This is a genomic window from Vibrio sp. LaRot3 (genome assembly GCF_027587025.1).
In the GTDB taxonomy this organism is placed as follows: domain Bacteria; phylum Pseudomonadota; class Gammaproteobacteria; order Enterobacterales; family Vibrionaceae; genus Vibrio.
This window is the reverse complement of the sequence record NZ_JAPPTI010000004.1, coordinates 228,127-280,196: the sequence shown is the minus strand read 5'-3', so window position 1 is coordinate 280,196 and position 52,070 is coordinate 228,127. Positions and strand designations below refer to the sequence as shown.

The 52,070-nt window shown below is 44.8% G+C and carries 43 protein-coding genes (1 of these 43 running past the window's edge); 16 read left to right on the top strand and 27 right to left on the bottom strand.

The features are described 5' to 3' along the window. Positions 1-86: 86 nt before the first annotated feature. Complete coding sequence (locus tag OH461_RS11855) at positions 87-1,214, bottom strand: permease (RefSeq protein ID WP_270020824.1); 1,128 nt, start codon at positions 1,212-1,214, stop codon at positions 87-89. A 185-nt stretch (positions 1,215-1,399) separates the two neighbouring features. On the opposite strand from OH461_RS11855, the gene OH461_RS11850 reads away from it, so the two are divergent. The 3 genes from OH461_RS11850 to OH461_RS11840 all read left to right on the top strand — a co-directional run bounded on the left by OH461_RS11850 (position 1,400) and on the right by OH461_RS11840 (position 3,063). Next, a complete protein-coding gene (locus OH461_RS11850; protein WP_270020823.1) occupies positions 1,400-1,696 on the top strand; it encodes an ArsR/SmtB family transcription factor in 297 nt (98 codons plus the stop codon). Continuing rightward, the gene (gene sigZ, locus OH461_RS11845) at positions 1,680-2,249 is read left to right on the top strand and encodes an RNA polymerase sigma factor SigZ (RefSeq protein ID WP_270020822.1); all 570 of its coding nucleotides are present in this window, start codon (positions 1,680-1,682) and stop codon (positions 2,247-2,249) included. The genes OH461_RS11850 and sigZ overlap by 17 nt, the downstream gene beginning before the upstream one ends. 121 nt (positions 2,250-2,370) lie before the next feature. Further along, positions 2,371-3,063, top strand: coding sequence for a glutathione S-transferase family protein (locus OH461_RS11840; RefSeq protein ID WP_270020821.1), 693 nt, complete (start codon positions 2,371-2,373; stop codon positions 3,061-3,063). Positions 3,064-3,175: 112 nt separating this feature from the next. On the opposite strand, the gene nhaD is transcribed toward OH461_RS11840, so the two are convergent. Both nhaD and OH461_RS11830 read right to left on the bottom strand, forming a co-directional pair. After that, positions 3,176-4,618: a sodium:proton antiporter NhaD gene (gene nhaD / locus OH461_RS11835; protein WP_270020820.1), complete on the bottom strand. Its 1,443-nt coding sequence runs from the start codon at positions 4,616-4,618 to the stop codon at positions 3,176-3,178. 36 nt (positions 4,619-4,654) lie between these two features. Then, the gene (locus tag OH461_RS11830) at positions 4,655-4,834 is read right to left on the bottom strand and encodes a hypothetical protein (RefSeq protein ID WP_270020819.1); all 180 of its coding nucleotides are present in this window, start codon (positions 4,832-4,834) and stop codon (positions 4,655-4,657) included. Between the two features lie 456 nt (positions 4,835-5,290). On the opposite strand from OH461_RS11830, the gene OH461_RS11825 reads away from it, so the two are divergent. From OH461_RS11825 to OH461_RS11815, 3 genes are read left to right on the top strand one after another with little or no spacing between them, the layout of a single operon-like run. After that, positions 5,291-6,019 (top strand): nucleoside recognition domain-containing protein, encoded by a 729-nt coding sequence (locus OH461_RS11825; protein ID WP_260260526.1) that lies wholly within the window; start codon positions 5,291-5,293, stop codon positions 6,017-6,019. Beyond that, positions 6,019-6,486, top strand: a complete 468-nt coding sequence (locus OH461_RS11820; protein WP_260260525.1) for a YjiG family protein — start codon at positions 6,019-6,021, stop codon at positions 6,484-6,486. The genes OH461_RS11825 and OH461_RS11820 overlap by 1 nt, the downstream gene beginning before the upstream one ends. Before the next feature lie 9 nt (positions 6,487-6,495). Continuing rightward, the gene (locus tag OH461_RS11815; protein ID WP_270020818.1) at positions 6,496-7,620 is read left to right on the top strand and encodes a M20 family metallopeptidase; all 1,125 of its coding nucleotides are present in this window, start codon (positions 6,496-6,498) and stop codon (positions 7,618-7,620) included. Positions 7,621-7,719: 99 nt separating this feature from the next. Here the strand turns inward: OH461_RS11815 and OH461_RS11810 are convergent, their stop codons facing one another. The 3 genes from OH461_RS11810 to trhO form a co-directional block, all read right to left on the bottom strand. Beyond that, positions 7,720-9,114: an HNH endonuclease gene (locus OH461_RS11810; RefSeq protein ID WP_270020817.1), complete on the bottom strand. Its 1,395-nt coding sequence runs from the start codon at positions 9,112-9,114 to the stop codon at positions 7,720-7,722. A gap of 25 nt (positions 9,115-9,139) precedes the next feature. Continuing rightward, complete coding sequence (locus OH461_RS11805) at positions 9,140-13,288, bottom strand: DUF3859 domain-containing protein (RefSeq protein WP_270020816.1); 4,149 nt, start codon at positions 13,286-13,288, stop codon at positions 9,140-9,142. Between the two features lie 128 nt (positions 13,289-13,416). Further along, positions 13,417-14,397, bottom strand: a complete 981-nt coding sequence (trhO, locus tag OH461_RS11800; protein WP_270020815.1) for an oxygen-dependent tRNA uridine(34) hydroxylase TrhO — start codon at positions 14,395-14,397, stop codon at positions 13,417-13,419. Positions 14,398-14,874: 477 nt separating this feature from the next. On the opposite strand from trhO, the gene OH461_RS11795 reads away from it, so the two are divergent. Genes OH461_RS11795 through OH461_RS11785 form a run of 3 tightly spaced genes read left to right on the top strand, consistent with a single transcriptional unit; the run spans position 14,875 to position 18,341 of the window. Beyond that, on the top strand, positions 14,875-17,133 hold the full coding sequence (locus OH461_RS11795) for a ribonucleoside-diphosphate reductase subunit alpha (RefSeq protein WP_270020814.1): 2,259 nt from the start codon (positions 14,875-14,877) through the stop codon (positions 17,131-17,133). A gap of 31 nt (positions 17,134-17,164) precedes the next feature. Continuing rightward, positions 17,165-18,097 (top strand): ribonucleotide-diphosphate reductase subunit beta, encoded by a 933-nt coding sequence (locus OH461_RS11790; protein WP_270020813.1) that lies wholly within the window; start codon positions 17,165-17,167, stop codon positions 18,095-18,097. A gap of 1 nt (position 18,098) precedes the next feature. Continuing rightward, the gene (locus OH461_RS11785) at positions 18,099-18,341 is read left to right on the top strand and encodes a glutaredoxin family protein (RefSeq protein WP_260260518.1); all 243 of its coding nucleotides are present in this window, start codon (positions 18,099-18,101) and stop codon (positions 18,339-18,341) included. A 97-nt stretch (positions 18,342-18,438) separates the two neighbouring features. Here OH461_RS11785 and OH461_RS11780 read toward each other — a convergent pair whose 3' ends face one another. From OH461_RS11780 to OH461_RS11760, 5 genes are all read right to left on the bottom strand, one after another. Continuing rightward, on the bottom strand, positions 18,439-20,562 hold the full coding sequence (locus tag OH461_RS11780) for a TonB-dependent siderophore receptor (protein ID WP_270020812.1): 2,124 nt from the start codon (positions 20,560-20,562) through the stop codon (positions 18,439-18,441). Beyond that, positions 20,559-21,575: a putative transporter gene (locus OH461_RS11775; protein WP_270020811.1), complete on the bottom strand. Its 1,017-nt coding sequence runs from the start codon at positions 21,573-21,575 to the stop codon at positions 20,559-20,561. Before OH461_RS11775 ends, OH461_RS11780 begins: the two co-directional genes overlap by 4 nt. A gap of 288 nt (positions 21,576-21,863) precedes the next feature. Further along, the gene (gene arfB, locus OH461_RS11770; protein WP_270020810.1) at positions 21,864-22,277 is read right to left on the bottom strand and encodes an alternative ribosome rescue aminoacyl-tRNA hydrolase ArfB; all 414 of its coding nucleotides are present in this window, start codon (positions 22,275-22,277) and stop codon (positions 21,864-21,866) included. Between the two features lie 83 nt (positions 22,278-22,360). Next, positions 22,361-23,656, bottom strand: a complete 1,296-nt coding sequence (locus tag OH461_RS11765) for an alpha/beta fold hydrolase (RefSeq protein WP_270020809.1) — start codon at positions 23,654-23,656, stop codon at positions 22,361-22,363. Between the two features lie 217 nt (positions 23,657-23,873). Beyond that, a complete protein-coding gene (locus OH461_RS11760; protein WP_270020808.1) occupies positions 23,874-25,580 on the bottom strand; it encodes an ankyrin repeat domain-containing protein in 1,707 nt (568 codons plus the stop codon). A 316-nt stretch (positions 25,581-25,896) separates the two neighbouring features. Here OH461_RS11760 and OH461_RS11755 point away from each other — a divergent pair, with 316 nt between their 5' ends. Continuing rightward, positions 25,897-26,667, top strand: a complete 771-nt coding sequence (locus tag OH461_RS11755; RefSeq protein WP_270020807.1) for a ferredoxin--NADP reductase — start codon at positions 25,897-25,899, stop codon at positions 26,665-26,667. A 15-nt stretch (positions 26,668-26,682) separates the two neighbouring features. Here the strand turns inward: OH461_RS11755 and OH461_RS11750 are convergent, their stop codons facing one another. Then, on the bottom strand, positions 26,683-27,018 hold the full coding sequence (locus tag OH461_RS11750) for a hypothetical protein (RefSeq protein WP_270020806.1): 336 nt from the start codon (positions 27,016-27,018) through the stop codon (positions 26,683-26,685). 52 nt (positions 27,019-27,070) lie between these two features. Then, the gene (locus tag OH461_RS11745; RefSeq protein ID WP_270020805.1) at positions 27,071-27,955 is read right to left on the bottom strand and encodes a DMT family transporter; all 885 of its coding nucleotides are present in this window, start codon (positions 27,953-27,955) and stop codon (positions 27,071-27,073) included. A gap of 200 nt (positions 27,956-28,155) precedes the next feature. On the opposite strand from OH461_RS11745, the gene OH461_RS11740 reads away from it, so the two are divergent. Then, entirely contained in the window at positions 28,156-28,512 is a 357-nt protein-coding gene (locus tag OH461_RS11740) for an acyl-CoA synthetase (protein ID WP_270020804.1), read from the top strand. Between the two features lie 54 nt (positions 28,513-28,566). Here the strand turns inward: OH461_RS11740 and nagB are convergent, their stop codons facing one another. Beyond that, on the bottom strand, positions 28,567-29,367 hold the full coding sequence (nagB, locus tag OH461_RS11735; RefSeq protein ID WP_270020803.1) for a glucosamine-6-phosphate deaminase: 801 nt from the start codon (positions 29,365-29,367) through the stop codon (positions 28,567-28,569). A 344-nt stretch (positions 29,368-29,711) separates the two neighbouring features. Here nagB and OH461_RS11730 point away from each other — a divergent pair, with 344 nt between their 5' ends. Next, positions 29,712-30,923: a tetratricopeptide repeat protein gene (locus OH461_RS11730; RefSeq protein ID WP_270020802.1), complete on the top strand. Its 1,212-nt coding sequence runs from the start codon at positions 29,712-29,714 to the stop codon at positions 30,921-30,923. A 71-nt stretch (positions 30,924-30,994) separates the two neighbouring features. On the opposite strand, the gene sstT is transcribed toward OH461_RS11730, so the two are convergent. The 6 genes from sstT to OH461_RS11700 all read right to left on the bottom strand — a co-directional run bounded on the left by sstT (position 30,995) and on the right by OH461_RS11700 (position 35,948). Further along, complete coding sequence (gene sstT / locus OH461_RS11725) at positions 30,995-32,224, bottom strand: serine/threonine transporter SstT (protein ID WP_270020801.1); 1,230 nt, start codon at positions 32,222-32,224, stop codon at positions 30,995-30,997. Positions 32,225-32,573: 349 nt separating this feature from the next. Continuing rightward, positions 32,574-33,629 carry a ribosome small subunit-dependent GTPase A gene (gene rsgA / locus OH461_RS11720; RefSeq protein WP_270020800.1) on the bottom strand — a complete coding sequence of 352 codons (1,056 nt, stop codon included), beginning with the start codon at positions 33,627-33,629 and terminating at the stop codon, positions 32,574-32,576. 225 nt (positions 33,630-33,854) lie between these two features. After that, positions 33,855-34,301 (bottom strand): copper chaperone PCu(A)C, encoded by a 447-nt coding sequence (locus OH461_RS11715; protein WP_270020799.1) that lies wholly within the window; start codon positions 34,299-34,301, stop codon positions 33,855-33,857. Next, a complete protein-coding gene (locus tag OH461_RS11710; protein ID WP_270020798.1) occupies positions 34,301-34,894 on the bottom strand; it encodes an SCO family protein in 594 nt (197 codons plus the stop codon). Before OH461_RS11710 ends, OH461_RS11715 begins: the two co-directional genes overlap by 1 nt. After that, on the bottom strand, positions 34,891-35,313 hold the full coding sequence (locus OH461_RS11705; RefSeq protein WP_270020797.1) for a hypothetical protein: 423 nt from the start codon (positions 35,311-35,313) through the stop codon (positions 34,891-34,893). The genes OH461_RS11710 and OH461_RS11705 overlap by 4 nt, the downstream gene beginning before the upstream one ends. Positions 35,314-35,471: 158 nt before the next feature. Beyond that, positions 35,472-35,948 carry a YgiW/YdeI family stress tolerance OB fold protein gene (locus OH461_RS11700; protein ID WP_270020796.1) on the bottom strand — a complete coding sequence of 159 codons (477 nt, stop codon included), beginning with the start codon at positions 35,946-35,948 and terminating at the stop codon, positions 35,472-35,474. A 360-nt stretch (positions 35,949-36,308) separates the two neighbouring features. On the opposite strand from OH461_RS11700, the gene OH461_RS11695 reads away from it, so the two are divergent. Beyond that, a complete protein-coding gene (locus tag OH461_RS11695; RefSeq protein WP_270020795.1) occupies positions 36,309-38,837 on the top strand; it encodes a glycosyl hydrolase family 18 protein in 2,529 nt (842 codons plus the stop codon). 91 nt (positions 38,838-38,928) lie between these two features. Here OH461_RS11695 and OH461_RS11690 read toward each other — a convergent pair whose 3' ends face one another. Genes OH461_RS11690 through OH461_RS11675 form a run of 4 tightly spaced genes read right to left on the bottom strand, consistent with a single transcriptional unit; the run spans position 38,929 to position 45,078 of the window. Beyond that, positions 38,929-41,046, bottom strand: a complete 2,118-nt coding sequence (locus OH461_RS11690; protein ID WP_270020794.1) for a type I secretion system permease/ATPase — start codon at positions 41,044-41,046, stop codon at positions 38,929-38,931. A 15-nt stretch (positions 41,047-41,061) separates the two neighbouring features. Continuing rightward, positions 41,062-42,972, bottom strand: coding sequence for a bifunctional diguanylate cyclase/phosphodiesterase (locus tag OH461_RS11685; RefSeq protein WP_270020793.1), 1,911 nt, complete (start codon positions 42,970-42,972; stop codon positions 41,062-41,064). Positions 42,973-42,977: 5 nt separating this feature from the next. Continuing rightward, positions 42,978-43,640: a transglutaminase-like cysteine peptidase gene (locus tag OH461_RS11680; protein WP_270020833.1), complete on the bottom strand. Its 663-nt coding sequence runs from the start codon at positions 43,638-43,640 to the stop codon at positions 42,978-42,980. 46 nt (positions 43,641-43,686) lie between these two features. Beyond that, positions 43,687-45,078 carry an HlyD family type I secretion periplasmic adaptor subunit gene (locus tag OH461_RS11675; protein WP_270020792.1) on the bottom strand — a complete coding sequence of 464 codons (1,392 nt, stop codon included), beginning with the start codon at positions 45,076-45,078 and terminating at the stop codon, positions 43,687-43,689. Between the two features lie 225 nt (positions 45,079-45,303). Here OH461_RS11675 and pdxH point away from each other — a divergent pair, with 225 nt between their 5' ends. Then, entirely contained in the window at positions 45,304-45,939 is a 636-nt protein-coding gene (gene pdxH / locus OH461_RS11670) for a pyridoxamine 5'-phosphate oxidase (protein WP_270020791.1), read from the top strand. A 74-nt stretch (positions 45,940-46,013) separates the two neighbouring features. Here the strand turns inward: pdxH and OH461_RS11665 are convergent, their stop codons facing one another. The 3 genes from OH461_RS11665 to OH461_RS11655 all read right to left on the bottom strand — a co-directional run bounded on the left by OH461_RS11665 (position 46,014) and on the right by OH461_RS11655 (position 50,121). Beyond that, a complete protein-coding gene (locus OH461_RS11665) occupies positions 46,014-46,724 on the bottom strand; it encodes a helix-turn-helix transcriptional regulator (RefSeq protein ID WP_270020790.1) in 711 nt (236 codons plus the stop codon). A gap of 310 nt (positions 46,725-47,034) precedes the next feature. Further along, positions 47,035-48,861 (bottom strand): SUMF1/EgtB/PvdO family nonheme iron enzyme, encoded by a 1,827-nt coding sequence (locus OH461_RS11660; protein WP_270020789.1) that lies wholly within the window; start codon positions 48,859-48,861, stop codon positions 47,035-47,037. Between the two features lie 153 nt (positions 48,862-49,014). Next, positions 49,015-50,121 carry a PEGA domain-containing protein gene (locus tag OH461_RS11655; protein WP_270020788.1) on the bottom strand — a complete coding sequence of 369 codons (1,107 nt, stop codon included), beginning with the start codon at positions 50,119-50,121 and terminating at the stop codon, positions 49,015-49,017. A 439-nt stretch (positions 50,122-50,560) separates the two neighbouring features. On the opposite strand from OH461_RS11655, the gene OH461_RS11650 reads away from it, so the two are divergent. Continuing rightward, complete coding sequence (locus tag OH461_RS11650; RefSeq protein WP_270020787.1) at positions 50,561-51,376, top strand: AraC family transcriptional regulator; 816 nt, start codon at positions 50,561-50,563, stop codon at positions 51,374-51,376. A 187-nt stretch (positions 51,377-51,563) separates the two neighbouring features. Further along, a protein-coding gene (putA, locus tag OH461_RS11645; protein WP_270020786.1) for a bifunctional proline dehydrogenase/L-glutamate gamma-semialdehyde dehydrogenase PutA crosses the window boundary here: on the top strand, positions 51,564-52,070 show its 5' portion. 2,625 nt of this gene lie beyond the right edge of the window; the window shows 507 of its 3,132 coding nt (coding positions 1-507); its start codon is at positions 51,564-51,566; its stop codon lies beyond the right edge, outside the window.

The following is a 52,070-nucleotide window of genomic DNA, read 5'->3' as shown; positions in this document are numbered from 1 at the left end:
ATTTATATTGAATAAAGCAACAACTTGCTTTGGTTTGGGCAAGTTGTTGCTTATTAGGTAAAGAATGGGCAGTTAATCGCTAAGTGTTAAGCGAAGATCGCGGTGTATAGGAAGCCAGCGCCAATCGCCATGCTAAGGATCACCACAAGAAATGCCGCAATCATTTGGTTTTTAAAGATAGATTTCAGCAAAATCACTTCTGTTAAACTTGCACCCGCACTACCAATTATCAGTGCCATTACAGAGCCTAAAGCCATTCCTTTTTGTACCAGTGCGGCACTTAGTGGAATTACAGCTTCCGCGCGAATGTACAAAGGAATACCAATTACAGCCGCTACTGGGATTGCATACCACTTACCAGCCCCTGCGTATTCTGCGATAAGCTCTGTCGGGATAAAGCCATAAATGAACGAACCAATCGCGATACCCATCAATAAGTAAGGTAGAACTTGCTTAAAGTCTTTCCATGTTGAGTGCCAAATTTTCACCCAACGGCTTGGTTGTTTTACTTCTACTAATTCTGCGGTTGCTGTGCCGTCTGAAGAGCAGCAAGAAACAACAGGTTCTACTTTTTTCTCGCCGCAGCAGCTTGTTTTCGCTGCAACTGGCGCAGGTTCTTTGTCACCACAGCAACTTGTTTGTGCCGCGACTGGAGCTGAGTCAGAACCGCTTTTTGGTCCGCAACTTGGTGCTGGTTCTTTAGCTGCCTCTGGTTTGCTATCACTACAGCTTGTACCGCAGCTTGATGCTTCAGATGTTTGGTACGCTTCTGGTTTTACGTAACGCTCAAAGCCTAGCTTTTCTAAGATCATACCGGCTACCACTGAGACAAATAGCGCAATGGCAAAGTAGAACAGTGCGACTTTCCAGCCAAAGGTCACTACAAATAGACCAATGATGACTGGGTTAAGTAGCGGGCTAGCGAATAGGAACACCATCATAGGTCCAAAGCCGGCTCTTGCTCTTAGTAGTCCTTTTAAGAAAGGGATGGTTGAACATGAACAAAATGGTGTGATTGAGCCTAACAATGCTGCCACAACATAGCCTTTGCCGTTGCGAGAACTTAAGATCGACTGGATCTTTTCAGGTGTTAAGAATTCTTGCAGTACACCCACAATGTAGCTGATGGCCAAAAATAGGATGGTTAGTTCAACAGCAAGAAAAGCAAACATATCGAGTGCTTCTTTCGCCATGGTGATTAGGTCATTACTCATGATGTTTCTCCAAAAAGAAGTTATTCGTCATTTCGACTTTTCTCGAATTATAGAAATGAAAATTTAAAGATCAAGATTTATTTCGATAAATGTCGAAATAATTTTTGAGGTCGATTTATGAGAGCGGATTGCAAAAAAGAAATATTTCGATTATTTTGGAAATATACCAGTTAGAGGAAAGCGATATGCAATTAGAATTTGTCGCGAAAGCATTAAAAGAGTTAGGTCACACCACGCGGTTGTCGATTTACAAAGCCGTCGTGAAAGCGGGTTATCAAGGCATCGCTGTCGGTGGATTACAAGAAACGCTCGGTATTCCGGGTTCGACCCTTTCTCACCATATTTCAAGCTTGGCGTCTGCTGGGCTGATTAGTCAGCGCCGAGAAGGGAGAACGCTATATTGCGTGGCTGAATATCAGTGCCTAGAAGGTGTGATTGGCTTTTTACAAGATGAGTGTTGTGTTGATGAGCAATGTAGCTGAACCGTTGAAATTGGATCAAGTGTGGGAGAAATATCAGCGTTCGCTGAAAGCGTTCTTGCACTCTAAAGTCAGCAACGAAGCGGATGTAGAAGACTTACTGCAAGAGATTTTGATTAAAACCCATCAGAATCTCTCCACGATTAAAGATCAAACCAGTGTGAAAGCATGGCTGTTTCAGCTTGCCCATCGCACCATTGTCGATTTTTACCGTAAGCGCGCTCGCGTCCAGCGTGATCAAGAGATCGATGCAGAAGAGCTTTGGTATCAGCAACAACCTGAAACTTTAGAGCAAGAGATGGCTAAATGCATTGCGCCATTCATTCAAGCTTTACCACAAGAGAATGCAGCCATGCTCGCAGCGGTTGAGTTAGAAGGCCAAAGCCAAAAAGAACTCGCCGCGCAGCAAGGTATTAGCTATTCCACTTTTAAGTCTCGAGTGCAAAAAAGCCGCTTGGAGTTAAGAAAACTGTTCGAGAACTGTTGTGAGCTTCAACTGGATAAGCATGGCAATGTGATTGATTATCATCAAAAAAACAAACAATGCGGCTGCTAATGAAAATAAATTAAATCTTTTTCGTCTTCTCTGAAACAGCGTCGTCTTATAGGTGTAAGCGAGATAAATCGCCCCTATTAACCGTCAGCGAAGTAATGCTGAACTAAATGAGAAGTGAAAAATGATTAAAGTCGTGAGTTTTAAAATCTGCCCATTTGTGCAACGTGTCACTGCTGCGCTAGAAGCGAAGCAAATTCCTTACGAAATTGAGTTCATCAGCTTAAGCAACAAGCCACAATGGTTTTTAGATGTGTCACCTAACGGTCAAGTACCACTGCTGATTACAGAGTCAGGTGCTGCGTTGTTTGAGTCAGATGCGATTATTGAATACATTCAAGATGAGTTTGGCCCGCTAGAACAAGGTATTAGTAATGAGCAGCGCGCTTTAGATCGTGCTTGGAGTTACTTAGGCTCTAAACAGTACTTAGCGCAATGCACAACAATGCGTAGTAGTAATGAAGAGCTATTAACTGAGCGCGTGGAAAATCTTGGCAAAGCCTTTGCTAAAGTTGAAGCTCAATTGACCGATGGCCCATTCTTTAAAGGCGAGTCATTGAGCAACGTTGATATGGCTTGGCTACCAGTGCTGCACCGTGCCCATATCATTAAGGCACACACCTGTTTTGATATGCTTGAAGGCTTTCCTAAAGTTCAAGCTTGGCAGCAAGCTCTGCTAGAGACAGGTCTAATGGAAAAGTCAGTCGCGGAAGATTTTGAACAGGCATTCACCGGTTTTTATCTATCGGATCAGACGTTCTTAGGTGCGGGTAAAGATTGCAGTGATAATGGCGGTTGTGGCACTAACTGCTGCTAAATCAGCTTAAAATGCCGCTATTAACGTAGTGGGCATGACGATAAAGAAAAGAGCTTACCGCATGGTGCGGTAAGCTCTTTTTGATTGTTCAGTGATTACTGACTTGAGTCGTTTAGGTGAACAGGCTGCTGTTCATCCATAAATGGGTCACAATAGCCGCCGCGTAACCGATGCCAATGACTGGCGCCCATTTTAAGTGGCCGAAGAAGGTATATTTACCGTGTGCTGCTCCCATCAGCGCAACCCCAGCTGCAGAACCAATCGACAACAAGCTGCCGCCTACGCCTGCGGTTAATGTGACTAACAACCAGTTACCCATAGACATGGTTGGCTCCATGGTAAGCACCGCAAACATCACCGGAATGTTATCGACAATCGCAGAAAGAATCCCCACCATGATGTTGGCCCAAATTGGGTCCCACTGAAGGTACATCACTTCAGAAATCATACCCAAGTAGCCAATCAAACTTAGACCACCCACGCACATCACAACGCCGTAGAAAAAGAGCAAGGTGTCCCACTCTGCATGGGAGACGCGGCGGAAAATATCAAATGGCACCACAGAGCCTAAACGCTTGAGGGCATAGTCATCACGATTCGCAATTGCCATCTTAGCTTTGTTTGCCAATGAGCGTTTGAGTGTGCGACGTAGATAGAAGCCAAAGAACTGCAAGTACGCCAAACCCATCATCATACCGATCACTGGCGGGAAGTGGAGCACTGCATGGAAGGCAACCGCAGTTGAAATAGTCAGTATGAATAACACTACAATTCGGCGTGCGCCACGTTTTAGCTCTACATGTTCATGGGCCACGTTTGGCTTACTGTTGGGAATGAACAGCGACATGATGATGGCAGGTATAACGTAGCTGACCACAGAAGGCACGAAAAGGGGCATGAACTCAGAGAAAGAAACATGACCAGCCTGCCAGACCATCAAGGTCGTAATATCGCCAAATGGACTAAACGCACCGCCGGCGTTCGCCGCGACGACAATGTTAATACAAGCGAGGTTAATGAAGCGCTTATTGTCTCCGGCCACTTTCATGACAACGGCACACATAAGCAGTGCGGTGGTTAAGTTATCGGCAATAGGTGAAATAAAGAAGGAGAGAATACCGGTTAACCAGAATAGAGCACGGAAATTGAACCCTTTGCCGACCATCCAAGCCTGCAACGCATCAAACAGTCGCCGCTCTTCCATCGCATTAATGTAGGTCATCGCAACCAACAGGAACAGCAGTAACTCTGCGTATTCTAATAGGTTGTGCTCCAATGCGGCGTGGGCGACTTCTATGTGACCTTGTTGAGAGTAGACATAACCCAACATCGCCCAGATAAGGCCAGCGGCAAGCAGCACAGGTTTGGATTTACGCAGTTGCAAGTACTCTTCCAGCATTACCAAGGTGTAGGCAATAGCAAAAATAACAATAGCGACGTATCCGATGGTGGATTGGGTGAGATCTAAAGGGGGGGATTGTGCGCCGCTACTAGCGGCAAAAACAGAACAGGGCAACATTAACAGGGCTAAACAAACTGGCCACAGTCTCTTCATTACTTCAACTCCTTGAATATTAACAACTACATAGGCTTAAGTGTTAACACTCGAACGGAAACTCAGTGGCTGAGTTAGCGAACTAAACGTTGCCACAGAGTAAAAGCTTATTGATGCAGTCCCACTGCTTGCTGCATGTTTTATTGTTGTTTGCTGGGTAGAGATACCAACGCCATCCATGACGTTATCGAGCTGGCGATTGACAGTCGCTCCCATGTGAATGCTTGTTCTGAGTTGCGATTCACGATCATGAGAACCTTGCTGCACCATCACTAATGGTTTGGCCTAATACCCCAAATATTTGAATCTAGGCATAAATACTTGTCGTTCGAGCAAACTTATTCTAGTGGGCTTTAGCGAGATAGTTTGTGAGGCATGTGGAATAAGCCGACATACCTTAATATTTAACTAATTTTGATTATTTTATTAATACAGTTGATGTGCATTGTTATGAACTTTGACTAGCATTTTTTACTAATTATGCGTGTTATCACAAATTATGATATCAAGTTAAAGCTTATTAATAGTTTTAATTGCCAATTGATTCGGATCAGATTTCTAGCACAGTAATTCCCACAAAATGGCTAAGGCTTTTGGTTTTTTCTCCATGAATTGATGGAAAAAGCACCATGGCTCCCTTTTATTCTGTTCCTAATAATTAAGGTGATAACAATGTCCAATCCAATTCAAACAGGGCGTAAAGTGACATGGGGTTGCTATGTCGCGCTTGCTTTTGCGGTGGTATTTTTCTCTGGCTTGATGAAATCTAATGAGTGGTACGGTGTGCTCGATTTCACCACGCTAAATGGCTCTTTTGGTAAAGTCGCTTACGATGTAAAAGAGACGGCTGAAGGTGTTGAAGCGGCAACCACTTCTTTACGTGGTAAAGGCGGTAGCGGTGCTCGTGACGGTTTCATTTTTGCTCTAACTCTTATTCCAACTGTTATGTTCGCACTTGGTGTGATTAATGTTCTTGAGCATTACGGCGCACTCGATGCGGCTCGTAAGCTTCTTACTCCTCTACTTCGCCCATTAATGGGTATTCCGGGTAGCTCAGGTCTTGCTTTGATTGCGTCATTGCAAAGTACTGATGCTGGCGCGGCAATGACCCGTCAGTTGAAAGATGAAGGGCGCTTAACTAAGCGCGAAACCGATGTGTTTACCATGTTCCAGTTCACGGCTGGCGCGACCATCGTTAACTTCTTCTCTTCTGGTGCGGTGCTATTCACTCTGACCATGGCTGATGGTTCGTTGGCGGTAACGTCTTCAATCGGTCTGGCTGTTGCCATCATGTTTGTATTCAAATTTGTCGGTGCCAACTTATTCCGTATCTACCTAAACATCACTGAAGGCAAAGAAGACAAAAATCAAGATAAAAGCCTACAAGAGGAGACAGCATAATGAGCGAAGTTAAACAGAAAAAACCTATGGTTACCGACATCTTCGTAGAAGGCGCTAAGAAAGGCTGGGTGATTGCAACAACATCAACCGTGCCAAACGTTCTGATGGCTTTCGTTATCATTAAAGCGCTGCAAATTACCGGTGCGCTTGATCTGATGGGTACAGTGTTCTCGCCGATTATGGCTGTTTTCGGTCTACCGGGTGAAGCGGCAGCTGTGCTCATTGGCGCGTGGATGTCGATGGGTGGCGCAGTGGGCGTGGTGATCACCCTGTTTGACCAAGGCATTCTTAACGGTACACATATTGCGATTTTAGCCCCTGCGATTTACCTAATGGGCTCACAGGTTCAATACATGGGTCGTATCATGGGCCCAATCGGTACTGAAGGCCGCTACATCCCAGTGATGATTGCGATTTCTGTATTGAACGCGTTTGGCGCAATGCTTGTGATGAACTTGTTTGTGTAAGGGCAGAAAATGAATTTCTCACTGAATGATTACCTTGAAGAACTGCGCCCACTGATTGATGTGGATTGCGGAACGTACACTGTTGAAGGTATTGAAGTTATCGCCGCTCAGTTTGAGCAAAAGTTCGCGCAACTTGATGGTTGGAACGTCAAACGCATCGATTGTGGTAAAGCGGGTGTTGGCTTAGAGATCCGCAACAAGCCAGAAGCAGACGTGATTGATGTGATGCTTATTGGCCACATGGATACGGTTTTCCCTGTGGGTACCGCGGCTGAAAGACCAATGAGCACAGATGCTGAAAAAGCTTATGGCCCGGGCGTATCTGATATGAAATCCGGTTTGTTAAACATCGTTTATGCGATGCGCAACCTTGATGCTGACGTGCTAAACAAACTGTCGATTGCGATCTGCATGAACCCAGATGAAGAGACAGGTTCTCTAGACTCTGTGGATTGGATTCAATCTGTGGCTAAGCAAGCGCGTCACGTATTAGTCGCGGAGGCAGCGCGTGCGGATGGTGGCCTAGTTAAAGCTCGTAAGGGTATGGCTCGCTATAAGTTCGACTTTAAAGGTGTGGCGGCTCACGCAGGCAACGAGCCGGAAAACGGCCGTAGCGCGATCACTGAAATGGCGAACTGGATTCTAGCGATCAATGCAATGACCAACTTTGAGTCAGGTACGACACTAAACGTTGGTATCGTTTCTGGTGGTGCGGGTGCAAACATTGTTCCTGAGTACGCTCAGGCGATTGTGGATGTGCGTTTCTGGAGCAATGAAGAATACGATGAAGTTGATACTAAGTTAAATGCGCTGAAAGCTCAGCCATTTACACCTGATGTTGTGGTTGAAATGGATCGCGAAGCTTACAAGCCATCGATGGTAGCCAGTGAGCAAACTCAGGCACTGATGGCATTAGTTGAAGAATCAGCGCAAGAGCTAAACATCGACATCAACTGGAAAGAAGTGGGTGGCGGCTCTGATGCGAACAACACAGCGATTCTTGGCGTTCCAACATTGGATGGTTTAGGCCCAATTGGTGCAGGCTTCCACAGCGATCAAGAGTACTTGTTGCTTGAGTCGATTGAGCCACGTATTCGCATGTTGATGCGTGTACTAGAAAAGCTCGCAAAATAATTTAGTCAAAAGCCTTACCCCTGATAAAGAGCCTAATTTAGGCTCTTTTTTTATGCAGAATTTTCGGTTCGGTTTCGATTTTTTAACCAGTTGCAATAATTACGATTGATATTGAAATACAGCAGTTTCTTGCTGCATGTAATCGATATCTTCATCTCTTGGGTCGATCATAAACACATCAAACTGCTCAGAGTGTTGGAATGAGTGGATGGCTTTCATCACCAATTCAGATTTCACGACACTGGCGAGTTGTTTATGCATCTCATCATAAAACTGGTTGAGAGGGCCATAATCTAGATCAGCTAAGTCATCCAGCTCTAGATACAGGGCTTCATTTAGCTCGTCACTTTCATGGCCCGTAAAGTCTAGGTTGAACATATGATACTTCCAATCTGTGGTGTAGTAGTCACCTTGTGGATCGGATTTCTCTTGCCATGCTTCTTCTCCCTCAACGAGAAAGCTAATGAGCATTTGGAAGTCGTGATCCGGATTAAATTCAAAATTTACAGCACGGATTTTGTAATCACTGAAAAATGTGTGTTGGTCGTTTAGATAGTCAGCAAGGGCTTTGCAAACACCTGATTTGTATTGTTCGATGTCGTGTTTAAATTCGTTAACTGTTGGCATGATTTGTTTACTTAAAACTGTTTGTACTAGGTCTGTTATATGGAGTAGTTGTATACCATCTTCTATTGTGGCGGCTTTTTTACATAGTAGAGAGTTGAACTCAATATGCTCTACAGAATAGTGAGCTCTCCGGTGGCATGTCGCGCAGAGCGCTATTACATTCTCGGGGCAGTCTGCGCCGCCATCAGCTAACCTAGTTAGGTGGTGAACTTCAAGGTAAGGGCCTTTAGATGTCATAAAAGGGGCTTTTTCTTCGCACCCTTCACAAGCCCCATTGGCACGTTTTTTAGCATACATCTTTATGGCTTCACTGCGATATTTTATATACCTTAATTGTTCTTGTTCAGTGACGTTTTCCGGTGTTTTGGCTGTTGCTATATTACGCAGCTGTACTAATGAATTAGTCTTTTTTGGGGCGGATAGTAATCGGCCTACTGTTTCTTGGATTCGGTTAGTTTTAGATGCTGGAACAATATCTAAGTGAAATACTATGGCGCTCCGAAGCATTTTGTTTTTGTCTGGGCGAGGCTCTGTGTGGTGGCTTATATAGTTGCAACTACCGACAAAACGAACATAGCCCTTATAGACTGATTCGAACAGTAGTATCTCTTTATCATTGTTTCTATGTTGATAAATGGCCAAATTACCTTTAGCCATTTTCATATCGCCTTCTTGTCCTTCACCTGTGTATCTAAATGTACCGTCAGGAGCAAAGCCATCACTATAACCAAACTCTTCACCAGCATCGCTGGTGAAGATGAATACAAAAGGATGCTTTGATGGTGTTGCAATGCCACCATATTGTTGGCCTTGATACACTCCATGAATCTCGTTTCGGCGGTTATAAACCTTTCCTACTTCAAACACTGATTCTTTCCTTCTTTGGATCCGTTTACAGTGCGGCTGGTACGCCTTGGCGTTCAACCGAGTCGCTAGCCAGTTTCGCTACCATATGCAGAAGGTAACGTTGCAACAGGCCGATTTTGATTGGTGCAATGAGTATTCGGCACAAATCGCCTTCTCTGCTGTAGCCAAATAGGGTTCTAAAGCCCTTCTTCTTAAGGTGCAGGGCAATTAAACTATCGGCATGATCAGGATCTGGACGAACAAACTTCACGGGTGTACTCGCACTTAGTCCTTGTTGCCAAATACTAGGGTTAGCTAAGCCATGTTCAATCGCAGCGTTTGAACCAATCAGTAACTGCTTGCCTTTGACACGCTTTTCAATGAATGGGCGGAGTTGGTTTGCCGCTCGATACCAATGTTTAGGCGCGCTTTCGTTTAGTCTTAATTCTAAAAACGCGAGATCGTTATTGTCGTGATGTTGGTAAACATTCACTACGTTATTAATCAATCGGTTAGCGATGTTTAAAGAATTACAATTGTTCTTAACATCGAGCATGTTCAGCACGTTGTCGTGTACATTCATGCTGCCAATATGTTCTTGAGTTAACGAACCGTCTTGGTATTTCTCGATTAAGCTGTCGACATATAAAGGTCGGTTTTCAACCACGTGGAAAGTCTTGCTTTCAATTACGTCGTCGCCTTTGACGATCTCAACTTTGTAGATCCCGGGCACACACAAAGATTTATGTGAGAACGTCCAACCAATGTAGCAGCTTGTATCCACTTCAAGTTGGAAGTCCCACTCAGACAGGTATCCACCGTGGGTATGGATGTAAGGATGGTGAACTCGTGCTTTGAGTTTGATCTCTTCAGGTAGCTCATCCATTGGTGTGTCATCGCTGAAGTAACCCACTCGCATACCAAATGAGCGACCCACTTCCGTTTCCACCAACAGGGTTTCTTTGCGATGGTCCAACTGATGGATGGCAACGAACCCTTCATCCTCTTCCGTTTGAGCTTGCTTGGCTGCCTCTAGTTCTTCTGGTGTTCCGGCTTCGGCGTAGATGCCAAAGTGGACGACTTCGATTAAATTGAACTTATCTTTGTTGAACTTACCAGCTTGAATCTCAGCGACTAGATCTCGAATGCGGCGTGAGTGATGATCGGCGTGAGTATCAATCAATGGTTGGTAATCGCCACGCTTTGCCAGTTCGATAAGCAGATCATGCAGGTCTTCTACGCTAAGTTCATTAGTGAGAGAAGCAAGTTCGAGTTGATCTGGGAAAATGTCTAAACACTCTTCCCAGTGTTCATCCATGATGGTTTCAAACAGTTTGATTTTGTTGATACCCAATGAAAGTACGCGCTCACACAGCCAACGTTTTTGGCTTTCGTCGTTGTCATCATGCAGCTTAGTGAAGCTCATTTCTGAGTGATGGATGTACACTTGTAACAGATTATCTTTCAACACATCAGAAGCAAACCAGAATAGGAAATCCACTTCTGCGGCGCGGTAAGGGCCAATAAAATCTTCGATGTAATGAGATTTCATCATGGCGACCACTTCATCGATTTGAGCTTGCGTTGCAGGTTGCTGAAGGTGAACGTACTCCTCAATCAATTTCAGGGCTGATAGCTCTTCTTGATTAAAGTCGCGCTCTTCATGAATCGTATTAAGTAAGCGCTGTTTTACGCGCAGCTGAACAATTCGACGGAGCTCAGTTTCAAAGTAATCAGGATCGATGGTTGGGTCATATTTGAATAGTTGACCCATGAAAATCTGCTTGTAGTTCTGCGGAATTACGCTTAACGATTGATGTAACAGCTGTTGTTCTGGTTCGTCAGTCTGTGCTTCTTGTTTGTACATCTCAAACATCGGCTTGAACACTTCTTGATAGTCCTCACCCGAGCGTACTTCGCTGATGAGGTTTTCAGCAACGAACGCACTCGCACCTACATCAGTAATGCCAACGATTTTCTCAGTTAGCGCAGCGTTTTGGCGTAGAAACTCTTCAGACTCGAAATCACCGTAGCGTGAAACATTGTAGAAGTGGCCAAGCATGCGGCAAGTTTTACACGGAGCAAGGCGCACCCACAGCTCAACAAAGCGCTCGCAGAAATCTTTGATTGGCGAGTTGTCTTGCTTTGAGACGACGTGTGCTGCTACTAAAAGCTTCTGAGCTCTGTGGTCAAAGTCTCGCAGGAACTCATAACGTTTTTGCTGGAAGAAGATGCTGTCATCATCACGATCGAGTTTCTGGTGTTTATCAAAGCATTGCGTAGCCTTATCAACATCATCATGTTTCGCATTTAAGTATTGTTCGACCACATCCCAATCTTGATTGATCTGTTTTAGCACTTCTTCTTCTGGCTCGACGTATTGCCAAGATGGCGTTTTTGGCCCGCAAACGAAGTGACTGGTTTCGGAGGTTTGGTCTGTAAGCGCGCGAACTAACTGCTGATTAAGTAGGCTTAACACATATTGGTTTAAGTCGTCTTGAGTCCCATTTTCTCGGTCAAAATGAACGATGGCGGCACACATGGCCAAGATGGTTTCACGTGGTGGGCCTGATCTAAATTCATCGCAAATTTGCGGGTAGTCTTCGTTTTCGATGATTTGCTTGAGCTCATCACGATGGTCTAAAGAGATTTGATACAGTGTTTTTGCTTCAGTGAGTTCAATATTGCTGCTGTAACCTGAGAATGAATCGATGCAATGGAATAAAAGCGTTTTCCAGTCGCCGTTATAGCGTGCAATAAATTCTTTATCCGAGATGAATTTGTACTCGTTAACCATCTCATCCATTAGATCGGCGTGGAAGCTCTGTTTATCATTCCAACGATGCATAACATCGAGTAAGCGTAGAAGTCTAGGGCATTCTTCATACTCGTCTTCTTCGTCGTCAGGTCTCCAATCGCAGATTACGTCGTTAAGGATACTTGCCAACTCACTGTGGAATGTTTCAAACATTCCCACGTAATAATCGATTTTTTCAGCAATTTTGTAGTTGCCATCAATCATCAGCTTAGGTGCGTCACAAGCTTCGATTTGGTCGAGAATCTCTGGGTTCTCACCGGTTAACACGTATTCCCAAACTTGTTGGCCGTTGTCGAATTCTCCACAAATAAAGGCTTTCCACTGTTCTTCAGAGGTGCCTCTTGCGTAGTAGATATCGCCCCACTCTTCTTCCTCACATTCTTTCGGTTCTACAATCGGGCGACCTAAGTACTCTTCGATTTCGATTTTGAGATCAGCGGCGGCATCATCGGCAACACTTCCGATGAACATGGCTTCGCTCATGGACTCTTCTTTTTCATCAAAATCGTACCATTCCGTGCCAGCATCAGGAGAAACGATAGATAGAACCAGAGGGCGAATCGGGTCGTCATTGTATTCGTGTGGGCTTGAGGAGTACTGCAAGAAATCCATCGCCGCATAACGCTCTTTTAGTAGACGTTTGAAGGTTTCAAACTCTTCTGGCTGTTGGCGGAATACCTCAAGTAACGGCTGGCGTCTCTGCTTACCTTGTACCTGTTGAATATTGATACGGCTTATCGCTTCTAAGGTAAACATCTTGGCGCGCGCCATGTAGTTATCACAGTAGCAGAATGCTTTGAGCATATCGTGGCTGTATCCGTGATGACTGACCACAATCGCCAATACTTCACCGCCAAATGGGGCATGTTCTTCATCCCAGTAAGGTACGATGTAGCTGGCAAGGTGATAGGTGTATTGCGGGTATTTGAGTGCCAGCATGAACAGAGGCAATAAACCCAGCACTTCTGTGTCTGAAATCCACATATCAGAAGAGTCGTTAATACGACGAGATACCGCCGTTAACGTAATAGCGGTTTGCTCCAGTTCAGATTCAAGCTCTGCATGGTGAAGGGCACGGAGGAAAAATGCGGTCTCATCTTCATACACACAATTCCTGAGATTGGTTTCTGGTTTGATCTCTTCAAGCTTTGCACCGGCAAATTTAATCAGCGTGCGAGTGATAGGGTCTTGCAGCAGTTTGCCAATGGTATCGTCGCAGTTTTCTTCAATTTTAAACGTCACGCGACAGCTGAACTCCTGGAAGGCATCTTCACGCTCAATATATTGACGATAGAGTTTTAAGCCTTGGCGCAGGGATTCAACATTTTGAGGGTCATATGGGATGACAAGAGCGGTTGTTTCTTCTAATACAGACATAACTTAGACACAGCATTATAAAATTCGTTTAAGAATAGGGTTGCACTGTGTCTATGTCATTGAAAATTTTAACTAACCGCTTCTTTTGTGATCATAAGCCAAAGAGAAAGCGATTGCTTATCTGTTCACTATTTTTGCTTACGTTGTGCGGCTTTAGCGGCGAGCTTTTGTTGGCGTCGCTGCTGCATGTGTAGCTGGCTTTGACCACCCACATGCTCAATACCTCGCTCTTTCGCTAGCGTGATTTGTTTTTCACGCTCTCGGAAGCGAGCGATTTGCTCCTCTGAGTGACTGCCGAAACATTTAGGACAACTGACACCGTGTTCAAATTGTTCGGACTGCTTATCTTGTTCAGTTACCGGTAATCGACAAGCGTTACAAAGGTCAAAGTTGCTTTTTTCGAGTTGATGATTGACCGCTACTCGGCCATCGAACACGTAACAGTCACCTTGCCAAAGACTTTCTTCTTCCGGCACTTCTTCTAAGTATTTTAAAATGCCGCCTTCAAGGTGATATACCTCATCAAACCCTTGTTCTTTTAGGTAGGCGGTGGATTTTTCACAGCGAATACCACCGGTGCAGAACATAGCGACCTTTTTGTGTTTCTCGGGATCAAGATTGTTCTCAACGTATTCAGGGAACTCACGGAAAGTATCCGTGTTTGGGTTCACTGCGTGCTTAAACGTGCCAAGCTCAATTTCGTAATCGTTACGAGTATCCACCACAAATACTTCAGGATCTGAGATAAGGTCGTTCCATTCATTCGGTTTAACGTAAGTGCCAACAACTTGTCGTGGGTCGATACCTTCAACACCCATAGTCACAATCTCTTTCTTCAGCTTGACCTTACTGCGATTGAAAGGTTGCTGTGAGTTTAATGACTCTTTGTAGACGATACCGGCTAAACGCGGTTCATTGTTAAGCCATGCGAGTAGTGTATCAATCCCTTCTCGGCTGCTTGCAACGGTGCCGTTGATGCCTTCTTTAGCCAAAAGCAATGTGCCTCGAATTTGGTGCTGCTGCATTAAATCTTGCAGAGGCTTACGCAACTCTTGGTAGTTATCCAATTGGACAAATTTGTACAGAGCGCAAACAACGAACTCACTCATGATAATTCCTTAGTAGAAATGAGGTTTATTGAGAATTGTTCTCATTATATCTCTAACTAGTTTAGACAAATACCGACAGTTTTTAGGGGCAAAGGTGAGGATATTTACCGCATTGCAGCTTTAAATCATCTTAATGGTAAGAAATGGCCATTTTTGCTTCAAAAAGGGTAAGCAAAGTCTGATGGCTCTTTCGATGTTAATGTGATCTTGCTCTCTTTTTTGTTGATTAATCTAAATTTAGTTAAGCTGCTGATTTTTATGGTTTTGTTCGTAAATTATTCGTTTGCACTTACTTCGCTCAACAGACAATAACCCCTTGGTGTATGGCGGTTTGTCAGCCATTGCGAATTTTACAATCTGATTTTTTCTAGCGGGAAGCCTAAATGTAAAATTGCTTGTAATGATAATTGTTATCACTTAGATCTAAATGCATACATGTAGGGTCAACTTCTTAAATAAAACACAAGATATAGAATTATGGACGTAATAAAACGAGACGGACGTACCGAAAAAGCCAGCTTAGATAAAGTAACGAGACGCGCTGAGGCACTCTCAGATGGTCTAAAAGTAGAACCTATCGCGGTTGCTCAACGCGTGGTAAGTGGTTTGTACGATGGTATCAAGGTGACTGAAATTGACGTTTTCCTAGCGGAAACGGCAGGCAGCATGGCGGCGGAACACCCGGATTACGCAAAGCTAGCGGCACGGGTCATGGTGAGTTCTTTGCAAAAAGAAACAGGTGGCCTTTGGGACGCGACGCAAAAGCTCGCCAAAATAGGTATTTTGTCTGATGAGTACGTTAGTTTCGTTGATACCCATAAGCACGATCTTGAAGAGCTGATTGATTACCGCAGGGATTATCAGTTCGATTACTTTGGCTACAAAACACTAGAGCGTTCTTACTTATTGAAAGTAAATGGTGAAATTGCCGAGCGACCACAAGATATGTTTATGCGTGTGGCGATTGCTGTTGCTGGTAACGATTTAGATGAGATCAAAGAGCTGTATGACTTGCTAAGCCAAGGTTATTACACGCATGCAACGCCGACGCTATTCAATGCCGGTTGTAAAATGCAGCAGCTTTCTTCTTGTTTCCTATTGGCGATGCAAGACGATTCAATTTCAGGTATTTACGATACGTTGAAAGATTGTGCGTTGATTTCAAAATCAGCGGGCGGGATTGGTCTTCATATCCACAATATCCGAGCAACGGGTGCACCGATTATAGGTACCAACGGTATCTCTAACGGCATCGTACCTATGCTGAAAGTATTCAACGAGACTGCGCGCTATGTTGATCAGGGGGGCGGTAAGCGTAAAGGCTCATTTGCGATTTACCTTGAACCATGGCACGCAGATATTGAGTCCTTCCTTGATTTGCGTAAGAACCACGGTAAAGAAGAATTCCGAGCTCGTGACTTGTTCTTATCGTTATGGGTGCCAGATCTGTTCATGCAACGCGTGGAAGAAGACGGTGATTGGACTCTGTTTAGCGAGCATTCTGCTAAAGGTTTGTCAGACGTTTATGGTGACGATTTTGTGCGTTTGTATGAGCAGTACGAACAGCAAGGCTTAGGTCTTAAGACCATTAAAGCACGTAGCCTAATGACGCAAATTATTGAGTCGCAAGCTGAAACGGGCACACCATACATGCTCTATAAAGACGCATGTAATGAAAAATCTAATCAGAAGAACCTAGGTACGATTAAGTCGAGCAACTTGTGTGCGGAGATCATGGAAGTCTCAACGCCAGAGGAGACTGCGGCATGTAACTTAGCCTCTGTGGCACTGCCTAAGTTTGTCACTCAAGATGGTTTCGATTTCGATGAGCTGCACCGTGTAACTAAGGTTGCGATTAAAAACCTAGATCGCGTGATTGATGTTAACTACCACCCAACGGATAAGATTGAAAAATCTAACCACGCCCATCGCCCTGTAGGTTTAGGTATTCAAGGCTTAGCGGATGTGTTCTTTAAGATGCACCTTGCCTATGACAGCGAAGAAGCGCGCAAGCTAAACCGAGATATTGCTGAAACTATGTACCACGCTTCACTAGAGGCTTCTTGTGAACAAGCGCAGCAAAAAGGCACTTACGATAGCTACGATGGTTCGCCAATCAGCCAAGGTATCTTCCAGTTTGATTTATGGCAGGCAGAGCCAAGCAGCCGTTGGGATTGGCATAGCTTAAAACAGAATATATCTCAGCATGGTGTGCGTAACTCACTGCTGATTGCTCAGATGCCAACAGCGTCAACAGCGCAAATCTTAGGTAATACTGAAGCGTTTGAAGCGCAGACCAGCAACATCTACAAACGTCAGACGCTTTCTGGTGAGTTCATTATTGTGAACAAACACCTAGTGTACGATTTGGAAGAGCGTGGTCTTTGGACGACAGAGATCCGTGACAACATCATTCTTCATAATGGTTCAGTCCAAGATATCCCCGCGATCCCTGATGATCTCAAAGCGGTGTACCGCAACATTTGGGAAATTTCGCAAAAAGCCATCATTAATATGTCAGCCGATCGCGGCCCATACGTTTGTCAGTCACAAAGTTTAAACCTATGGCTAGCTTCACCAACCTTTGCACAAATTAACGCAATGCACTTCTACGCATGGAAGAAAGGTCTGAAGACTGGCATGTACTACCTGCGTTCTAAGCCATCGGCGAATGCAGTGAAAGTGACCGTTGGTGGTCAGCAACAAGATGAAGATTGCCTCAACTGTGGCGCCTAGTTCACATCAAACCGAGTAGAAAGGAAACGGTATGATCGTTAAAAACAAATTCAGCTTATTCCCAATTCAATATGAAGAAATTTGGGATGCCTACAAAACCCATGAAGCCGCTTTTTGGACCACAGAAGAGCTAGATTTTGCCCAAGATCTTGCGGATCTCAACAAGCTAGGTGAGGGCGAAAAACACTTTATTCGCCACGTGTTGGCTTTCTTTGCTCAAAGCGAAGGTATGATTAACGAAAACCTGCTGACTCGCTTCTATGGCGAAATCGAGATTGCAGAGGCGCGTTGTTTCTTAGCGCTGCAAGCGTTTAACGAGGTGATTCACGCAGAAACTTATGCGTTGCAGCTTGAAACCTACATCCCTGATGTAGAAGAGCGTGAGCGTCTGTTTAATGCGATTGAAAACGTCCCAACGGTTAAGCGTAAAGCTCAGTGGGTAATGAAGTGGATCGGCTCAGATAAGTCATTAGCCATGCGTTTGATTGCCTTTGGTTTGGTTGAAGGCCTGTTCTTTGCCGGTAGCTTCTGTGCGATTTACTACTTCCGTAAACGTGGTCTGCTTGCTGGTCTTGCGGCAAGTAACGATTTGATTGCCCGAGATGAAGGCTTGCACTTTAGCTTCTCTGCCTTGCTGTTTAAGACATTAGGCCAAGGCCAAGTCACTCAAGCGGAATTTGAAGAAATCTGCCGCGAAGCGGTTTCAATTGAGAAAGAGTTTGTAACCGAAGCTCTTCCGGTTGACCTTATCGGCATGAACGCTGAGCTAATGTGCCAGTACATTGAGCACACAGCAGACGTGATTGCAGATTTGTTTGGCTTTAAAGCGGTATTTGCTGCTGAAAACCCATTTGATTACATGCGTTTACTTGATATGGAAGGCAAGACTAACTTCTTCGAGAAACGTGTTACTGAGTACAAGCGACCATCGGATCGCCAACTAAGTTTTGATGCGGAGTTCTAATATGGAAATTGAAATGTTCAGCAAGGATAACTGCCCTCAGTGCGTCAGTGCCGAGCAGTGGTTAACTAACCAAGGGCTGTTTGTTGCTACCCTGAAACTGGATAAAGATTTTGATCGCGAAGCGCTGTTTGAACACTTCCCTCGTGCGCGTAGCTATCCTCAATTCAAGCTTAATGGCACACCTGTTGGTGATTTCGCCACGCTGCAAGCGCGCATCGCATTCGAGCAGGAATGCGCGTTTTAAAGTAGAACTTAGCGACGTTTAAAATGAAATAAATGAAGCCACTTAGGGATAACCCAAGTGGCTTTTATTTATTCAGATATTATGGCGCTAGATCGAACTAGAACTCGTATTGAGCGGAAAGCATATAGTTGCGACCCTCACCAATCCCCATGCCCGTATAATCACCACTTGTTACGTATTCGGTGTCAAAGACATTATTGATCTTAAAGCGGAAAGAGACTTGCTTGCTGTTCTCTAGCGGTATTCGATAAATCGCACCGATGTCTGCTAGGGTATGTGACGGTTTCTTGCCTTGGTCATTGTCATCATTGCCATAGCGAGAGCCAACATAGTAAACACCTGCATTGAGGTCGATAGAGTTTGTTAACTCATAGTTAGCCCATGCATTGGCTGTCCACTCAGGAATATCGCTTGGTCGTTTACCATCATGCTTTGGTTGACCTTGGTATTTCGCTTCCATGTATTGAGCGCCAGCGGTGGCAGTCAGCTTATCGGTTAAACGCCCTGTCAATGATAGGTCAGCACCGGTATGTATGCGCTTTCCTCCTTGCGTAGTAATGCGGCTTATAGTTGGATTGTTGGGATCTGTGTAGTTGCTTGTGACTGATATGTTCTCTTTTTCAATTTGGAATACGGAGCCACTGAACATTGCTCTGCTATCCATAAACTCGTGTTTAAAGCCAAGCTCGTATAGGTTGCCCAGTTCAGGTTCACGTTGCATGCCGTTGTTGGCATCACGTTCGCTATCGATAGGTGACTTCGGCTCAAAAGATTGAGAGTAAGTTAAGTAGATTGTGGAGTCTTGATTTGGGTGCAGAAGTAGTGAACCACTTGGGATCAAGTTACGGTAAACCTTATCTTCACCTTCACCTGCTTTTACGTCATTCGCCGTGCGATTTTGATAGAACATATCGTAACGAAGACCTGCCATGACTTGCACGTAGTCATTAAAGGTGATTAGGTCTTGTAGGTATACGCCGTAGCTTTGTCTCGGGTAAGAGTTCGCACTTGGTTTACCCATATTTGAAGGGGTATAACCTAGCGTTGGTGCACTAGGATCAGTGCTTGCCGCAGAACGTTTCCCACCCCAGCGGCTTGAACGGTTGTAAGTATGATCGACAAGATTTGCCCCAACCAGAATCTGATGGTTTACGCCTAGCGCTTCTAGTTCGCCGTTTACGTTAACCATGGCGGTGTGAACATCGTAACTATTATCTCGATTACCGGTTGTGTAGCTGTAGTCGCCTGTTGCTGCGCTTTTCCCATCCACTTTTATGCTCGATGTTTTTGCGCTATTTGCCATGTCTAAGTAGTGGTAGCTTGCGGATAAACCCCATGAAGAGTTAATTTCGTGGGATATAGCGATGCCGTAGCTGTCTTCTTTTTTCTCATTCACTGCCCATGGCATATCGAGGATTAAATTACGATCACCAATGATTTCACCGTTGTCATCAAAATAGGCCCCACTGTCTTGATGGCCTTGTTGTGTTTTATGGTCAAAGGTTAGAGAGAGCATTGTGGCTGGAGATAAATCATAATCTAACATTATTGCCAATAAAGAACGCTCGGTACTTGGATGAGTACCATCCTTGTAGTGGCGGAAGTTATCTTTGGTTTGTTTAGAAGCGATAACTCGATAACGTAGGTTGTCTGATGCAGAACCAGTGGTATCGAGCACTGAACGGTAGAAGTTATTGCTGCCGATATCTTGTGATAGGCTAGTCGCATCCTCCATTTGAGGCTTCTTGGTTACCATATTGATCACACCGCCATGGCCATTTGCACCGTATAAAATACCTTGTGGGCCTTTTAAAACTTCAACAGTTTCATACATTTCGACCGGCTCTTGGATCAGAGAGTATTTTCTTTCACCGTTGCGTAGATAACCTTCGTTGGTTGTTAGCTGAAAACCTCGAATATAGAAGTTTTCATGTCCGTCGCTCTCGTGAGTTTTGATAGTCGATGCATCGTTTTTAAGTGCTTTTTCCAACGAAGTCGCTTGTAGGTCATCAAGCAACTTTTTATCAATGACGTTCACTTGGCGAGGGGTATTCACGTTGTCCAAGTCCATCAGCGTCGCGGTACTGGTATTTTTGACCATGTAATCAGAGCGTGTCGCGGTTACGACAACCGTTTCCTCTGAGTTATTGTTCTCTTGAGCAAGTGAAGGGGCAGAGATGATAGCTGAAGATACAGCTATGGCTATCAACGATAGTTTCATATCGATTCCTTAACGGTGTTTTGATATGTGGGGTTTAAAGATTCTTTTTCGATTTGAAGTTCAAAGGCTTTGAGTCGTTTATAAATCGACATAAGCTCTACGCAGCTTGACCAGCGGCGAATTAAGAATCGCAGTGAGCTTTCTACTCTTGAATAGGAAGAGGTGATTTGCTTTAAAACCCCAAGCGTAATTGCGGCTTGTAGGATTGTTGGGCTCATAAAGATATAGACGGTGAGGTCTGAGTATTTGCCATAGGCGTTGGAGCAGCTGTCAAACATCAGATAAGCGCGATACATGCTGAAATAATTGCAGCGCACGTCTTCGAATAGTGCTTTTACGGTTTTTGGTGTTGCGTAATTTGCGTCTTCTTCACCTAGTACCAGTTCTTTACGGTAGGCAGCTTCAACTTTTTGGTTGTTGTATTCATAGCCCGGTAATTTTCGGCCTACATACATTAGAAAAGCCATGCCACCAAACGATGAAATAAACGCCACGATGACCATCGAATGCTCAACTTCACCGAAAAAAGGGATCACTTTGACTTGTTTTGATAGTTCCCAGAGTAAAGGCGTAAAAGTCGCTAGCGTCATAAAGTTTCGAAGAATACTAATTCCCAAATCTTCGATGAGCTTTGCTAGCCTCATTGTGTCTTCTTGAATTCGCTGGCTTGCGCCTTCTATATGTCGTATTAAAGGCCAATACTTCATATAGTATTCATTTAAAGCGCAGCGCCATCTGAATATCCAATGTCTGACGAAATAATCAACAACTACGGAAATAACAACATGAATAGTTGTGAGTTTGAAAAAGGTTAAAATAACGTCAGTAAAATCGTGTAATGTGATATTTCCTGGTGCAACAAGAGCCGACTGAATTAAATTATAGAAATCACCATTCCAGTAATTTAGCTCTATATCGACGCCAACTCTGAACCAATTAACGAGAACAACGGAAATAGTTCCGTAAACAGACCAATATCTCCATTTAGGGTTGAGGTAAAAGCAGCGGAACATAGGATTATCTCAAAGAAATGACTCTAAGTGATTGACTTAGAATGTGTGATTTTTGCTAATGATAATCATTTTCGTTAATTCCTGTAACGTGCTACATGACGAAAACTAAATTTTCAATAATGATTTTATTTGCTTTGGTTATTTGATTTTGAGTTTTTATTTGTTTTAAAAATGAATTTCAGATGTGTTTCAATGAGAATATAACGCTGTTTGGGTTATATTTTGTTTGATTGGTTTATAAGGTCTGATAATTAGATGTGTGAAGGCGATATAATTACGGTTTAATTTTTAGTCTTTAATTCTGCCACGTAATGACTTGGTTTTTGAACGTATATCTTTAGCTTTTAAGCGTCTTTCTTTGGATGCACGTGTTGGTTTGGTGGCTCTGCGGGCTTTTTGCACTATCATGGCTGATTGAATTAACTCGGCGAGTCGATTAAGTGCGTCTTCTTTATTTTGTTCTTGGGTGCGAAACTGTTGCGCTTTGATGGTAATAACGCCAAGTTTAGAAATACGAGAATCTTTTAACGCCAACAATCGCTCTTTATAGATAGCGGGTAGGGTGGAGTGTTGAATATCAAATTGCAGGTGAATGGCTGAAGAGACCTTGTTTACGTTTTGCCCGCCTGCGCCTTGAGCACGAATGGCGGTGAGTTGGATTTCCCAGCTTTGTAACGTAACCGTGTTAGAGATTTTCAGCATAGTGTCTTTTTGAAGTTAGGTATTTTGTGATTGAAGGCTTATTGAGATGTTCAATAAGCCTTCAGTGTACTGAAATAACGAGTTTAAACCAGTGTTGCTGCGGTTTGATTACCCATTGCGATCAGTTTATCTAAGATGTGCTCGCCATCCGCGCGTAAGCCATTGTGCTCGTATTCATTGGTGATCCATGCCTTAGCATTTGGCACCATCGCCAGTGTTTCACGGCTAAAGTCCATTTCAACAAACATATCGTCGGCATAAACCGCACAGCTTACCGGTACTTTGTTATTCGCAAGTTGGGCTGGGTCGTACAGCGGCGTCCAGTCAGATTTTGCCGCGAGTAGCTCTGCAGCTTGTTTTAATGACTGCAGGCAAGTGTATTGGTCAAATATCCAAGGAAACACCATTTCACCAGTAAAGTAGAACGGTTTACCAGATAGGTAATTAAACTCATCATGTTCGCCACGAATTCGGTGTGCGCTCCAGTTTGAAGCAAAGCCTTGGCAGTAGATAGATTCATGCAAGATGGCGTAGATCGGATTGGTTTGAAAGGCTTGCTCTGCCAACATCGCATTGAGGAACTCATAACGCAATGTCGCCTGGCCATTAATATCTACAAAGGCATTTTCTAATTGGTAGTAAGTGGCGATAAAGCTGTCACTCATGCCGAAGTTGATACCAATTTGCTGAAACTGCTCAACGGTAAAACGTTGACCATTAGGTAATGTGACATCGTTTTCGAGCAGGTGGTCGGCAATCTTCTGGCAAAGTGCTTGAGCCGCTGGGAACTGAGCAAAGAAGGCTTGGTTTTTATCCTTTGTGCGTTTAAATGTGGCGTTATAAACATCATCAGGATGGCGCAAAATGGATGGCACACCACCGGTGATGTAGCTACGCATTAAGCTTTGCGGAAACATGGATAAGTATGTCAGCGAGCAGAAACCACCAAAGCTTTGACCCAAAATTGCCCACTTCTCAACACCAAATTGCTCACGAATAAACTCCGCGTCACGCACGATGTTGTCAGCACGGAAATGACTTAGGTAATCGGCTTGTTGCTCTGGTGATAATGTTGCCAGTGTCTGGTGACTGATCACGCTGCTGTTACCTGTTCCGCGTTGGTCAAGCAGCAATATCCGGTAATCTTGTAATGCGCGTTTTGCCCAACCGCTGTTGCCAAGTGGCCTCATTGCAGGGAAGCCGGGACCTCCTTGGAAAAATACCAGCCAAGGTTTGTCAGCATTGTCACCGACTAGGCTCATTTCTCGTGCGAAAATGGTCAACTCACCTTTACTTGCATCTGAATAGTCTAGAGGCACGGTGAAATTGTGGGGACGGTATTGGACACCCTCTTGGATAAAAGCTTGCGCATGTAACATTTAACGATTCCTAATGTGGATTCATAGCGGTTTAGGTCGTTATTTTATCATTGGCTTGACGACTTGTTTACCCCGTAAGGTAAGCGTTGACCTTTTGGTTTTGAGCGTTAAAGAATACGGTGGTGGATATGCGGGGGAGTGAATTAAAAAAAAGAGCATTCCATTAGGAATGCTCGGTGTTAGTCTTATTCTTGGTGACGCTCTGTATGCTGAGCGGTTAATAGAACCTGCGCCTTACGATGGAGGAGTCTTTCGGTAGTGAAAGCATGGATTCTTTATCCTTCATATAACGGCGTTCAAACGATGTGGTTCGATAACCGACAGGAGCAACTTCGATGATTTCTTTGACGATCTTTTGCACCTCAGGATCTGAAATGGCAACACCGTTTTCTAATTGCTCATGTAATTGAGGAACCAATTGTTCGTATCGGGCCATTTTTAATCTAAGTTTGCTTTCTGGATTTCTCGCCATACTCATGGCTGTCGCACCACTATTGCTCTTGATATCTAGCTCGGCACCTGCTTCGGTAAGTAGTGTAATAATTTTATATTCGCCTCTTTGACTTGCGATCATCAGGGCTGTTTCACCAGTTTCTTTGTTTTGCTCATTCACATCCACGCCGATGCTAATTAAGTATTTTACCGTGTTTGGAGATTGAAGGCTGGCGGTCATTAATGGGTTTAGCTTGTACCGACCGAGGGTATCCAGACTGGCATTGGCCGCAACTAAACGTTCGACTGTCGCTGCGTGGTCAGATAAGACCGCTTTCATTAGCGCGGTATCGCCCCATTTGTTTTTAGCTTCGATGTTGTTAACGCCAGCTTTCAATAGTAGGTCGACAACTTCTAATGAACCTTGTGAACTCGCAGTCATTAGTGCCGTACTACCGTATTCTGCTTCGGCAGCGTTAACATCGGCTTTGGCTTTGATAAGCAACTGCGCAACTACAGGGTTTCGATTGGCCGCCGCCATCATCAATGCGGTATTACCATAACGGTTAACGAGGTTAGGGTTGGCACCTTCGTTCAGTAGTTTGTGGACGGTTTCGGCACAGTCGTTATCAATGGCATATAGCAGAGGTTCTTGCTCCTGCTGAGTCAAGGTTTGTTGACACAACGCTTGGTCTTTAGGAAGTGAAGAATAAGCCGGTGGTTGATATTGCTCAAGTAAGTTTACTATCTCGGCGTAACCACTTTCTTTGGCGTGATCCAATGGTGATTTACCAAAGTTGTCCCTGATATAGGTTCTTGGGTTGGCTTTGAGTAACTGCTTAACAACTTCCATATGGCCTTTTTCGCTGGCATAGATGAGAGCCGTTTGAGCGTTATAGCCGTTGGTTGATTGAACATCCACAGCGGCATTCGCTGCCAGCAGTTTTTCAACGATAGTGGCGTTACCTTCCCAGCTTGCCATCATTAAGGCTGTGAAACCTCGCTGGTCAGCGAAATCAACGTTTGTTTTGGCCTTAAGTAACTCATCAACAACATCAGCATGGTTATTTTTGACAGCGTACATTAGTGCAGTCATCGCGCTTTTATCGATGATGTTTGGATTGGCTTTGGCGGCGATTAACTGCTTTGTCGCATCACTGCTGCCATTTCTGGCTGCGACGATTAACGCGGTGAGTCCAAAATCGTTGGTCGCATCAATCTCAGCTTTTGCCTCAATCAGTTGGGCGGTGATTAACGACTGATCTTCTATAGCGGCGTAGATGAGTGGTGTCGCGTTGATATCGTCTGTCATGTTCGGATCGTCGCCCATTCTGAGCATTTCGCCGACTCTGATAGAACAGTGATGTTCTATTGCGTTGAATAGCCGATCCGGGGAATTAAAATCAAGGTTATCGCAAGGTTCTTGTTGGGCATAGGAGGACGTTGATATGCCTGCAGCGATGATAACAGCGAGCAGCGATTTTTTAGTCATAGTAATGCGTATCTCCGGCAAAGCAATGGAAAAAGGGAGTTAAGACAGGTAGTTCAGTCCAAAGCTGAAGAATCTAAATAAAAACAGTTGCTTATTCAAGTGTCTTGGTTTGTAGAGTTGCGATGTAGCCCATTTATTTCTTGGCTTAACGGTAATTTGGAAAAGATTGAAAGTTCTAGACGGTTCATGTCATCCATTGCGTTTCTGTTGGGTAAATAGTGTGACAACAGTTCATTAACATGAAGCCCCGACAATAGAAAAGACCGGATAGTCTATATTTTAAACTGCGGATAACTCACTTTGGGCGAGGTAAGAGATGATAAAGAGTGAAATCGTAGGTTACTCTCAAGCGTTTGTTGAGAAACGAACGGACTGGACAGATGAAATTTTCAGCCTCCGTTTAACTGGCGCATCGCTGAAATTCAAAGCGGGGCAATTTACCAAACTCGCCTTACTAGATGATCAAGGTGAACTGATTTCACGTGCCTATTCTTTGGTAAACGCACCTCTGATGACTAGCGATGTACTAGAGTTTTTATTAATCTCGAATTCAGATGGGAAACTCTCCCCTCGCTTACATCAACTTAAAGTGGGAGATGGACTCTACGTCGGTGAGAGTGCCCATGGGGATTTGATTTTTGATACCATTCCCAAATCATCGACCAATTTATGGTTGCTCTCGACAGGAACTGGAATAGGGCCATTTTTATCCCTACTTGATGATCTTAATTTCCGCCCTAATTGTGACAAGGTGGTGCTAGTGCATGGTGTGCGTCATCAAGCTGACCTTGTGTATCACTATTTAATAGAACAGTTGATTGAGCAATATGAAGGACGTTTAGTTTACATACCTATTGTGTCGCGAGAGGTGGTAGAAGGTAAATTGCACGGCCGTATCCCTGAGCTGATTGACGCTGGTCGTTTAAATGCCACCGCGGGTGTTGAGTTTAGTGCAGAGAATAGCTTTGTTATGTTGTGCGGAAACCCTGCCATGATTAAAGACACAACCAAAAGTTTGCTTAATCAGGGGCTTACTCGTTTTCGCCCAGCAGTTGGGGGCAATATTGTTTACGAGCGGTATTGGTAATAGTCGATGGGTTGGTCAATGCGCCAATGTGTGTTGGCCTAAGGTCCACAGATCGATGACGTGTGCAGCGTCACGGCATTTACCGAGCAAAATCTGATAGTTGGGTAGGTAATCCTCTCCTAGGTACGTGGTTCGAATCAGCTCCCCTGTTTTTAAATCCACTTGAGTCACAACCCTTCCTTTAAAGTTCTGAAAGATGACAAATTGTTCACTGCGATACACCATTTGTTCAAAGTAAAATAGGAACTGATCGGGCGTATCAAGCAACGTACATTTAAGAGGCAGCGCATTATTTGGCGCGGGCTCTACAGGGTTGGTCAGTAATAGAATCGATAATAAAACTGAGCTCATGACTCATTCCTATTCTTAAAAACAGTTATTTAAGTATAGGAGGGCTAGTGCGCTATGGTTTAGGTTTGCCAAATAATGATTTGAAAGAAAACCCGGTGACTAAACTGGTGCCTACTAATACCAAGCTGGTGCCAATAACTGTGCTGATACCGATGGGTTCGTCTAGAAATAGGTAGCCCCACAAAATGCCAAAAGCGGGAATCAAAAAGGTAACCGAGAGTGTTGACGCCGGGCCAATTTCGGACACCAAACGGAAGTAAAGCAAGTAAGCGGTTGCGGTACAAAGCACCCCGAGCGCTACCACTGAGCCCATTTCGAGCTCTGAAGGCGTGGTACGCATAGGGATAAATGGTAGTAGTGGTAACAACCAAAGTACTGCCGCCCACATATTGCCGTGGGCATTATCGAACGGCGCGATGTTAGGGGATGTTTTAGTGTAGTTAGTGGCAACGCCATAACTGCAGGTGGCCATTAAGCCCGCGAGGACGGGCCATATTGCTTCTTGACCTATCTTTAAAGCGTCCCAGCCAACGAGCACTGTTACACCGATAACCCCAATCACTAGGCCCATGATTGCTTTTTGCGTCAATGGCGTTTTATGCCAAAACACGCCAATAACTGCACCCCAGATGACAGCCGTCGAGTTAACCACAGACAACGTCGATGCGTTGAGCGTTTGGGCGGCGAAAGCCAATAACACAAAAGGCAGTGCAGAGTTAAATAAGCCTATGATGATAAAGTGCTTTAAGTGCGCTCGAAAACGAAGGCTGCGTTTAAGGTATAAGCTAACTAAAAATAGACAAATAGCGGCAAATAGAACTCGAAACTCAATTAAATAAGCAGGGCCAAAAGCTGATGCTGAAATGCGCATAAACAGGAACGAACCGCCCCAAATGGCAGCCAATAAAAGTAGGCGAAAAAAGCTAGCTGTGGTCATGGGCGTCCAAGTTAAGAGCGTTTATTTGATGCCAATGTGACTGAAATGCGCACTGCAATCAACCGTTTTGAGCTTTAGAGTTCCGAAACTGGCGATTATCACCAGCTGAGAATATCAGGATATTCTTTACTCGCTTTGTCTATCCTTTGCGCGCTAATTTGTTGGCTTGTTGCACCGTGATTGTCGGTTGGATGTGAAGAATGAATTTAATTGTGAATGTGCGTAAAGGGGTCAGAAAGAATGGCTTTGAAATGGCGACACGACAGGCGTGGAAGTGTGGTGTAAAGGCCAACTTAGTTAATCGTGTGATAGGAGTCGCCAAAGGGCAAATCGTATGTGTATTGGAAGGTGTGCGAGCTGAACTTTCTACGCCACTCAATAACCCTTTGCATGACGATGAAAAACAAGGGCGATATATTTTTATTGGTGGAGTGTGTTGGGAACCAAACTCAATTTTAGCGCCGGGCTTTCCGGAGTTTATGTTTATGCATGTGCGCAACTTGAGTAATAAGCACAAATACATGACCGACGACGAGCTGTTCTTTAACTTGGCGTGAGAAAACAAAAAGGAGGCCGAAGCCTCCTTTTACCATATTCAAGCATTAAGCTGATTAGAAGCCTTTGATGTTCTCAGCTTCTAGCTCAGTGAAGTACTTAACTGTCTTCACTTTTAGCTCTTGAGTTGATGGCTCGTCACATACGATCACTGATTTAGGGTGTAGCTGAAGTGCAGATACAGTCCATAGGTGGTTTACGCTGCCTTCAACTGCTGCTTCTAGAGCTAGAGCTTTGTTGTGGCCAGTAACAAGAATCATGATCTCTTCAGCGTCTAGTAGAGTACCAACACCGATAGTTAGAGCGTATTTAGGAACTTGGTTGATGTCGCCATCGAAGAAACGAGAGTTCGCGATACGAGTATCTTCAGTTAGTGTCTTGATACGAGTACGTGAAGACAGAGAAGATGCTGGCTCGTTAAATGCGATGTGACCGTCGTTACCTACGCCGCCCATGAATAGGTTGATTTTGCCGTAAGACTTGATTTTGTCTTCGTAACGTTGGCATTCAACTTCGTTGTCAGCCGCGTTGCCGTCTAGAAGGTTGATGTTCTCTTCTTGGATGTCAATGTGGTTGAAGAAGTTGTTGTACATGAAAGAGCGGTATGATTCTGGGTGATCCGCAGGGATACCGATGTACTCATCCATGTTGAATGTTACTACGTGCTTAAAGCTAACTTCGCCAGCTTTGTGCAGTTCGATAAGCGCTTTGTAAGTCGCTAGTGGAGTACCACCAGTAGGTAGACCTAGAACAAATGGACGCTCTGCAGTTGGGTTGAAGTCGTTAATGCGTTTAACGATGTGTGCTGCTGCCCATTTGCCTACTTGTGCTGCTTGGTTAAGCGGGATAAGTCTCATTTTCTGCCCCTGATAATTAGAATTCAATATACTGTTTTAATTAATTTGCATTATAAAATAAGTGATCTTGATCTTCTATTGTTTTTGGTCAATTTTTGTCGTTTCTTTTTGTTTTGATCACGCATCTCTAAATGCACACGTTTGCTTTGAGCGTTTTATCAATAGTTTTATAAAAGAACAGTGGAGATAATTTCTTCAACGAAGTATCCACTTTGCGCCTCTAAAGGTTCTCTCAATCCACGAGTTAGCATATGCTGTCTTTAGCCGGAGTTGTTGATAATCTCAATATTTTCGACAATTGGCCGATACTAATATTATCAACACAACATGTGACATAAATACGAATGAATATGATAGGGATCGCCATCGGGGCGACCGGACTGCTTTTACTATTCTTGTTTGTTTGGATGCTTGCGCTATCCATTCGGAAAAAACGTGTAGAACAAGAACGCAGACAACGAGAAATCGCGCTGAGAAAAGCGATGGAACGTGACAGGAAGATGGAAGCAGAGCAGCGCGTGATGAAAGCGGAAGGTGGCGACATCACGATGATTCTCTATCTTGCGAAAGAAGCGGAACGTACCAACTTGCGCCAAGCGCTCTATTGGTATCATAAAGCGGCTGAACTGGACAATATCACTGGTATGTATGGCATCGTTCGTATTAGCGATCGTATGCGTGAAGACCTTGTTCTTAAAGAACAAGCAAAGTATTGGCGTACTGCCATTGATGCGCATGACGGTGTGTTACAAGCTAAGTTTGAAATGGCCGAATCGCTAATTCATGGCCGAGGTGTGGAGACAAACTTAGAGAAAGGCATCTTTATCATGGAGCAAGCGGCTAAGCAGCGCCATCTTGAAGCAATTTTGTTTTTGGGCGATTGGTTTATTGCTCATAACAACCCAGATCCAAGCCCGAGCACTTCTACGGAGTGGTTTCGTAAAGCCACGGCAATGCGCAGTAATGAAGGTCGCATGAAGTTGGGTCTTAATTACCTGCATGGTATTGGTGTCGTCGCTGATCATGCTCAAGGTTGCTATTGGTTAGAGCGTGCTGCAGAAAAGGGTTATACCCCTGCGATGGTTAAGCTAGGTGAGACTTGGGTAGAACATGGCGGTAGCGGGCGTTGTATTGCGTATATCTGGTTGTTTTTAGCCGGTCAGCTTGGTAACGATGAAGCGCGTATTATGCGTGACAAAGTCGCGCTTAATATCGGAGTGGATACCGTGGTGGGCTTGCAGGCGCTATCTAAACCGATGCTTAAGCGCATTCGTGAGAACAAGGTAAGTAAACACGCGCTGATTAAGGCTCTCAATAAACTGTATAAGCGTGACATCCCTTATGACAAATTTGATATGAGCCCAGCGGTGATGGCTGGTGAAGATATGGCGATAGAAGGTGAAGCAGATTTGTTTGATAACTTAGATCAGGTCGAAACTGCTGAAGCGCCAATAATAGCAGAGCCACAAGCTGAGGCTGCACCGTTGGACTTTTCGCAATCGAGCGTGGAGCCATCGACCACTTCCTCTCCGTCGCTGGAAAAACCAAACCAGTAACCTGACATAGAAAAGCCCCGCTCAATCTCTTGAGCGGGGCTTTTTGATTCTAGCGTTACGTTTTTGCCTAATTAGCTATGACGAACGTAACCGCGCTGCTTTTGTTTTGCTTTGCAGACACATGCTGTGAAGATAACGTCAGTTGAGCTGTTCAGAGCCGTTTCGGCTGAATCTTGAATAACACCAATGATGAAACCAACCGCAACCACCTGCATTGCGATCTCATTTGGAATACCAAATAGGCCACACGCTAGCGGAATAAGTAGCAATGAACCACCCGCTACACCTGATGCGCCACACGCAGAGACTGCAGCAACAATGCTTAGTAGTACTGCTGTCATTAGATCTACAGGGACTTCCATTGTATGAACAGCGGCAAGGGTTAAGGTCGTGATAGTAATTGCTGCACCAGCCATGTTAATTGTCGCGCCAAGCGGGATCGACACTGAGTATGTATCTTCATCCAGTTTTAGCTTTTCACACAATGCCATGTTTACTGGGATATTCGCTGCACTAGAGCGAGTAAAGAAAGCGGTTACGCCACTCTCACGTAGACATTGAAGAACCAATGGGTAAGGGTTTTCGCCTGTTTTTACCATCACGATGATCGGGTTTACCACCAACGCAATGATCGCCATTGAACCGAGCAGAACGCCCAGTAGGTGAGCATAGCCCATTAGTGCCTCAAAGCCCGTGGTCGCAAGCGTTGCTGACACCAAACCAAAGATACCAAATGGCGCTAGGCGAATGATGAAGCGAACGATTTGAGAAACGCCATGGCTTAGGTCTTCAAATACGGCTTTGGTGGTAGCAGAGGCGTGGTGAAGCGCTAAACCAAGGCCAACAGCCCAAGCTAGAATACCAATGTAGTTTGCATTCATTAATGCATTCACAGGGTTATCGACTAACTTGAATAGCAGTGTGTGCATCACTTCAGCGATGCCTTGCGGTGGGGTCGTTCCTTCAGCGCCAGAAACCAGTGTCAAAGTGGTTGGGAAAAGAAAGCTCATGACAACGGCGGTAAGTGCGGCGGTAAAAGTACCGAAAAGGTACAAAACGACGATAGGACGCATGTAGGTGTGTTGGTTTTTCTTTTGGTTGGCGATCGACGCAGCAACCAAGATAAACACCAAAATAGGCGCGACAGCTTTTAAAGCGCCAACAAACAACTCACCTAACATACCCGCGCTTTTCGCGTGTTCTGGAGAGTAAGTGGCCAAAGCTGCACCCAATAGGATACCGACTAAGATTTGCAGGACGAGATTGCCTCTAGCAAAGCGTGCTAAGAAAGAATATTGCATAGTATTACCTTGTATAGGTTTTGTTTTAATAGTGGTTTGCTTTTAACGTTGGCAGAGCACACTACCGACTTCAAAAGCGGTGACACCCACTTCAATCAGCTTCTAACTAATTTCTCTATTGGAAATGTAGCCAGGTACTGATCTTGATGAGTATCGTCAGCGAACGGTTGCTGAACGAAACATACTAGCGGCTTGAGATATTGTGTCTATAAATAATTGGATTTTGGTATTAAAAATTACAAAATATCACGAAGTGTGAATTTTATGTTGCTGTTAAACGTTTGCGGAGAGTAAAGAAAAAGGGGCTTATAGCCCCTTGGAATAAGAACGCATGAATTGGTAACCGGAGTTAGTAACCGGTTTTCAAGCTGCGGCTATGTGATTGTGTCACCTTACAGAACTTAGTGAATTCTTTACTTTTCGCTCTTTGTTCGGCTAATGAGCTGCTATTGCGCTCTTGCTCTCGCATCAGCTTAAGAAAGTTGTTCACTCGTCGCTCATCGATAGTGCCTTGTTCAAGGGCTTTGTTTACTGCGCAGCCCGGCTCATTTCCGTGTTGGCAGTCTGAGAATCGACATTGTTCGACTAAAGCTTGTACGTCAGAGAACGTTTGTTCAACGCCTTCGGCGCAGTCGTGAATTTGTAACTCTCGCATTCCCGGAGTGTCGATTAAGACACCGCCGCTATTGAGTAGGTGAATAGAACGACTGGTCGTTGTATGACGGCCTTTGCTGTCACTTTCACGGATGCCACCCGTGCTTTGTGTCTGTTCACCGAGTAGTGAGTTGACCAAAGTTGACTTGCCAACACCAGAAGAGCCCATGAATGCGATGGTTTTGCCAAGGCCAGACCAAGCATGCAATGTTTGGCACTGACTCGCATCAAGCGCGTTAACCACTTCAACCATGAGCATCGGGTCAAGAGCCTGTACTTTGGCGCGCTTTTCTTCGCTATCTATACATAAATCTGCTTTGGTAAGTACGATAACGGGCTCAACTTCCGCTTCATGTGCGATAGCAAGGTAACGTTCAATCCGACTAAGATTAAAATCGTCGTTCAACGAGCAAACAATAAACAGAGTTGTCACGTTGGCTGCGATTAACTGCTCTGCTACTTTGCTGCCAGCAGCTTTACGACTAAACAGCGATTGCCTTTCTAATAGACGAACAAACTGTTCATTTTCATCTAGTACAACCCAGTCCCCTACCGTCATTTCGGGTAAGGATTTATGAATGGGTAGTGCGCTTTCGCCAGTCTCACTCAGTAGCTGATAGCCACTCCGGTGATGAGCTGAAATGCGAGCAAAGCGGTGTTGCTCTAGATCTTCTAGAGTAAGTTGTTGTTGAAATAAGTTGTTCCAGCCAAGTTGATTAAGTGTGATTGGCTGAGAGTTTTGAGTATTCATTGGTTACCCCAAGCGTGCAGTTATTGACTGCTATAAAGCTTTGTAGGGTCAGAATCGTAGACCCCGGTTGAGTATCACCGGGCAAAGAGGGAGGGAAGGAAAGTTTAAAGCGCCTTCGCTGCTTTTGCCGGGTGGGTAAGTAATACAATCATGATGTTCCTCCATTAGATTAATTGCGGCTAAATATAGCAAAAGAGATGGGAAAAAGCCCATCTCTTTTTTATCTTAGTGGTGATGTTTCATACCACTCATTACTTTTTTGATTGGCGCAGTAAACGTCTGCTTTTCTCCATTAGCAAAAGAGATTTCAACCTCGATCGCTTCCCCTTCTATTAGTGGTTTGTTTAACTCAAATAACATGATGTGAAGGCTACCCGGCTTTAGAGATACTGTTTCTTGAGCAGGTACTTTTATTTGGTCGACTTGGCGCATTTTCATGACGTCACCTTCATGGATAACATCATGCAGTTCGACTTTTCCTGCTACAGAAGTCGAGGCGGAAATAATCGCGCGGTCGGTATCGCTATGGTTCATCAGTTCAACGAAAACAGCGCTGGTTGCAGCGTTCGGTGGAGTGGCCCGAGCGTATGGGTGGTGAGTCATAATATCTGCGCTGGCATGAGCAAGAGGCGCAATGAGTGTACTGAGAAGAAGAAAAGTGTTGAGCTTCATTATGGTTGTTCCTGAGCGGTAATGGTTTGAATAGTATGGACTATTGGTGCTGGAGTTAGCGTATGTGGCACTTTGGTTATTAGCGTGCCATCTGGTTTTAGAAAATAGAAATAGGAGTTGTGATCGAGCGTGTATTTAAGCTCGGATTCAGCAAGCTCAGTACGCTTGAAGATAACCCCGTAGCGTTCAGCGAGCGGCTTGGTTATCGTCATGTCGGCGGACAAACCTTCAAGGGAAGGGTGGAAGTATTGCGCATACTGCTGAGTTTTCTCGCCTGTGTCTCTTTCAGGATCAAGAGAAATAAATATTGGTCTAAATTGTTCTAAGGTTTTTTCATCTAACTGATTTAACGCTCCGGCGAGCATTGCTAAGGAGGTCGGGCAAACGTCAGGGCAGTGCGTAAAGCCGAAATAGACAATACGAATGCGAGGGTCTTGTTGATCGAAGAGATTGACTGTTTGGTCAGCCCCCTTGCTCAGTAGTGTACTGATATGTGCAGTGGTTTGGTTTTGCTCAGTGGTATTGAGGTAGGCTTTCAGCCCCACACCAAGCGCGAAAGCCAGCAATAAAATCGTAATCCATCGTTTACTCATAGTGCCATCCTTAGGGAGATATAAACATAGCCCTGCCCATCAGTAACATATCCTTGCCAAGTCATTGCAGTAGTGGTGCAGGCAGGGAGTAAGATCTCTGCTTGGTAGTGATGATCAGCGGTGGGTTTTAGCTGGTATTTCACTGTCCCCATGTCCATTTCTACGCCATCGAGCGTCAAGTTTAGCGTCGTTGCTTGGCTATTTGGCCATTGCGCAGAAATAGTGAAAGGAACTAAAGGCTGCACGATATCTCGATTGGAAGTAATGGTTATATCGTCTTGGACACAAGCTTGCGATGTCAGAGGGCAATATTGTACCTCAGAGCCAGAGGAGGGCTTCATCGCAACATAGATGTCGTTGGCATAGAAACCCAACATTAAGGCTAAAGCGGCTAACAACAGGGAAAAAAGCTTCTTCATAGCGAGATACAGATAATGAATGAAACCTTATCCTATCACTCGTGCAACAATTGGCTTATGTTTTATAACAAATGTGTGCTATTAATCATGGTGTTAGCGAGAAAGTGAAATAAAAAAAGGAGAAGCAATGCTTCTCCAAAGGCAGTGGATGGGGAGTGTTACAGAACAACTAAAGTTTTGACTTCGAACTGATCATTTTCAAACAGCTCACTTTCGTATTCGCCAGAAATTCTCACCATGTCTTTGTCAGAAAAACTCACCGCTTGCTTCGCTTTCAATTCAATTTCGATTTCATCAGTTCCGTCTGAGAAGACGTAAGTTTTTGGGCTTATTTGTTTGATGATGTGGCCTTCGAGCGTGAATTTTTGATCGTCAAACCAACTTTGCTGCGCGAGCATATCTGCAATGGTTGTTGTGGCGACCGGCCCAGTGTATTGAATGGTGGATTTGGTCATTTTGTAGTGGTCATCTTGGCTGTTCTTACGATCAGCGCCATCATCAAAAGCAAATGCAGCACCTGTACTACCGATGACCAGTGCTGAGGCGATAGTAGAAGCGACGATAGCTTGTTTGTGGTTGATGTTCACGTGTGACATTTTTTGTTTGGCTTGGGCAACAAGTTTTTGAATGTTCATAATGATTCCCTCTTCAGGTAGTAATTCTTGATTTCATGATTCAGTTTACGGATTGCATCTGAATAGGGAGTGAGTTGTTGATTCATGTTCGGTTAATCGAATCAATGCAGTGAGTTGTACTTTACGAATATGCGTTTTTAGCAATGATGCTTATCCCATTCTGTAATGGCATGTCGCATATTTGAACCAAACACAAAATTTACGTGCAACCATATGTTTGTTTGTAAGGGAGAAATTTATAGGCACTCGCAAACCAGTTTGATTCTCAGAAGATTTATAAATCTTGAGCTAAATATGTTAGTTGATGCTCTTTTTTGAGCAGGATGTTTCGTATAACTCTAAATATATGGAAATAAACTCATGAGTTTAAAACTAACAACGATCTATGTTGGCTGTGCCGCGGCTTTATTATCGGCGCAAGTTATGGCGGCACCTGCGGTGCCGAGCATAGATGTCAATGGCTCTAATAATTTACAATTTTCAAAAATCGAACTGGCGATGGAAACCACCGCTGGATACAACCAAATGGTCAAATATTATGACCAAGCGGACGTGGCGATAAAATTCAATCAGTGGAGTGGCACACCCGGCGACACTTACAACGTCTACTTTGATGGTGTAAACGTGGCGAGTGGCGCGATCACGGGAAGCACCACCACTGCAAACTTTAAGTATGGCACTGGCGGCCGCTATCAATTGGTTGTCGAAGCGTGTGATGCAACAGGATGTAGCCAAAGTCAACCGGCGACTCTTGTTGTCGCTGATACAGATGGCGCGCACCTTGACCCTCTGACAATGAACATTGATCCTAACAACAAAACGTACAATACCGACCCAAATACGGTTGTCGGTACTTACTTTGTTGAATGGGGTATCTATGGTCGTGACTTTACGGTCGACAACATTCCGGCTGACAACTTAACGCATATTCTTTATGGCTTCATTCCTATCTGTGGGCCTAATGAATCTGTCAAAAGCGTCGGTGGTAATAGCTACAATGCGTTGATGACCGCTTGTCAGGGCGTGCCTGATTACGAAGTGGTTATTCATGACCCTTGGGCGGCTTATCAGAAGTCATTCCCACAAGCTGGTCATGAGTATGCTTCTCCTATCAAGGGTAACTATGCCATGTTGATGGCGCTGAAAAAGCGTAACCCTGATCTGAAAATTATCCCTTCAATTGGTGGCTGGACACTGTCTGACCCATTCTATGATTTCACTAACAAAGCCAACCGCGATGTGTTTGTCGCGTCGGTTAAGCGTTTCCTAAAAACATGGAAATTCTACGATGGTGTTGACATTGACTGGGAGTTCCCAGGAGGGGGCGGTGCTGCACCTAACCTAGGAGATCCGGTAAACGATGGCCCTGCTTACATCGCTTTAATGCGTGAGCTTCGTGCGATGTTAGATGGGTTACAAGTAGAGACAGGTCGTACTTATGAGCTGACTTCGGCTATCGGCGTTGGTTACGATAAGATTGAAGACGTGAACTACGGCGAAGCCATTCAGTACATGGATTACATCTTCGCGATGACTTACGACTTCTACGGTGCGTGGAACAACGTGTTAGGTCATCAAACAGCCCTAAATTGCGGTACGTTTATGCGTCCTGGTCAGTGTGATGGCACTGGTGTGGATGAAAACGGTAAGCCGTATGAAGGCCCTGCGTACACCACAGATAACGGTATTCAGTTGCTGCTTGCACAAGGTGTACCTGCGAACAAGTTGGTGGTAGGAACTGCCATGTACGGCCGAGGCTGGGAAGGTGTAATGCCGGAGTCTCTCACTGTGCCGGGTGACCCTATGACAGGTGTCGGTAACGGCAAACTGAAAGGTTCAACTGCTCAAGGCGTTTGGGAAGATGGCGTCATTGATTACAAAGGTATTAAGGCCAATATGCTTGGTGCTAACAACACGGGCATTAATGGCTTTGAATATGGCTATGACGAACAAGCAGAAGCCCCTTGGGTGTGGAACCGTTCTAACGGTAAGTTAATCACATTTGACGATGACCGCTCGGTGAAAGCGAAAGGCGCTTATGTACGCAACCTTGGTTTAGCTGGTTTGTTCTCATGGGAAATCGATGCAGATAACGGTGATATCCTTAATGCAATGCACGAAGGGTTAGCAAGTGTTCCTCCGGGTAACCGTGCGCCAATCGCCTCTGCTGGTGTTGATCAAACCGTTGTATCCGCAACCGCTGTGACTCTTGATGCGAGTGCGTCTAAAGACAGTGATGGCACGATTGCTAGCTACCAGTGGACTCAAGTTTCAGGTGAGCCAGTGACGCTAACAGGAGCAACCACTGCGCAAGCAAGCTTTGTTGCACCAACGGTCACTCAGAACTCTGTATTGGTGTTTGAAGTAACAGTGACAGACAACGAAGCGGCGTCTGCAACGGATCGCGTTACGGTGACGGTTGTGAGTGAACTGCCAGTCAACACGCCACCAGTAGCAGCCATCGTTGCTCCTGCGACAGCAAATGCGGGTGATACCGTTGTGGTCGATGCGTCTAGTTCAACGGATGCAGATAATGACCCTCTCACTTACACTTGGTCGATTCCTGCTGGCCTGAATGCGCAAATCAATGGTGCTCAGGTGACATTCGTCGCGCCTGATTACACAGTTGATACCACGCTAGCGTTCGCGGTAGAAGTGAGTGATGGCCAAGCAACGAGCACGGCCAGTGCGAGTGTTCTTGTGAATAAGAAAGCTGGTGGCGCGTGTACTGACCTTTGGGATGCAGCAACCGTTTATGTTGGTGGTGACCAAGTATCTTGGGACAGCAAGCGTTGGGAAGCGAAATGGTGGACGCAAGGTGAAGCACCAAGCACAGCCGGTTCTGGTGTGTGGAAGGATCTCGGTGCGGCAACTTGCCCAACGAATTAATGACCATTAAATGGCTTCGGTTTAAATCTAACTAGCCTAAATAAAAAAGCGCCAATCATAAGTGATTGGCGCTTTTCTTATCTCATTCGTCTTAGGTATTTACAGCTCGTACTTTGCCTTGCATCAGGTTATTGAGTACTTCCGCTTTAGGGCCATCGGCAATGATGCAGCCTTTTTCCATCACTACGACACGGTCGACCACATCCAGCATTGAGGTTTTGTGAGTGATCAATATCAGCGTTTCACTTTCTTTCAATTGCGCTAGCTGCTGCTTAATGTGCATCTCTGAACGATTGTCCATTGCGCTGGTGGGCTCATCCATCAGTAGCACTGGCGGACGGCCTAACAGAGCGCGTGCAATTGACACCGCTTGTCGTTGACCACCTGAAAGTAGTAGACCACCTTCACCCACTTGACGCTCTAGACCAGCAGGGTCTTGTTGAGTAAATACGGTTACGCCAGCTCGGTTAGCGGCATCCATCACGTCACGATCATCAGCAAGGGGACGACCAAGTGTGATGTTGTCACGTATTGAGCCGTAGAACAGGTGGTAGTCTTGCGGAACACAGCCAATGTTACGTCGGATGTCCACATGATGGAGTTGGTCTATATCGGTTTCATCAATACGCACATGACCTTCTGTGGGCTTATATAAGCCTAAAATCAAGCGTTCTAGGGTCGTTTTACCCGAACCAATTCGGCCGATGATCGCCACTTTTTCACCCGGGTTAATGGTCAGGCTTAAGTTTCGAATGGAAGCAATAGGGGAGTCAGGGTAGTGGAAAGTCACTTTATCTAACTCAATCTTACCTTGAACAATTGGGCGGTGGATGTAGCGCTTACCTTCTTCTTGCTCATCGGGCATGGCCATCACTTGCTCGATGATGGTCATTGAAGATTTGGCCTGATTGTAGCGTGTAGAAAGCAATGATAGTTGAACCATAGGGCCAATCGCGCGGCCACTCAGCATAGTTGCGGCGATCAAGCCACCCATTGTGAGGTCGCCTTCGGCAATTAGATAAACACCCAGAATGATCATGCCGACGTTAGAAGCCTGCTGCACAAATCCAGCCGTGTTTTGAATGCCGTCAGTGATACGACGACTTTTGATGTTCCAGTTTGCCATGTGTGCAACGGCTTCTTCCCAACGGTACTGGAACTGGCTTTGCGCACCAAATAATTTAACGGTTTCTAAGCCAGATAGGCTCTCAATTAAATTGGCATACTTTTGCGAAGCTAAGCGAGAGCCTTCTTCGATGGTTTGTCGCAATGGGCCTTGAATCAACAAAGAATAGATGATGAGTATCAGTACGCCTGCGATAGGCACTAATACGAGGTTGCCAGCCATCAGCCAAATCAACAATAAGAACAAAATAGCGAAAGGCAAATCAATCAACGAGCCGATGGTCGCGGAAGTAAAGAATTCGCGAATTGATTCAAACTCTTGCAAGTGGCGAGCAAATGCACCCACCGAAGGCGGGCGAGATTCCATCCGAATCCCTAGCACTTTGCTAAACAGTTTTGAGGAAATGAGAATGTCGGATTTCTTACCCGCTACATCGATAAAGTAGCTGCGCATGAGCTTGAGGACTAAATCGAACAAGAAGATGACGAAGATACCGCTCGCCAATACCCATAAAGTTTCAAAAGCCAGATTAGGCACGACTTTGTCATACACCAAGCGAGTAAACATAGGTGCTGCGACGGCGAATAAGTTAATCAGAATGGAGGCGATAAGGACGTCGCGATAAATGGATTTTGACTGCCAAATCGTACTCCAGAACCAGTGACCTTCTTTCGTCTTTAAAACTTCAGGAGAGCGTTCATCATAGCGGAACTGCTTCTTAACTAAGAAGTAGCGGCCCGCATATTGCTCATTGAGTTCTTCAATTGGAATCGAAACAGGAACTAAGCCAGATTCACCAGTGACAATTTCTACTTCTTTCTGATCGGCACTGAAGCTATTGAGAACACACGCATCGCCACCTTTGAGCAGTAACACCACAGGCAGTACGAGCCCAGAAATACTGTTCAGGTTAGCTCGATTCTCTTTGGCGACAAGCCCTGCTCGCTCTGCCGAACGAGGGAATAGAAATGGTGTCAACTTGCCATCTGACAGTGGCAGACCATTGATGAGCGCTTCTGGAGAGTTCGCTAATCCATAATAACGGCTAACGTAGATAAGCGAATTTAGTAGCGGATCCTGCATACACTAAGCCTTAGTCTATTTATCAACAATGAAGCCTTGGAAAACTTCTATAAAGTGCTCAGACAAGAAGTCCAACTGAATTTGAGTTTCTACCCGCGAAGCGATGGTTTTAATGCCAAGGTTATGTGCAGTACGCGAGATAGAGGTTAACGTAAATTTCTGTTTTTCATCATCAAGGTGATGAGTATAAAGATAGTCGAGTTTCACATACGCAGGACGGAACTCGTTAATGTAATCAAGCGATTGGAAGTTTCGACCATAGTTGTCGACACCAAAGTCTGCACCAGCAGCACGAATGGCATTACAAAATAGTGCGGTGTAGTGCGGCGTGTGAACAAAGCAGTTCTCTGGGATCTCGAAATGGAGTAGGTGTGCAATTGATTTATGCTTGTTGAGCAATTGGCTTACCCAACGGATAAAGCTTGGTTGGGCGATACTGGATTGCGCAATGTTAATCGCCAATGGAGAGTCAAATTCGCCTTGTTCAAGTTTGGTTGCCATGGCGCCAATAACGTATTGATCAAACAGATGGCTGGCGTCTAGTTGTTCAAGAGCGAATAGATACTGGTTGGCACTGTAACGTTTGTCGCCATGCTCAATCGCAGTAAACACCTCTGCGTGATAGGTTTGCCCCCAACTATTGTTGGCGGATTGCACGCGGAACGTAAACCAATCATTATTAATGGCTTCGTCCACCAGAGTTTTCCATTGCTGTTTACCCATAAGATCACCAGATTGGTCGCTGGAAATATAACCGAAGTTTTCTTCTGGGTTGCCTTTGGCTGCAGCCAATGCGTTATCAAGAATAGTTAAGATATCAGAGCTAGTGTTACCGCTCTTATTGTGCACGACACCTAGCGCAAATTCAGGAGAGGCCATGCCGGTAGGATCGGAGTTCAAATCTTGCACGTAAGTTACAATGCTGCCCGCTAGTAGCTTGAGCTCACTGTCATCCATGTTAGGCAAGATAAAGCCGAACTCGTCAGAAGAGATGCGGGCTAAAATGATGTCTGGTGAGTTTAGTGACAACTTAATGTGGTCCGCTAGTTCACGCACCATATTGTCACCACTTTCGTAGCCTTTTTCTTCGTACAAGTCTTTGATGAATGTCGCTTCGAGTAGGGCAACGCCGCCATAGCCGCCTTCGCCTAACCAAGCGTTTAATTGGCTCATGTAGAAGGCACGGTTACCTAAGTTCGATACGGTATCAATGTAGGCGCGTTCACGTAGTTGCTGAGCTTCTCTCGCTTGGTCTTTGAACGCTTGCTCAACCTGAGCTGACATGCTGTTAATGCCGTCAACCACGCTGATTAAGTCAACCGTGTTAGGGCGCGGCAATGGGGCGCCAAATTGGTTTTTGGCTACCTGCTCCATCTTTCTCACTATGTTTTGCAGTGGGCGCAGTGCACGCTGCAAGATAAATGAAATGGCAAACACACCGATTAAGAACACCAAGCAAAAGGCGATCACTAAGTCTTCGAATGCTTTCCAAAGCTGAGTGTAAGCATCACCCGGGTGGCTGACAATCTCGACTTCAGCGAGCTGCATCCAACCACTTGTCACGACGCGGCTATCATGGATTTTGCTAAACAGGCCAAGTTTGGTGAACCACGCGGGTACGTTATTGGGTTGGATAGGGTAGGTACGAACAATTTCTTCGTCCGAATCAAGAAAGTGCAGGCGTACCACTGAGTAGCTACTGCCATCGAACAGAGCGTTAATAACAGATTCGACTGCAACGGTATCCTTGTTCTGTAAATAGGGGGCGAGCGCTAAGCCAACGGTGTTGATGGTGTTGTTTACCTCAGAGCGTTGTTGCTGCTCAAGGTTATTACGGGTAGTGTTAAATTCAATGACAAACACCGACACCATAAGCAGCATAAACACTGCAAGCATCCCCGCGATAAGTTGTTTATATAAAGTCATATTATCTACTCATCGAAATTTACAATTGGTTTGTTTAATTTGAGTGATTTCTCTCTGGCACGGAGGTCATTCCATAAACTCAGGCGTGATGACTTCCCTGCCAACTGTCCGTTTTTTGATTTCATAAGCCAAAGATTGCGACCATTAAAACTGTATATCGGTAGCAGATCGCGACGACTCGACGCGGTTTTAATCTCTGGGTTGATATTGTCCAATATCACGGGCTCGGCACTGGGTGTTGAGTAGTACGCAAGAACCATGTGGAATTGGTTCAGAGTGATGGCTTTAACATACACCAGTCGGAGTTTCTTATCTGAGACTCCTAATTCCAATAAAGAGAAATACTTAGCAATGGTAAAGTCTTCACAATCCCCTGCGTTACTGCCTAGAAATTCCAGTGGTGTTGCCCAATAGTCGTTTTTCCCCCACAGCCTATCGTCGTTCACGAAATTAAGCTGATTAAAAAACTGATTCACTTGGGTCAGCTTTTGTTTTTCTGACAGGCTCTTATAGCGTGCCATTTCTGTTCGCCAAGTGGTTACTCGTTTGGCTGCGCGTTCTCCATAGACACGGCCAACCGCTTCTACAAGTCGTTGTTCTTTGCTGTTTAGCGCCATCGAAGCGCTAGAGCTAAACAGTACTAAGCCAGCAATTGTCGCGTACTTCATGTGTTGGGCAATTCGCGACATTACTGTTTTAATGTTGGCGCCCAAATTACTCTTTAAGTGCATTGGTTTTGGCGCTAAGGATTGGTTTTAGTAGATAATTCATAACAGTGCGTTTGCCGGTAATGATGTCAACCGATGCCGTCATACCGGGAATGATAGGGAGAGAATTATCTTCGCTTAAGCTCGTTTCTGAGGTGCGGACTCGAACCAAGTAAAAGCTGTTGCCTTCTTCATCGGTCGTGGTATCTGCACTGATGTGTTCAAGCACCCCTTCAAGGCCGCCATATTTCGTGAAATCGTAGGCGCTAAATTTCACGATGGCGTGTAAATCAGGACGAAGGAAAGCGATGTCTTGTGGGGCGATTTTCGCTTCCACTAGAAGTGTGTCTTCACTCGGAACGATCTCAACGATATCCATACCCGGCTGAATGACACCACCGACGGTATTGATGTTTAGGGTTTTGACTGTGCCGGTAACAGGTGAAATAACCACGGTACGATTCACACGGTCTTCTAATCCCACTGTGGATTCTGTCATTGCGGATAGGCGGTCTTGGGCTTCGTTGAGTTTCTCTTGTTGCTCAGAACGGAACTTCTGTGCCGCATCAATACGGCTTAGCATTGATTCTCGGATTGCTGACTTAAGCACAGGTACTTTCAACTCACTTGAAGTCATTTCACGACGAGTATCGTTGACTTGGCGTTGCAGCTTGAGCAGTTCAATACGCGGTACGACGCCTTCCTCTGCCAGCGGGCGAGTGATATCTAGCTCTTTGCGCGCAAAGTTATAGCTGCTGCGCAGGTTTCTTACTCGTGCTTGAATCTCGACCAAGTCTTGTTGTTTTTGCTTAACTTGTTGGTCAATGAGAGAAATTTGGTTACGTAAGTTATTCAGGTCTTGGCGATATTCAGCTTGTTGGCGAGCGACAAGTTGGGGTTTCTTCTCTGCAAACTCGAGAGGGAAGGCCAGTTTGCTGTAATCGAGAATGACGTTTTTCTGCCAGTTATTGGAGTCAAAATCTTCATTGATGGTGACGCTGGTGAGTGATGCCGAAAGCTGCAATACGCTGGCGGTTAAGTTGGCGACTTGCTGTTCACGCTCACGAAAGTCTGAACGAAAGCGAGTATCATCGATAAGCAGTAACTGTTGGCCTTTTTCAACGACTTCGCCTTCACGAACGAGAATCTCTTTGACCAATCCACCTTCTAAATTCTGCACAACTTGAATTTGGGAAGAAGGCACAACTTTGCCTTGTCCGACGGTGACTTTGTCGATCTCTGCCCAAGACGCCCAAGCCACTGCTATGATGAAAAATAGCAGCATCAGCCAAAGCATGATACGCGCACTGCTTGGCGTATTTAAAAGTAAGGCGGCAGTTTTATCATCTACGTAGTCGAGCTCGTTGTTATCGAGACGGTCGTAACTGCTTTTACTCATTCGTCTATCCTATTAAATACGAAGGTATTTGTTTGATTTTATTACCTTAACACAGCTATGTTAAGAAGTTGCTATTAAAACGTTGTCCTGTAATTGAGAATTCTGAATATTGAAGGGTGACGAGTTTCATAATCATTAAGATAAGTTTAGACGCTAAATCAGAAAGGGTATTGAGTTATCAATAATATGCGCGCACAATCACCAAAAAAATGTGCAGGAGATGAGATGGAACTTGAAGATATTCGCCGCGAATACACGCAAGGCGGCCTACGTCGTAAAGATTTGCTGAAAGATCCTATCGATCAGTTTAATTTTTGGTTACAACAAGCAGTGGATGCGAAGTTGATGGATCCGACGGCCATGACAGTCGCGACTGTGGATGAGACGGGTCAGCCATACCAACGCATCGTATTACTTAAGCACTGTGATGCTAGCGGATTTGTTTTCTATACCAACTTGGGTAGCCGTAAAGCGCAGCATATCGAGCACAATGCAAAAGTGAGCTTGCACTTCCCTTGGCATAACTTGGAAAGACAAGTCAATATTGTGGGTGTTGCTGAAAAGCTCACTGCCGCTGAAAACTTCAAGTATTTTGCTTCTCGTCCAAAAGAAAGCCAAATTGCCGCTATTGCGAGTAAGCAAAGTAGCCGAATCTCGGCGCGTGGTGTGTTAGAAGGTAAGTTTTTAGAATTAAAACAAAAGTTCGCTAACGGCGAAATTCCTGTGCCATCTTTTTGGGGTGGCTACCGAATTCGACCTACCAGTATTGAGTTTTGGCAAGGTGGCGAGCATCGCTTGCATGACAGGTTCTTGTACTCTCACGATGATGACAAGTGGGATATCGACCGACTTGCACCATAGAATCAAAAAAACGCCGCTAACTTAGCGGCGTTTTTTATAGGCATTATTTAATGATCAAACGCAGTCGTGTGACTTTAGTGATTCGGTTCATTATGCAAAATGACGGACAGCTGTTTTTTTAACAGAGATTGCGGAATGACCGAGCCGTAGCCTCTTTCTAAAGCGAGATCGATTAAGTGGGCTTTGCTGTGCGCACCAAACTTCGCTCTTAAACGAGCTACATAGCTTTCTAAGGTTTTTATCGAGATATTCATTGCTGATGCTATGTAGATCGGTTTCTTTCCATACAGCAGCAGAAATAATGCTTCTTGCTCACGCTGAGTGAGTTTTTCTTGTGCGTGTTGCAGGTGAGTGCTGTTGGCGAGTTGGCAAATGTCATCTAAGCCTGTCGCGCGACATACCCAGTGTCCAACTTCCAGAATCGCGGTTTCGGTAAGGTCTTGCCCATAAAAGATGCTGCCTTGTATCTTGCCATGTTCATCTAGCCATGGCTTTTTGGTAAATATGTGCGCATGCCAGCTACCGTCGGGGTAGGGGTGGATATCGAGTACTTTGAGTGAGCGACCAGTTTGGACGACGTATTGATCTTGCTGTTGAAAGTCTTTGGCACAGTTTGCCGTCTGGCACGGGACATCATTGTCGGCTTTGCCAATCAGTTGCTCTACCGTGTCAAAACCGACTAAATTGGCGTAGGCGAGATTGGCGCAGACGAATACAGAGTTGAGGTCTTTGCATCCCCAGTAGCCCGGTAGTTGGGCCATCAGTGAAGAGAGGTTTTGGTTCATACCGTTCTTCTCTTTTTATAATAGTTATAGATATGATATCAGAGGCTTATAGTTTAAGTTATTCAAGAACTTGAGGAAATAAAAAAAGCCAGATATCGCTAGATATCTGGCAAAAACAAGAATAGTTCTTGTCGACGTGTAGAAGAGGTTCTATGACTCAGCGAGGGTATGCTGAGTATAGACGCACCAACAATCGATATTGGTACCGAGTTCTGATGCTTTCATTTCAGAACTCAGAACAAAGGTTACCGAGAATTTTGGGATCAAAAAAGGGGGGAATTCCCCCCTAATTATCTAAAATGGTTCGGTTTTAGTTGATGTCGCGTACTACCCTAAAGCCGACATAGTTCGCTGCGCTCGAAGACGATAGATATAACCTTTCGTGCGCCACTGCTTTAGATGGCGAGAAGTTCCATGCGCCACCTTTAGTGATGCCTTGCGAGCTGTCCGTCCACTGCCAAACGTTACCTACCGTGTCGTAAATGCCAAGTGGGTTAGCTTTAAAGGCTGTAACTGGAGAGGTACTCACATTTGACCAAGGAGAGCTGCTCCAACCGGTATTGGCATTGCTAGCAACAAAGTTGTCGCCCCACCAATAATTGGTTTGGCTACCAGCACGAGCCGCAACTTCCCACTCGTCTTCACTTGGTAGTCGGTAATGGGCACCTGTTTGTTTGCTTAGCCATTTTACGTACGCTTGAGCATCGTTTTGGCTAATACATACTACAGGTGCATGTGGCGACTGTTTAAAGCCAGGATTGCGCCAGTAGCTCTTTTCAACCGCAGTCACTTCGCCAGCAACAATAGCGGTACAAGTGTTTTTAAGCTCTGCATCTGTTTGGTAATCGGTTTGAGCAACAAACTGTTCAAACTGACTGACCGTGATTGGTGTCGCCCCCATTCCGAAAGCATGATCAAGGGTAACTTGATCGGATGCGTGTTCGCCAATTAAGTAACGACCCGGTAAAACGGTGACAACTTGCGGTGCTTTATTGCCACTCTTTAGCAAATCTGCGAAGCGATCACCTGCACGCAGTGGGTTGGCTTTTTGTTTGAGAACGGCTTTTAGATTGTGGTCAGATTTGATGGTGAGATTTTGGTCAAAACTGTTGTAACCATCTTTATGAATCTGAATATTGTGCTGACCGACAGGGAGCATGATCTCTACTGGGGTACTTCCGTAAGCAACACCGTCGACAAATACGCTGTCATTGTATTGGTTCGAGCGAAGCGACAAGGTTACCCAAGCAATTTCTTTTTCATTGTCGAATTGATCGCCAGAGGTATAGCCCGGAGCGAAACAGTATTGTTTATCAACCCCTAATAGGTGACAAGCTGCGGTATCGTTAGGACGCGCTTCAAGCTCTACATCCATAATTGCACGGTAGCGTTCGCCGTCGTAGAAACCAGATTGTGACGTAGAGTGGCGCAGTACATGAATGTTAAGTGGTGTTTTGCTGGCATTCGCAACCACTACTTCAGATTCTGTTGTTTGGGCTAACAATTCGCTTTGGAACTGCTTAACCGCCTTTTGTAGCGCAAGCTCTTTGGTCTGCCCATCACACTGCGATAGGGTCATGTTTGCTTGACAGCGATTGGTGAAGCTAACGTTAATTTGTTTGGCTGGTTCAAGCTCATCGTTTAAGCGAGCAACGCGCGCACGAATTTTGACTTCATCAAATTCAGCGATGGTTTGCTCAATCGCTGTTACAGCGGCTTTGCGCTTGCTCAGCTCAAGCTGACCTTCCTCTAGGCTTTGCGCCGCAGATAGCTTGTCTGATTGGCTCGTTTTCAGCGCGTTCCATGCACCTTGGTAAACCGCTTGAGTAGACGCAATATCGACGCTTGGATCATCAATCATGCGTTTGTAGTCAGAGTCGAGTTGTTTTTTGGCTGCAGCAAATTTATCGCTCAGTTCTGCGCTGATACTGTTGGTTTTTTCTAGCTCGGTGGTGAGACGAGATACGGTAGTCTCTTGTTCATCAAGAGCTTTGCGGGCTTCTTTCAGTTCAGTATGCTTGGTGAAGAGTTGATCATCAATCGCCACAACAGAGGGTGCTGTGTCTTCAGCAAACGCAGTCGTGCTCATGAGGCAAGGAGATAATGCCAGCAGGAGAGTGGATAAACTTGTTCGCATCTTAGTCTTTCTACATCTTAAATTGGGTTAATTGACCTATTCTAAACGAAAACGCCACTTTGTCTTAAGTTATCGTTGTAACTTAGAAGCAAAATGGCGTTTTCGTTCATCTTTGTGAATTAGCTCGTTTTTATCGCATAGGTTATGTTTGACTTAACCTTCGGATTTTGAGCGAAGTTTCACCCAAACTGTATCGTTTTGGTTAATCGTCACTTCGCGGTTGTAGGTTTGGTAACCTTGCTTAGTCACGGTAACTTGGTGGATACCTTTTGGCAGTAACACTTCAACTGGTGTGCTACCGTAATCAACACCGTTAATTGTAACGGAGTCGTTGTACTGATCAGAGCGAACGGTCACGCTCACCCAGTTTTTATCTTGCTTCTTTTCTTGTTGTGCCGTTGAAGCGTCTTTTAGACAGTAACGGCTAGACACGTTAAGAAGTTTACATGCTGCAGTCGCTTCTGGCTTCGCTTGAAGCTGAGCCTGCATTTCAGTGAAGTAACTGTTGTTGCCTTCAAAACCAGAACGCATGATTTGGCTATCTTGCACGTGAACATTTAGCTGAACACCTTTCGCGTTTTGTTTCGCGATATTTGATTCAGTTAGGCTGTCCATCAACTTAGCCTTAAATGCTTTAACGGCTTTTTGCTTAGTTAGGTATTGGCCTTGGCTTGTACATTCACCTAAAGTCATTGTCGCAGAACAACTTGTTTTAAAGCTTGTTTGCATTACATCGCTTTCGCGTAGTTCAGCTTCAAGGCGTTTAATACGAGCTTCTACTTTTTGCTCTTCTAAGTATGAGAACTCAGAAGAAAGGCGTGCTTGCTTCTGCTTTACTTGAGAAAGGCGAATTTCACTTTCAGTGATTGATTGCTGGCTTTCAAGTAGTGCAGTTTGGTTAGCTTTAACTGCACTCCAAGCATCTTGGTAAGCTTTTTGGAAACTCACTAAATCAATATCTGGATCTTCTAAAAGACGGCTATATTGTTTGTCCAAAGCAGATTTAGCTCGATTACGCTTTGCGTTTAATTCGCTTTCATCGCGCTTAAGTTTGCCGTGCTCGTTTTGCAGTTGTTGGTAACTGTCAGCTTCTGCATCGTATTCTGCAGCAAGGTTGTTCATTTCTGACTGTTTACTACTTAATTTGTTATCGATAGCAATTACAGGATCCGTTGAGTTTGCACTCTCTGCAACTACCGATGTCGATACCCAAAATGGGCTTAGCGCAAGCAAAAGCGCGGGGATGCGACGTGTTATCATAAGTCTCTACAACAATTAACGTTTAAATTCACTAAAGTAAGAACAATCACAGACAAATTTTTGACAGTCCATTGGTTTTCTGCCATCAACAAGTGTCTACTATCCTTTATAGCACTCTGGAGGATAAGACTATCATAACTTTATAAAAATAAATCCAAAGTACCACGCATTATTTTGGGGAGTTCACGGAAATAAGCAAGTAAAGAATGACATTTCCTATCAGGTAATCGGCTTAGGAGTGACATCAGCCGTAATTTATGTGCACTTGATCATTCTTCCGGTAGGAAAATCTTCACTTTTGCGCTGATTTGCAAAAGAGATTTGAACAGTTTGTTGAAGTAATTTATGCATTTTCATGCGTATTGCAGAAATTTTCGAGATCAAACGAGAATTGGTATACCATCAAACTTCTTTTCTATGATCGCCTAATAGGAACGCTATGAGCGACGCAAAGACACCACCAATTGACCTTGATATGTCCAAAATTTTGTCACCCAAACCTGCTGAGTTGGTGACTCTGCCTTCTTATATGGATTGCCATGATCACAGTTATACCCAAATCGTGATTGGTTTAAGGGGACAAGCGGAGTTCGAAGTAAGTGGTTACGGCAATTTAGTTGGGCCGGGGCAAGGTTGTGTCGTGACATCGGGCTCGGGGCATGCCTTTGGTGGTGTGGTAGGTCAGTCGGATATTTTGGTGTTGAACATGCCAACGCCAGACAATGATGACCCTTTGATGCTGCAGCGCTTAAATGAGCTTAATCAGTCTGAAACCTATTTTCAATTAGACGGACAGATCCAAAAGTTAATTCAAATGCTGGTCGCAGAGATGCAAGCTAGCCCCAATGACCTACTGTTAAGCCGCGCTTGTAATGACACCGTGATGGCGTTGCTTAATCGTCATATTTCGGCGTTATCTTCTCGACAGAAAGAGTCCCGTTTCGACTTAGAAGCCATCGACCGTTACATCGAACAGCATCTCACGCATAAAATCTCAGTGGCTCAGTTGGCAGGTAGCGTGTTCTTGGGCGAAAGCCAATTTCATATGCTGTTTAAAGAACATATGGGGATCACGCCTCACCAATATGTATTAAACAAACGTATCGATAAAGCGAAGAAGCTGATTGAGCAAGGGCAGTTTACGCTAGGTAAAGTGGCTGAGCTGACTGGGTTCTCAGGCCAGAGTACCTTCACGCACAGTTTTTCTCGCTTGCAAGGCGTATCGCCGTCACAGTACAAGAAACAATTTGGTTAAAAAAGAAAACAAAACTAATCGATAATTTTGTTTATTGTGATGTGATCATGTTTTTATTTTGTTAAATATCGAAGTTTTTAGCAAATAATCCGGAGTTTTTGACAAGTATTCCTCGTGCACTCAAAATACACTGCAAGCCATTGTAGGAAACCTGCACATTTGTCAGGTGTGAGATTGAGGAAAACGCATGTTTACAGCAACCGATGTGTTAAGTGCTGATTTTGTTGAACAGCCACTCGACCAACTTTGGGCGTTGATCTCTCCACTTTATATGGTGGATGAATCCCAATGGCTGAAACAATTACTCCCTTTGGCGACGCCAAGTGATGCTGAAAAAACGCTCATCACAGATAAAACCACGCAGCTTATTCAAGCTATTCGCGCAGATAAGAAGTCGATTCAAATGATAGATGCCTTGTTACTTGAGTACAGTCTCGATACTCAAGAGGGCATTTTATTGATGTGCTTGGCTGAAGCATTGATGCGTATTCCAGATGCGGCAACCGCCGATGCTTTAATACGCGACAAACTCAGTGTCGCGGATTGGAAATCACACCTGAAAAACTCGGATTCAGTTTTCGTCAACGCGTCTACTTGGGGCTTGATGTTGACGGGTAAAGTGGTGGGTTTATCTGAACAGCAATCCCCAAGCCCAACTCAAGCGGTCAATCGTTTAGTCAATAAGATGTCTGAG

What these genes read in the sequence shown, in the direction of transcription:
- OH461_RS11855 (WP_270020824.1), bottom strand. Translation starts at nt 1,214, where the DNA reads ATGAGTAATGACCTAATCACCATGGCGAAAGAAGCACTCGATATGTTT.
- OH461_RS11850 (WP_270020823.1), top strand. Translation starts at nt 1,400, where the DNA reads ATGCAATTAGAATTTGTCGCGAAAGCATTAAAAGAGTTAGGTCACACC.
- sigZ (WP_270020822.1), top strand. Translation starts at nt 1,680, where the DNA reads ATGAGCAATGTAGCTGAACCGTTGAAATTGGATCAAGTGTGGGAGAAA.
- OH461_RS11840 (WP_270020821.1), top strand. Translation starts at nt 2,371, where the DNA reads ATGATTAAAGTCGTGAGTTTTAAAATCTGCCCATTTGTGCAACGTGTC.
- nhaD (WP_270020820.1), bottom strand. Translation starts at nt 4,618, where the DNA reads ATGAAGAGACTGTGGCCAGTTTGTTTAGCCCTGTTAATGTTGCCCTGT.
- OH461_RS11830 (WP_270020819.1), bottom strand. Translation starts at nt 4,834, where the DNA reads ATGGGAGCGACTGTCAATCGCCAGCTCGATAACGTCATGGATGGCGTT.
- OH461_RS11825 (WP_260260526.1), top strand. Translation starts at nt 5,291, where the DNA reads ATGTCCAATCCAATTCAAACAGGGCGTAAAGTGACATGGGGTTGCTAT.
- OH461_RS11820 (WP_260260525.1), top strand. Translation starts at nt 6,019, where the DNA reads ATGAGCGAAGTTAAACAGAAAAAACCTATGGTTACCGACATCTTCGTA.
- OH461_RS11815 (WP_270020818.1), top strand. Translation starts at nt 6,496, where the DNA reads ATGAATTTCTCACTGAATGATTACCTTGAAGAACTGCGCCCACTGATT.
- OH461_RS11805 (WP_270020816.1), bottom strand. Translation starts at nt 13,288, where the DNA reads ATGTCTGTATTAGAAGAAACAACCGCTCTTGTCATCCCATATGACCCT.
- trhO (WP_270020815.1), bottom strand. Translation starts at nt 14,397, where the DNA reads ATGAGTGAGTTCGTTGTTTGCGCTCTGTACAAATTTGTCCAATTGGAT.
- OH461_RS11795 (WP_270020814.1), top strand. Translation starts at nt 14,875, where the DNA reads ATGGACGTAATAAAACGAGACGGACGTACCGAAAAAGCCAGCTTAGAT.
- OH461_RS11790 (WP_270020813.1), top strand. Translation starts at nt 17,165, where the DNA reads ATGATCGTTAAAAACAAATTCAGCTTATTCCCAATTCAATATGAAGAA.
- OH461_RS11785 (WP_260260518.1), top strand. Translation starts at nt 18,099, where the DNA reads ATGGAAATTGAAATGTTCAGCAAGGATAACTGCCCTCAGTGCGTCAGT.
- OH461_RS11780 (WP_270020812.1), bottom strand. Translation starts at nt 20,562, where the DNA reads ATGAAACTATCGTTGATAGCCATAGCTGTATCTTCAGCTATCATCTCT.
- OH461_RS11775 (WP_270020811.1), bottom strand. Translation starts at nt 21,575, where the DNA reads ATGTTCCGCTGCTTTTACCTCAACCCTAAATGGAGATATTGGTCTGTT.
- arfB (WP_270020810.1), bottom strand. Translation starts at nt 22,277, where the DNA reads ATGCTGAAAATCTCTAACACGGTTACGTTACAAAGCTGGGAAATCCAA.
- OH461_RS11765 (WP_270020809.1), bottom strand. Translation starts at nt 23,656, where the DNA reads ATGTTACATGCGCAAGCTTTTATCCAAGAGGGTGTCCAATACCGTCCC.
- OH461_RS11760 (WP_270020808.1), bottom strand. Translation starts at nt 25,580, where the DNA reads ATGACTAAAAAATCGCTGCTCGCTGTTATCATCGCTGCAGGCATATCA.
- OH461_RS11755 (WP_270020807.1), top strand. Translation starts at nt 25,897, where the DNA reads ATGATAAAGAGTGAAATCGTAGGTTACTCTCAAGCGTTTGTTGAGAAA.
- OH461_RS11750 (WP_270020806.1), bottom strand. Translation starts at nt 27,018, where the DNA reads ATGAGCTCAGTTTTATTATCGATTCTATTACTGACCAACCCTGTAGAG.
- OH461_RS11745 (WP_270020805.1), bottom strand. Translation starts at nt 27,955, where the DNA reads ATGACCACAGCTAGCTTTTTTCGCCTACTTTTATTGGCTGCCATTTGG.
- OH461_RS11740 (WP_270020804.1), top strand. Translation starts at nt 28,156, where the DNA reads ATGAATTTAATTGTGAATGTGCGTAAAGGGGTCAGAAAGAATGGCTTT.
- nagB (WP_270020803.1), bottom strand. Translation starts at nt 29,367, where the DNA reads ATGAGACTTATCCCGCTTAACCAAGCAGCACAAGTAGGCAAATGGGCA.
- OH461_RS11730 (WP_270020802.1), top strand. Translation starts at nt 29,712, where the DNA reads ATGAATATGATAGGGATCGCCATCGGGGCGACCGGACTGCTTTTACTA.
- sstT (WP_270020801.1), bottom strand. Translation starts at nt 32,224, where the DNA reads ATGCAATATTCTTTCTTAGCACGCTTTGCTAGAGGCAATCTCGTCCTG.
- rsgA (WP_270020800.1), bottom strand. Translation starts at nt 33,629, where the DNA reads ATGAATACTCAAAACTCTCAGCCAATCACACTTAATCAACTTGGCTGG.
- OH461_RS11715 (WP_270020799.1), bottom strand. Translation starts at nt 34,301, where the DNA reads ATGAAGCTCAACACTTTTCTTCTTCTCAGTACACTCATTGCGCCTCTT.
- OH461_RS11710 (WP_270020798.1), bottom strand. Translation starts at nt 34,894, where the DNA reads ATGAGTAAACGATGGATTACGATTTTATTGCTGGCTTTCGCGCTTGGT.
- OH461_RS11705 (WP_270020797.1), bottom strand. Translation starts at nt 35,313, where the DNA reads ATGAAGAAGCTTTTTTCCCTGTTGTTAGCCGCTTTAGCCTTAATGTTG.
- OH461_RS11700 (WP_270020796.1), bottom strand. Translation starts at nt 35,948, where the DNA reads ATGAACATTCAAAAACTTGTTGCCCAAGCCAAACAAAAAATGTCACAC.
- OH461_RS11695 (WP_270020795.1), top strand. Translation starts at nt 36,309, where the DNA reads ATGAGTTTAAAACTAACAACGATCTATGTTGGCTGTGCCGCGGCTTTA.
- OH461_RS11690 (WP_270020794.1), bottom strand. Translation starts at nt 41,046, where the DNA reads ATGCAGGATCCGCTACTAAATTCGCTTATCTACGTTAGCCGTTATTAT.
- OH461_RS11685 (WP_270020793.1), bottom strand. Translation starts at nt 42,972, where the DNA reads ATGACTTTATATAAACAACTTATCGCGGGGATGCTTGCAGTGTTTATG.
- OH461_RS11680 (WP_270020833.1), bottom strand. Translation starts at nt 43,640, where the DNA reads ATGAAGTACGCGACAATTGCTGGCTTAGTACTGTTTAGCTCTAGCGCT.
- OH461_RS11675 (WP_270020792.1), bottom strand. Translation starts at nt 45,078, where the DNA reads ATGAGTAAAAGCAGTTACGACCGTCTCGATAACAACGAGCTCGACTAC.
- pdxH (WP_270020791.1), top strand. Translation starts at nt 45,304, where the DNA reads ATGGAACTTGAAGATATTCGCCGCGAATACACGCAAGGCGGCCTACGT.
- OH461_RS11665 (WP_270020790.1), bottom strand. Translation starts at nt 46,724, where the DNA reads ATGAACCAAAACCTCTCTTCACTGATGGCCCAACTACCGGGCTACTGG.
- OH461_RS11660 (WP_270020789.1), bottom strand. Translation starts at nt 48,861, where the DNA reads ATGCGAACAAGTTTATCCACTCTCCTGCTGGCATTATCTCCTTGCCTC.
- OH461_RS11655 (WP_270020788.1), bottom strand. Translation starts at nt 50,121, where the DNA reads ATGATAACACGTCGCATCCCCGCGCTTTTGCTTGCGCTAAGCCCATTT.
- OH461_RS11650 (WP_270020787.1), top strand. Translation starts at nt 50,561, where the DNA reads ATGAGCGACGCAAAGACACCACCAATTGACCTTGATATGTCCAAAATT.